The sequence below is a fragment of the Metapseudomonas boanensis genome (assembly GCF_018704125.1).
Lineage (GTDB): Bacteria > Pseudomonadota > Gammaproteobacteria > Pseudomonadales > Pseudomonadaceae > Metapseudomonas > Metapseudomonas boanensis.
In genome coordinates this window covers 1-57,671 of sequence record NZ_JAGTIS010000018.1, presented here as the reverse complement: position 1 = coordinate 57,671, position 57,671 = coordinate 1, and the positions used below count along the sequence as shown (strand labels likewise).

Genomic DNA, 57,671 nt, shown 5'->3' with positions numbered 1-57,671 from the left:
TCAACCAGGGCCAAGTATGCTGCGCCGGCTCGCGCCTCTACGTGCACCGCAAGCACTTCGACAATGTGATCGCGGACATCGCTGGTATCGCCAACGGCATGAAGCTGGGCAACGGCCTGGACCCAAGCGTGCAGATGGGCCCGCTGATCTCCGCCAAGCAGCAGGACCGCGTCACTGGCTACATCAATCTCGGTCGTGAACTCGGCGCCACTATCGCCTGCGGCGGCGAAGGCTTTGGCCCCGGCTATTTCGTCAAGCCCACGGTCATCGTCGACGTCGACCAGAAGCACCGCCTTGTGCAGGAAGAAATCTTTGGCCCAGTCCTGGTCGCCATGCCCTTCGACGATATCGACGAAGCTGTGCGTCTGGCCAACGACAACCCTTATGGCTTGGGTGCCAGTATCTGGTCGAACGACTTGTCGGCCGTGCACAAGATGATTCCGCGCATCAAGTCCGGTTCGGTCTGGGTCAACTGCCACAGCGCCCTCGACCCGGCCCTGCCCTTTGGCGGTTACAAACTCTCGGGGGTTGGTCGTGAGATGGGGGCGGCGGCCATCGAGCATTACACCGAGTTGAAGTCGGTGCTGATCAAGCTCTGACGGCAACCCTCTCCCCCTGCCCTTCTCCACGCCGGTCGCCCCTGGCGCGGAGAGGGGTGACTCGCGCCGGAGACTTCTACGCTAACCGCTATACCCGACGCTGGAACTGGCTCAATCATCCTTCGCCGTTCGGAAAAACTCCCGCAACACCTTCACCGCCCCCCGATGAACTGCTCCGCCCCGTCGAGCTGGCCAGCAATCCCGCGATACACGGCAAGCCGGCTGGATGCGTCCAAGAAAGACTTTTCCTCCGGCTAGACTCGAAACCAGAACAAAGCACGATGCTCTTCATATCGGGTGCAAGCGTATGGATGTCCTGCTATTCCTCAAGTCCGCGTTGATCGGCCTATCCATCGCCGCGCCTGTCGGCCCCATCGGCCTGCTGTGCATCCAGCGCAGCCTGGCGCACGGGACGCATATCGGCTTCATCAGCGGACTCGGCGCAGCGGCAGCAGATGCCTGCTATGGCGCCGTGGGTGCTTTTGGTATTGGCGCGATCACCCGGCACTTCGTTGAGCTGGCAACGCCCCTCGCATTGGCCGGCGCCCTCTTTCTCGCCTGGATGGGCCTGAAGATGCTGGGCGCCACGCCGCCAGAACGCGCCGCTAACGCCGTTGACCCGGCACGAGCGCTGCCTGCCTTTGCTTCGGTGTTCGTGCTCACATTGAGCAACCCGCTGACTATCCTGTCGTTCATCGCCATCTTCGCCACCTTGGCCGGAGGCTCTCCCCTGTCGGCGACATCCGCCACGCTGATGGTCATGGGCGTCTTCTGTGGTTCGGCTGCCTGGTGGCTGATCCTGGCACTCGGTATTGCCACGATTCGCCACCGTCTCGATGCCCGGGCAATGCGCTGGATCGACCGCATAGCCGGCGGCTGCCTGCTGGCCTTTGCGGTCTGGCAGCTGCTGCGTACGGTGATTGCCTGACTGCGGTCAAGCAATCCCCACGATAGATTCCTTTGCCTCACACACCGCCATCGCCTCACCTGACTTTCATTGCATTGATTGCAACCAGACCGGGGAGCTGCCATGACTGAACAACGACCGCGGATGAATGAAGAAACCCTTGGCTCTGCCGAGCAGGTGCTGGACCTAGTCTAACCTGGCGAAAGCCCAATCCTGGGGGAACCTTTGGTCCAGCGCCATGCTCGTTCCTGGTGCAGCCAGCTGAGTAGGCCGGTGCCACTTGATCGTTACGTCCGGTAATCCTACCCACTGAAACGCCCCGCAATCAGATCACGGCCTACCATTTAACCGAGATTTATCTGCATATAGAGCAACATGGCGCGACCATTGCTTGTAAAAGCGCACGATAAGCAGATAGTTATCGGCTTATGTACCTCAAACCCTCACCAAAGGTTGCCCAAATTGATCAAGCACAGACTCCCACGCCTGCTAGGCGCCACCCTCTGCAGTCTCGGCCTCCTGGCCGCCAGCACGCAGGCCGAAGAACGCACCCTGCGCGTCTACAACTGGTTCGACTACATCACCCCGCAGACCCTGGAAACCTTCAAGCAGGAGAACGGCGCCAAGCTGATCTACGACATCTTCGATACCAATGAAGCACTGGAGGCCAAGCTGCTGACCGGCAACTCCGGCTATGACGTGGTGGTACCGTCCAACGTGTTCCTGGCCAAGCAGATCCAGGCCGACGTGTTCCAGCCGCTCGACCGCAGCAAGCTGCCGAACTGGCAGCACCTGGACCCGCAGTTGATGAAGCTCATCGAAGCCAATGACCCCGGCAACCGTTTTGCCGTGCCCTACATGTACGGCACTGTGCTGATCGGCTTCAACCCGGAGAAAGTAAAAGCCGCGCTCGGCGAGAATGCTCCCGTGGACAGCTGGGACCTGATCTTCAAGGAAGAGAACATCGCCAAGCTCAAGCAGTGCGGCGTAGCCCTGCTCGACTCGCCTTCGGAGATCATGCCGATCGCCCTGCACTACCTGGGCCTGTCGCCCAACAGCAACCAGCCCAAGGACTACGACAAGGCCGGTGAGTTGCTGCAGAAGATTCGTCCGCACATCGCCTACTTCCACTCCTCCAAGTACATGGCCGATATCGCCAACGGCGACATCTGCGTGGCTGTGGGCTATTCCGGCAGCTTCTCGCAGGCGGCCAACCGTGCGAAGGAAGCCGGCAACGGGATCGTGGTCGACATGCGCCTGCCCAAGGAGGGTGCGCCGGTCTGGTTCGACATGCTCGCCATTCCCAAGGGCGCGAAAAACCCTGAGGACGCCCACGCCTTCATCAACTTCCTGCTGCAACCCGAGGTAATCGCGCCGATCAGCGATTTCGTCGGCTATCCCAACCCGAACAAGGACGCCACAGGACTGGTCAGCCCGGCGATCCGCAACAACCCCAACCTCTACCCCACCGCTGAAGCCCAGGCCACGCTGTACACCCTGTCACCGCTGGAACGTAACGCCGAACGCGCCCGCACTCGTGCCTGGACCAGGCTCAAGTCAGGTACCTGAGGCACGGCATCTGTGTCGTAGTCCGGCTGAAATCCGGACTACGCAATGCGAAACGATCTTTTGTAGGGGCGAATTCATTCGCCAAGGGCGGCGCAGTTGCCCCTTCAACGCCGATGGGCAGGCCTTCGGCCTGCTCGGCGACTGAAGCCGCCCCCACCGAAAGCCGCCCCGATCAGGCCATCTGCGAAATAGTCTTGCGGAATCGCGTCAGCGCGGCAACGAAGAAAGCGCTGCCGATGCCGATGATCGCCAGCAGCTGCGGCCAGACGATGTCCAGCCCCGCGCCCCGGTAGAGGATGGCCTGGGCCAGCGCGACGAAATGAGTCGTCGGCGCCGCCAGCATGATGAACTGCACCAGCTCCGGCATGCTCTCGCGGGGCGTCGTTCCCCCCGATAGGATCTGCAACGGCATCAGCACCAGGATGGTGAGCAGGCCGAGTTGCGGCATGGAGCGCGCCACGGTGCCGAGGAAAATGCCCATGGACGTGGTGGCGAACAGGTGCAGCGCAGCCGCCAACAGGAACAACGCCACCGATCCGCTGATGGGCACGGCCAGCCAGCCCTGCACCACCAGCTCCAGCGACAGCGCCGCCGCCACCAGCACCACCAGCCCCATGGACCAGACCTTGGCCAGCATGATCTCGAACGCCGACAGCGGCATCACCAGCAGGTGCTCGACGGTCCCGTGCTCGCGTTCGCGGATCAGTGCGGCGCCCGTGAGAATGATCGACAGCATGGTGATCTGGTTGATCACCTCCATCACGCTGCCGAACCAGGCCTGCGTCAGGTTCGGGTTGAACAGCACCCGCGGTGCCAACCCCGTCAGCATGGGGCTGTCACCCCGGTAACGCTGGACGAACTGCTGTACTTCGGTACCGACGATGCTCTGGATGTAGCCGGCACCGCTGAATGCCTGGCCGACCTGGGTGGCATCGACGTTCAGTTGCAGCGAAGGGCTGCGCCCGGCCAGCAGGTCCCGTTGGAAATCCGGCGGGATATCCAGCGTGAAGGTGTAGAGCCCGGTGTCCATGCCACGATCCATGCCCGCCTGGTCGATCATCACCGGCGGGCGGAAGTAAGGCGGCTGGAACGCATCGATCAACTGGCTGGAGAGCTGTGAGCGGTCTTCGTCGACTACCGCGATCGGCGCGTTGTTCAGGGTTTCCGGCAGGCCCGTCGCCGAGCTATACACACCCAGGCTGAAGGCCCAGGCGATCAGCGCCAGCATGGCGTAGTCACGCTGCAGGCTGCGGAATTCCTTGACGCCCAGATGGAAGATATTGGCCAGAGCGCGCATGCCTCAGTCCTCCTGCTTCTTCAGGGCCCAGACGCTGAGCAGGGTCAGCAACGGGATGGCCACCAGCAGCGGCACGAAATACGGCGCCAGTTCGGCAAAGCCAAGGGCCTTGGAGAACACGCCCCGGCTGATCACCAGGAAATGGGCGGTCGGGTAGAGCTTGCCCATCAGCGCCGCCCCGCCCTCCAGCGAGGAAACCGGGTGCACCAGGCCGGAAAACTGGATGGCCGGCACCATGGTGGCGATGGCCACGCCGAACACCGCGGCGATCTGGCTGCGCATGAAGGTAGACATCAGCAAGCCGATGCCCGTCGACACGCACACGTAGAGCAAGGCGCCGACCAGCAGCGTCGGCAGGCTGCCCTTGAGCGGTACGCCGAACACCACCACCGCCAGCAGCGCCATCAGCAGGAAGTTGAACATGCCCATTGCGATGTAGGGCAACTGCTTGCCGAGCAGGAACTCCAGGCGCGACACCGGCGTGACGTAGAGGTTGGTGATCGAGCCCAGTTCCTTTTCGCGCACCACGCCCAGGGCCGTGAGCATGGCAGGGATCATGATCAGCAGCAGCGGGATCACCGCCGGCACCATCGCCTGGATGCTCTCCACATCCGGGTTGTAGCGGTAGCGCAAGTCGATGCCCGCGCTGGCCGGCAGGGCGATACCGGTGCTGCGGCGCGCCAGCTCGCGCAGGTAGTCGGCATGCAGGCCCTGCACGTAGCCCTGCACGGTGCTGGCGCGGGTGGGCATGGCGCCATCGATCCACACGCCGATCTGCGGGCTGGCGCCACGCTTGAGGTCACGGCCGAACCCCGGTGGAATCTCGATGGCCAGGCTCAGTTCGCCACTGCGCATGCGTCGGTCAAGGTCCTCGTAATCCCGGATCGGCGACCGTTCGATGAAGTAGCGCGAACCGGCAATGTTCAGCGCATAGGCCTCGCTGGTGGTGGTCTGGTCGCGGTCGAGCACCGCGTAGGCAAGGTCCTCCACATCCAGGCTGATGCCATAACCGATGATGAACATCAGCAACACCGTACCCAGCAGCGCCAAGGTCAGCCGGATGGGATCTCGGCGCAGCTCCATGGACTCGCGCCGCGCATAGCTGAACAGGCGCTGCGGACTGAAACGAACATCATCCTGGCGGCTTGGCTTCGCCTCAGCGATAGCTGGCATGGTGCCAGGGCCCGGCGCGCCGCCCTGCCCCGCGGCCTCCTCCAGGTATTGGATGAAAGTCGCTTCAAGGCTGTCCTGCCCACGCTTTTCCATAAGGGCGCGCGGCGTGTCGCTGTCGAGCACCCGGCCGGCGTGCATCAGCGAGATGCGATCACAACGCTCGGCCTCGTTCATGAAATGGGTGGAGATGAAGATGGTCACGCCGTCGCGGCGCGACAATTCCACCATCAGCTCCCAGAAGCCGTCGCGGGCCACCGGATCGACGCCCGAGGTGGGTTCGTCGAGGATCAGGATTTCGGGCTTGTGGATCACCGCCACCGCCAGGGAGAGGCGCTGGCGGATGCCCAGCGGCAGGTCGCCGGGCAGCACGTGCCGCACCTCTTCGAGCTGGAAGCGTGCGAGCATCTCGGCCACCCGGAGGGCGATGCTCGCCGCGGGCAGATGGAACAACTTCGCATGCAGCTCCAGGTTCTGCAGCACCGTCAATTCGGCATACAGGGAAAACGCCTGGGACATGTAGCCCACGCGCCGCCGGGTGGCCATGTCAGCCGCGTCCACCGGTTGGCCGAACAGGGCGCAACGCCCCTCGCTGGCTGGCAGCAGTCCGGTGAGCATCTTCATGGTGGTGGACTTGCCACAGCCGTTGGAGCCGAGAAAGCCGAAGATCTCCCCCTGCCCGATGCGGAAGCTGACGGAATCCACGGCGACAAAGTCGCCAAAACGACAGGTCAGCCCCTCGGCCTCGATCGCCACCTTGACGTCGGCGCCGGCCTGGCGCGTCGGAATCACCAACGGGCGATAGCCACGACGCTTCTGCTCCGGCAACAAGGCGACAAAGGCAGCCTCCAGGCTTTCGCTCGCAGCGCGTTGGCGAATCAGGGCCGGGCTTCCGGTAGCAAGCACACGACCGTCGTCCATGGCCACCAGCCAATCGAAGCGCTCCGCCTCTTCCATATAGGCCGTGGCCACCAACACGCTCATCCCGGGATGGCTCGCACGGATGCGCTGGATCAACTGCCAGAACTGGTTACGCGAGAGGGGATCGACCCCTGTGGTGGGTTCGTCGAGGATCAACAGGTCCGGGTCGTGGATCAGCGAGCAGCACAGGCCGAGCTTCTGCTTCATCCCGCCGGACAATTTGCCCGCCAGCCGCTCCTTGAAAGGGGCCAGCCCGGTACTCTGCAACAGGTCGTCGATACGCCGTTCGCGTTCAGCATGGTCATGCCCGAACAGGCGACCGAAGAAATCAACGTTTTCGAATACCGTAAGCGTCGGATAGAGGTTCTTGCCCAGCCCTTGCGGCATATAGGCGACACGATGGCAAATGGCGCGACGGTGTGCTGCCGAGCGCAGGTCGCCGTCGAGCACCTGCAGATCACCGTCCTGCAGCTTCCGCGCTCCCGAGATGAGCGCCAGCAGGCTGGACTTGCCGACACCATCCGGACCGATCAGGCCAACCATGCATCCTGTCGGAATATCCAGGTCGATTCCGTCCAATGCATGAGTCTTGCCGTAGCGCAGCGACACCCCGCGCAGGCGTGCCACAGGTTCCTGCACACTGCTCATTGCGGGACCTTGATGCTCAGGCGCTCAGGCCACTCGGCCTCCGGGTCCAGTCGCAGGTAGGCCATGCCCGGCACACCAGTCTTGACCACGCGCATATGCTTGCGCAGCAGCTCCGGCTCGATACGTGCCTTGACCCGAAACATCAGCTTCTCGCGTTCGCTCGAAGTTTCCACCGTCTTGGGCGTGAACTGCGCGACGCTGGCCACATAGGACACCTTGGCCGGCACCACGTACTCGGGCGCGGCGTCCAGCACCACTCGAACCTCCTGGCCCAGCGCCACCCTGCCGGCCTGGGCGGCAGGCAGGAAGAATGTCATGTAGACGTCCACCAGGTCGACCATGTTGAGGACCCGCCCGCCGGCGCCCAGCACTTCCCCCGGCTGGGCGATGCGGTACTGAACACGCCCAGCGCGCGGTGCACGTAACAGGCTGTCTTCGATGTCGGCAGCAAACCGAGCGGTACTGGCAGTGGCAGCCTCGATGGCCGACTGTGCCTCGATGACTTGCGACTGCGCGGCATGCACCCCCGCCTCGGCCGACAACACCTGTGCCCTGGAGGCCGCCAGGGCTGCCTCTGCACTCAGGAGTACGGCGCGATCGTCATCGAGTTGCTGCTGCGCCATGGCCTTGCGCGCCACCAGGGTATGAGTCCGGCTGAAGCGCTTCTGTGCAGCTACCTGCTCGGCCTCACGCTGGTTTACAACGGCCTTGGCCGTAATCTTCTCGCTTTGTCGCTGGGCCACCAAGGCTTCGGCGGTGGCCTTGGCATTCTGGGCGCGACGCACCTCGGCCGTGGCCTGGGCCAGTTGGGCTTCCAGTACCCGCGTGTCCATGCGGGCAAGGACCTGGCCCTGACTGACGAAATCGCCTTCATCCACGCTGATCTCTGCAACGCGCCCAGGCAGTTTGGCCGCCACGTCCACTTCGGTGGCTTCGATACGGCCGTTACCAACGGCAAAGCCATCGCCCAGCCCCGTGGGACGCAGTAACAGCCATGCGCCGAGACCGCCGAGCACCAATACCACGGCCAGACCCAACGGAAATTTCTGTTTGGAAAGCGGTTTCATCAAAACCCTCCGCAAGCTCCGCACCGATGCCGGGATCATCGTCGATCCGACGTAAATATGCCTTGATGCATGTCAGCCGGTCCATGACTGGCAACGTGACTATTCTGAAACCTGCACATCAAACCCCTGGCACCAATCCAAAACAGGTGGCACTGGCACACAAGGGGTTGGCAGAGACAGCAATTCCCCAACTGCTCACTAAAGGCAGACTTGGACTGCAAACATCTGCCCGCATCCGCGATCCGCCAGACCAATAATTAGGGAGCCGCCCCCATGCGAATAACCAGGATCCTCGCCCAATCAACGCTGGCACTGGGCATTTCGCTCATTGGCCTCGGCAACGCCAGCGCCGACTTGCCAGCCGATACCATCGGCCAGGCCACCTTGCCCTTCCCGCCGGAACCCCACCGCGCCTACATCGTCGATGTGGAGTTCGAAAACTTCGTAGCCGGCCGAGTCACCGTAGTCGATCCGGTGAAGAAGCGAATGCTCGGCATGGTCAGCACCGGCTTTGCCGCGCCCTCGACCCTGAGCCGCGACGGTAAGTTGCTGTACACCGCCGACCTGTTCTACTCCCGCGGCACCCGCGGCACGCGCACTGACCTGCTGACCGCCTGGGACACCTCGACACTGTCGCCTTCCTGGGAAGTACTGATCCCCACCAAGCGCGCTGAAATGCTCACCCAGCGCTACTCCCTGGGAACCAGCAGCGACGACCGCTTCGTCTATGTCTACAACTTCACTCCATCCACCTCGGTGACCGTGGTCGACGCCAAGGCCAAGGCCGTGGCCGGTGAAATCGCGATTCCCGGCTGTGTGCTGAACTACCCGGTCGGCAAGCGCGCTTTCGCATCGCTGTGCGGCGACGGCAAGCTCCAGTTGGTGACCCTGAACGACGACGGCAAGGAAATCGATCGCAGCCATACCGCCTTCTTCGACCCGAACGCCGAGAAGCTGGTGGAACGCGCTTACGCCGTGGGCGACACCTACTACTTCGTCACCACCACCGGCACCATCCGCGGGGTCGATTTCTCCGGCAAGGAGCCGAAGATCCTGCCAGCCTGGGAGCTGGTCGAAGACACCGAGAAGAAAGCTGGATGGGCACCGGGCGGGTGGCAGCTGATTACAGTCGCACCGAAGCTGAACCGACTCTATGTGCTGATGCACGACGCCCACGAACCGATGAAGTGGGAAGACCCAAGCCCCTACGTATGGGTCTACGACCTGAAGACCCACAAGCGGATCGGCACACTCGAAGCACCGAACCCGATCTGGAGCTTGCACGCCACCACCGATGACCAGCCGCTGCTGCTGGGCACCAACATCAGCGGCGGCCTGGAAGTGTTCGACCTCAAGAGCGGCAAGCACACCGGCACCATGGAACGCATTGCCAAGACGCCGATCCAGGTCCTCAGCCACTGACAAGGGGCAGCCATGCAACCTGATCCGATCTACACCATCGCCAGCGCGCTCGCTGTTGCGGTGATCCTGGCCAGCGCCGCGACGCACAAATTGCGCGCCCCCGGACGCTTTGCCGACCTGGTGGAGGACTACCAGCTCCTGCCACAGGGCCTGGTACGGCCAGTGGCCCGACTACTGCCCCTGCTGGAAGCAGCCATCGCCTTCGCCCTGCTGGTACCCGCCAGCCGAGCAATTGCCGCCATGGCCGCCGCAGCACTGCTGACCGGCTACGCCCTGGCCATTTCGGTGAACCTCTGGCGTGGCCGCCGCGATATCGACTGCGGCTGCGCCGGACCGGACCAGGCCCAACCGCTGCGCCCGGTACTGCTGGCGCGCAATGCCTTGCTGGTGGCCCTGGCGCTGGTCGCCGGCCTGTCGCCGCAAGCCCGCGACCTGGGCGGCTTCGACGGCTTCGTGGTAATCGCCGCCAGCGCCGTGGCCCTGCTCATCTATGCCGCCGCCGATGGCCTGCTGGCCAACGGTCCCCGTCTGCTCAAACTTATTGGAAGGTGAAATATGGAAGGCTTGATCGTCTCCAACATTCTGCTGTGGTGCCTCTTGATTGCCCTGGCCTTCGCCGTGATGGGCCTGGTTCGCCAGATCGGCGTACTCCATGCACGCCTTGCCCCAGCGGGTGCACTGATGATGGACAAGGGCGTCTCGGTCAACGAAGCCGCACCCAGGGTAACCGCTGCCGACCGTAACGGCCGCCCAGTGAACTTCGGCTATGCCGGCGAGAAGGGCCAGCTGCTGTTCTTCCTCTCGCCCACCTGCCCCATCTGCAAATCCCTGTTGCCAGCCATCAAAGCCATCGCCAAGGAGCAGGCCGACCGCCTCGACGTGGTCTACGTCAGCGATGGCGACATGGATGCCCAGCAGGCGCTGATCCGCGAGCACAAGCTGGAAGACGTCACCTATGTAGTCGGGCCGGAAGTGGGCATGACCTACCAGATCGGCAAGCTGCCCTACGCCGCACTGATCGACAAAGGCGGCGTGCTTCGCGCCAAGGGTCTGGTCAACTCGCGCGAGCACCTCGACAGTCTGTTCGAGACCGAGCACCTGGGCAGCGCCACCCTGCAACAGTACCTGCACAACCACGCGCACTCGCACAGCGCCCACCAATAAGAAGGGAGACCCCCATGAAACTGCTAGACCTCCTGTTCGAGCGCTCCACGCGCCACGTCGCCGATACCACTTCGCGACGCAAGCTGCTGGCCCGCCTGGGCTCGCTGATGGTGGCCGGCGCCGCGCTGCCGGTGCTGCTGCCGATCGACCGCACGGGCAAGGCACTGGCCGCCGAGGCGCCCAAAGCCGGCGACCCGGGTGACCCGAATAGCTGCGACTATTGGCGCTACTGCTCCATCGATGGTTTTCTGTGCAGCTGCTGCGGCGGCACTGTGACCTCCTGCCCGCCCGGCACCGAGGTGTCCCAGGTGACTTGGATCGGCACCTGCCGCAACCCGGCCGACGGCAAGGACTACATCATTGCCTACAACGACTGCTGCGGTAAGCACAGCTGCGCCCAGTGCGCTTGCACCCGGAACGACAGCGAGGAGCCGGCGTACCGTCCGTTCAACAACAACGACGTGAACTGGTGCCTGGCGGCCAAGTCACACATCTATCACTGCACCGTCTCGGTGATCCGCGGCGTCGCGGTCTGAGGCGAGGGAGCGCTGCCATGCGATACCTGTTGATTGCCGGACTAATGTGCGCCATGGCAGCCCCATTGGCGCAGGCCCGCGCCATCCCTGATCCAGCGCAGAAGCACGCCCCGGGCAACGAAGCGCTGCAAAAGCCCATCGCTGCGGCTGGCTACAGCACGCCGGTGAACTACCAATTGCAATGTGCCGGTTGCCACTTGAGTGACGGCCAGGGTTCCAGGGCCAACGACACGCCTCGCATGAAGGACTTCGTTGGCAACTTCCTCAAGGTAGAAGGCGGTCGGGAATTCCTCGTACGGGTGCCGGGCATGTCCCAGTCAGCACTGAACGATGCCCAACTGGCCGATCTGCTCAACTGGCTGATGCGCAAGGACGGAATGGCCGGCAAGAGCACGCCGGAACAATACCAGCCATACACCGAAGCCGAAGTGGCTGCGGTGCGGCACGAGGCGATGCTCAACCTGCCACAGACACGGGCGGGGCTGATTGCCAGGATGCGTGAACAAGGTATCGCCATCGAGGACGGCCTGAGCGAATAGTTATTTTTTAGCCTGACGGCTTCGTGCCCGCCCACCGGCGGGCTTTTTTTTGGTTCTTCGCAAAATCTGGGGGAAGAGCGAGTTGACAGTCGGGGAAGTGGGTAAATTGGCAATCGCCAAACATCCCAACCCCCACCCCCTGCTGCCACCGTGCATCCTATTGATCTTGCCGCTTTCTGGCCAGGCTACGAGGTCGTCGTCTGTCGCCAATCCACTCACGACACCCTGCTGATCAGTCTTGAACTGCAAACCGAGCGCTTCCCGATTTGCAGCAGCGTGCCAAACCCAACCTGTTGATCCATGAGCAGCAGCACATCCGCCAGGTGCGGGATCGTGACCTGCAGGATCAGCGCGTCCTGCTGCAACTGCCGGTGCGTCGCGTCGACTGCCGGTACTGCGGACGCGTATCCGAGCGGATCGACTGTCTGGCGCCGGCTTCCCGCCTTCCCCGGAAAGCAGCTTGCAACACCTCCTTGGCGGACTTGTCGGGCGGAGTGACACATCGAAGGCGCACGAAACCTTGTAGGAGCCAGCTTGCTGGCGAATGGCGCATGTTCGCCAGCAAGCTGGCTCCTACAGAGAGAGTACCGGCTATCCGGCTGTCAACTCGCATCTCCCCCAGATTCCGCGATGAACCTTTTTTTTGCATCTATCTGCGTTGCGTGGTGGGGTGTGACCCAGTCACCGAGCGATGGGTGCTTATACGGGCACGGCAGGGGTGCCGGGTAGATTGGCGCCGATCAACGCGAAGTCCAAAAGGGCGAAGCACAGCTTCTCCGGCTCAGAGCCCACCTATCCCGGAGGAATACCTTGGAGGGAGGAACGGCGTCTCCCGAAACGAAGCCCGGGCCACCTTGGTATCTTGCTGGGTCGCAACATCCGTATGCGCCATCGCTGAACCTTGGCTGAAAAACAAAAAACCCGGACGAGAGTCCGGGTCTTCTGTTCTAGCTAATTGCGTCAGGCAATCTGAGCGAGTAGATCACGAGCCTCCTGCTTCTGCTGATCGTCGCCCTCGCTGATAACTTCGTTGAGGATGTTGCAAGCCGCCTCGATATTCCCTTGTTCGATATAGGCCAGCGCGAGGTTCAGCTTGATGATGTTTTCCTGCCGAGCATCGAGCTGGTCCAGATCCAGGTCTGGCAACGGACTCCTGAACGGATCAGTCAACTCGTCCAACCCATCGGGCTCCGACAGCGCATCCAGCTCGCCGAACGGGCTCAAGGTGTCCTTTTCCAAGGTCAACTCGTAGACTTCTGGCAGCTCTTGGAGATTTCCGGAGATGGGCTCCAGCGGTGCAGACTGCGCGACTGCCTTGCGCTTGGGCTCGGCAGTCTTGAACGGGCTGACGGAATCCCAGTCAGCATCCAACGGATATCCATCGAAATCGGATAGCAGGTCGCCCATGGCCTCGTTGCTGACCTCTGCCGACGCAGGTGCCTCGGCGTCCAGGACAAACTGGGGTTCCTCGACGACCTTGCCCTGTTCCGCCGCGCCAAGTTCCACCAGGCGCCCACGAATATTGGCAACCCGATTCTCATCACATGAAAGATCACGCAATGCGGCTTCCTCGGAGGCGAATGCAACCGGGTCACGCAGCTCGGCCAGCACTTCAAGCAATCGATAACGCAACTCGAGACGCTGAGGGTCGCGGGCAATGGCCGGACGCAGTACCTCCAGTGCTTCCTTGAAGCGTCCAAAGGCAAAGTAGATGTTGGCCCCTTCCAGCGCATCGTCGCCACCCAAGGCAGCGGGTGCCGGAACGATACGCAGGGATACGGGTGCCTTGGCAACCGCAGGTACCGGCTTGGGCTGCGCTGGTTCGACGGTCGGCACTTCATGCAGACGCGGTCGCACAATGTCCTTCGCCTCGCTGGGCTCGATACCCAGTTGAGCGCCTGCGCGACGAGAGCGGCGCAACAGCACCCAGTCCAGCAAAAACAGCGTCATCAGGCCCGCGACCATGGTCACCCACCAGAATGGGCTGATGTGGGAAGCCGGCTGCTCGGAAAGGTGCGCTGCTGTTGCAGCTTGCGCAGGGGGAGCAATCACCGCAATCGGGTTCTGAACAGGACTCGATGGTTCGTCGACCGGTGCTGCTGCGACCGACTCGGCTCGCTGTACCTGGGCCTGCAACTCGACAATCTGCTGATCACTACTGCGAAGTCGCTCCTGCAGGGTCTCCATCCTTGCGTGCAGTTCAGCAATGTCCTGGCGTAACTGCTGCCGTTCGGCCTCGCCCTGGGCGAGGGCAGAATCCATCCGCTGCTGGGTTTCGAGGATCGCAACCGGAGGCGCAGCTTGTTCCGCTGACGGTTTGGCGCTCGGAACGGACTGCGAAGGCTCAGCCTGCACAGCAACTGCTGGCTGGTTTGTAACTGCGGCGTCGGGCAACAGCAACGACTGCCCTACTTTCAGACGATTGATATCGCCTCCGGCGAACGCCTGCGGGTTCAAGGCAACGATCCCATCCATCATCTGCTGCAGGGGCAAGGAGCTTCCGGCGCTCACACTGCGAGCGATGGTCCATAGACTGTCCCCACGCGCAACCTCATAGCGAGTGCCCTGATTGGCAGGAGGAGGCGCCTTGGATTGGGGAGCCGGGATCTTCGAATCAGTCGGCTCAACCTGCGTGTAGCGGGTGTATTGTGTAGACGCCTGTGCGACATAGGCAGATGACGCAGGCGGGTCCAACAACAAAGTGTACTCACGAAGCAGGCGGCCGTTCGGACGAACCACCTCGATGATGAAATTCAGATAGGGCTCACGGACCGGCTTGCTCGAAACCACGCGGATATGGCTGCCGGAACCGCGAATGATCGGACTGAAGCGCAGGTCGTTCAGGAACAGGAAACGATCGACACCAGCGCGTTCGAAGGCATCGGCGGACGCCAGGCTGATCCTGACATCGCTATCGTTCAGGTCGCCGACCTCAAGCAACTCGATTTCTGCATCGAGAGGCTGATTCAGGGCCGAATGGAGGGAGATCTCGCCTAAACCAAGCGCCGGAACCAGGCCGGAATAGAGCGCGGAACCTGAAGCGAGCGTCAACAGGAGCTTATGAACCCTAGCCATGCATCCTCCCCGGCCATGCAACTCCGTTTTTCTGGTCACTCCAGCCCCTGCCCGGGCATCCTCGAGTGATATGGAGTTCATGACCCTGAAACAACAATGATAGCGGGCGAATGCTCCTTATTCATCCCACTTTCCAGCTGTTTATTGAGGGCTTTCCTTACTCGACGCCCAAATAATGGCAGCTGGCCACAAATACGTTCGAAATTTTACGCCTCATTCGTCGGAAAAGCGCTACAAACCGACGATGTGCATGACCTGCATCAACGGTTTCGATGCTTGGCTGCCCGCACGCCCCAAGCGGGAATGACAGCCGACATGAAGAGGATGCCGACAAGCCAGAAACACTGCTCGAAGGCCTGGGCTTCGGCGGCCGAATCACCACCCGCAGCAAGATGCCGCCACTCAAGGAAAAACGTCAGCAGGTTGACGCCAAAGGCACCGCCCAACTGGCGCACGAAGGTAATGGTGCCGGCCCCAAGCGCCAGCTCCTGTGGGCTCAGTATGTCGAGGGAGCCGGTGCTCAGCGCCGGCAGCAGCAGACCAAGCCCGACCCTTCCAACGCACGCCCAAAAGCACAGGACCAGGAACGATGAACCTGTCCCAGCCGCGCCAAGGGCCGCCGACGATAGAGCAAACACCAGGAGCCCAACGGCCAGCAACACCGCTGCAGATAGCCGGTCGCTCAGCCAGCCGCCCAGGAACGAGGCCAGCCCCAGCACCACTCCGGTCGGCAACAGCAACAAGCCAGCCTCGCCAGCGCTGTAACCTTCCACCGTCTGCAGGAAAAGCGGGATCAGGTACGTCGAGCCATAGAGGCCAAGGCCCAGCACCAACGCCACCCAACTCGCATTGCGAAACGCCGCATGGCGCCATAGTTGTAGCGGCAGCAGCGGCCGGCTGCTGGCACGACTGCGATGCAGGAATGCCCCGCCACAGAGCAGGCCGATCATGCCTGGCAGCCATGCGTCAAGCGCCAGCCAGCCAAATCGCTGCGCCTCGGCCAAGGCGCCGAGCAGTGCGAACACCGAGATAGTCAGCAGGGCAAACGCCCACAGGTCAACGCCCGGAGTTTGCCGGTTTCGGTCACTGGGCATCAGCCACTGCGCGCCGACCAATGCCGACAGACAAAGCGGCAGCGGCAACCAGAACACCGCACCCCAGCCGAAGTGATCAATCAGATAGCCGCCGATGGTAGGCCCCAGCGTTGGCGCCATCATGATGCCAAGGCCATAGAGTCCGAGCGCCATGCCGCGGCCGCCTTCCGAGTAAACGCGGAAGATGAGCACCATCGCCAATGGTTGGATGATGCCTGCGCAGGCCCCCATGACGATACGCAGCGCAATCAGCTGCCACGCGGACGTGGCCACCAGGGCCAGCAGGGAAGCCAGGCCGAATACTCCGAGGCCAAGTTGCACGGTACGCCGCGCCCCCAGCCGCGCCTGACTCCAGGCAGCGAGGAGCAATCCGCTGGTCATGGCCGCGAGGAACCCGGTGGACAGCCACTGCGCAAGCGGTCGACCAATGGAAAAGTCATCCATGATCGCCGGCAATGCCACATTGATGCTGGTCGAGGCGAGGATCATCGCCATGCTGCCCAGCATCAGGAGGCCTAGCAACCACTGCGGATACCGCGCGCCGAAACGCCCGCGCAGGGCCTCCAGGTCCTGCCCCATCAGAGGTTTTCCAGGTTGGCCAGTATCCGTGCGTGAACTTGCTGGCAGCGTCGCAGTTCCTCTTCGTCGATACCGTCGAAGAGTTCCTGGCGAAGCTGGCTGGATATCGTCTCGAGCTTCTCGATCAGGGGACGGGCCGGCGGGCAGAGGGCAATTTTCTTTGCGCGCCGATCCTCGGCGACGGCCATGCGCTGCACCAGACCTTGCGCCTCAAGGCTGTCGAGCAAGCGCGCCAGCGTTGGCCCCTCGACGCCTACGCTCTTGGCCAATTCACGCTGGGTTGGCAGCTCTTCGAAACGTGCAAGGTGCAAAAGCACCAGCCAGCGTGCCTGGGAAAGGCCCAAGCCAGCGAGCCGGCGATCCAGCTCGGCACGCCAAGCTCGGGACATTTGCGCGAGCTGCATGGCAAAACGGTGTTGATCTGGGTACGACATTGAAATGGCTCAAACTGCTTTATCTAATTATTAGCCAGCTAATCATAGCCTCAGATCGCCGGCAAGCCCCCCGCCCCGGCCACATCAAACTAATGATCTTCAACGGAGCTCGATGGCGACTCGATTTACCCTTTCGCCGCGGGGCTTCACAGAAACGATCGGCTACGCCACGACCCGGTTTCGACCGAAGGCCTTGCCCTCATAGAGCGCACGGTCGGTTAGAAGGAGCAGCCAGGCGGTTTTGAGAAGCGGCTGCGCCGTCAAACCTCGAACTCGGCCTGCAGCGCAGCGCGTACGCAGTGCAGCACGCCCTCGGGTACCCGGCCGGCGAACAGTTCTGCAACCGCGGCCACAGGTGGCAACTCACCTTCACCATCAAGGAACGTATCCTGGATTTCACCCAGCAGCTCTTCCGGCAGGTCGAGGGCCTGTTCCAAGCTCAACTGTTGCTCGCTGATTGCCTCTGCCAGTAGGCCGTAAACGTTCTTCTCGGTGCAGTTCAACTGACGGGCGATCTGCGCCGGTGTCATGCCGGCGCGGGCCAGGCTGGTCAGCTCGTGGCGCAGGTCAGCTACGGCCTTTGGCGGCTCGCCGGCACCATTGAGCACTTCGAGGAATGCCTCGCCGTAGCGCTCCAGCTTGCGCGCCCCTACCCCGCTCACCCGCGCCATCTCGGACAGGCTGCGCGGTCGGCTGCGCAGCATCTCGAGCAACGTGGCATCTGGGAAGATCACATAGGGCGGTACGCTGTGCTCCTCGGCCAGCTTGCGCCGCAGGGTGCGAAGCGCTTCCCACTGCTCGCGCTCCTCACCACGCACCAATTGGCTGGCAGCGCTCGCGGCCGGTTTCGGCGCTTTCGCAGCCAGGTCACGACGCAGTTCAAGATTCACCTCCCCTCGTAGCAGCGGCCGGCAGGAGTCGGACAGGCGCAAGCCACCGAAGCCTTCCAGGTCGACGTCCGCCAAACCGCGCGCCACTAATTGGCGGAACAAGGTGCGCCACTCCCCCTCAGAGAGCGCCTTGCCCATGCCGAACACAGAGAGATGCTGGTGCCCTGAGCTGCGGATCTTTTCGTTGTCACGCCCCAGAAGCAGGTCGACCAGGTGGCCAACACCGTAACGCTGCCCACTACGGTAGATGGCCGAGAGCGCCTGGCGCGCAGGTTCGGTAGCATCCCAGGTCTGCACACCATCGACACAGATGTCGCAATGCCCGCATGGCTGCGGCAGTTCCTCGTCGAAATAGGCCAGCAGGACCTGGCGGCGACAACGGGTTTCCTCGCACAGCGCCAACATGGCATCGAGCTTATGCTGCTCGATACGCTTATGGCGCTCATCGCCCTCGGAGTTGCTCAGCATCTGTTTGAGCAACAGCACATCCTGCAGTCCATACGCCATCCAGGCGTCCGCTGGCAGGCCATCGCGGCCAGCCCGGCCGGTTTCCTGGTAGTAAGCTTCCAGGGACTTCGGCAGGTCGAGGTGGGCGACGAAGCGCACGTTGGGCTTGTCGATCCCCATGCCGAAGGCGATGGTCGCTACCATGATCAGCCCTTCTTCATTAAGGAAGCGCTTCTGGTGATTGGCACGCAGGTCGTTGGACAGGCCAGCGTGATACGGCAGCGCCGGGTAGCCCTGCCCGGACAGGAAGGCCGCGACCTCGTCCACTTTCTTGCGCGACAGGCAATATACGATGCCCGCATCTCCACGGCGCTCGGCGAGAAAGCCCAGCAACTGCTTGCGCGGCTGATCCTTGCCGACGATGCGGTAGAAGATGTTCGGTCGGTCGAAACTGGACAGGAAACGCTCGGCATCCTGCAGGTGCAGGCGCTGGACGATCTCATCGCGCGTGCGCATGTCTGCCGTGGCGGTCAGCGCGATGCGCGGTACGTTCGGGAACAGTTCGGCCAATTGGCCCAGCTGCAGGTATTCCGGGCGGAAGTCGTGCCCCCACTGGGACACGCAATGCGCCTCGTCGATGGCAAACAGAGCGATGTCCAGGCGTTGCAGGAAGGCCAGCATGCGGGGCTGCACCAGGCGTTCCGGCGCCAGGTATAGCAGTTTGATCTCGCCTCGGCGGATGCGATCGGCGATATCGCGCTGCTGGTCGGCGGACAAGGTGGAGTTGAGCGCCACCGCTGCCACCCCCAACTCGTCAAGCGTAGCAACCTGGTCGTCCATCAAGGCAATCAGGGGCGACACCACCACCGCCAAACCTTCGCGCAGCAAGGCCGGCACCTGGTAACAGAGGGACTTGCCACCACCGGTCGGCATCAGCACCAAGGCATCGTTGCCCAACGCGACGCGTTCGATGATCGCGGCCTGATTACCGCGGAAAGCGTCATAACCAAATACGTCTTTGAGGATGCGCTGAGCCTGATCGAGCATGGGGGTCTCCGGAACAAGCCGGGCATTATACGTCAGCCACGCAGGCAAAACGCCCACGCCCATCGCTATGCCTTTTGCCGCGCGCCTCGCACTCGACTAGAATTCAACGTCGATTATTCCTCAAGGTAGTCCCACGATGTCCTTCGCTGAGCAACTGTCCCGCCTGCAAGCCTTTCTCGATGCTGATGAGCTGCACGAGGAGGCTCTGGACTATGTGGCCGCCCACGGCTACCTGACCGCCCTGTCGATCTGCCCGGACCAAGTGCCCGAGCGCGAATGGATCGACGCCCTGTTCGCCGAGCCGCCGCACTACCGCGACGACGCCGAGCGCGACGAGATCGAGGCCACCCTGCTGCAACTCAAGGCCCATATCGCTCGTCAGCTGGCCAGCGATGAGGACCCCGAGCTGCCATGCGACCTTGACCTGGGTGATGATCCGGACGACTCCGACCTGCGTGGCTGGTGCATCGGCTTCATGGAGGGCGTCTTCCTGCGCGAAGAAACCTGGTTCGAGGATGCCGAAGAGGAAGTCAGCGAGCTCTTGCTGCCGATCATGGTCGGTTCCGGCCTGTTCGACGAACAACCCGAGTTCGCCGATATCGCCAAGGACCGCCATCTGGTAGACGAAATGATCGAGCAGATTCCTGAACTGCTCACCGCGCTGTTCCTGCTCTGTCATGCTCCCGAAGAGAAACCGGCCCTGCTCAAGCCCCGTCACCACTGAGGGCCAGGCGCGGATGGCGCACCGCGATATCGTGATGCTGCGCCATCCGGCGCTGCGTGTAGCCCTGCTCTGCATAGGCTGGCTCAGCGTCGTCCTGGGAGTGATCGGCATTTTCGTGCCGGTACTCCCTACCACTCCATTTCTCTTGCTGGCTGCGGCGTGCTTCGTGCGCAGCTCCCGCCATTTCTATCAGTGGCTGGTCGACCATCCTCATCTGGGCCCTTGGATTCGGGACTACCTCGAAGGTAATGGCATCCCGCTCAAGGGCAAGGTCTATGCGCTCGCGCTGATGTGGGCCAGCATCACCCTCTCCTGTTATCTGGTGCCCATGCCCTGGGCCCGCGCGTTCATGCTTACCAGCGCGGTCCTCGTGACTATTTACATCCTGCGCCAGAAGACACTTCACAACAGCTGATAACGCCCACTTGGCCAGCGGCGAAATTGCGCAGGTCCGCCTAGACTCTCTGAATTCCCGATGGAGAGGTGGTTGATGCGGCTGAGGCGGCTTGCAGATGGATTGCTGCGACCTTCGCAGCGGGCATGGCCCATAGCCAGCCTGCTGTTCGGCCTGTTACTCACCCTCGCCAGCCTCTCGGCCAACTGGGACTTCACGCTGATCCTGAAAAACGCGGAGAGTCGCTACGGCGAGCTAGGCCCGGCCAAGTCACGCATCCTTGCCTGGAGTGACCTGATCCAGGGAAGTGGTGAGCTGGCGGAGAGCGACAAACTCCGCGCTGTGAACAGCTTCTTCAATCAGCAACTGCACTTCACCGATGATATCCGTACCTGGCGCTCCAACGACTACTGGGCCACCCCTGTCGAAGCCCTGATCAAAGGCTCGGGCGATTGCGAGGACTACTCCATCGCCAAGTATTTCACCTTGCGCCGCCTCGGCGTCCCTGCCGAGAAACTGCGCATCACCTACGTCAAAGCCTTGCGCCAGAACCAGGCGCACATGGTGCTCACCTACTACAAGAGCCCCACTGCCGACCCGCTGGTACTGGACAACCTGATCGGTGAAATACGCCCCGCCTCGCAACGCAACGACCTGTTGCCGGTGTATGCCTTCAATGCCGAAGGCCTTTACACCGGCAACAAACGCGCCGGGGACACGAAAAAACTGTCGCGCTGGCAAGACCTGCTGAAAAAGATGCGGGCCGAAGGCTTCGCCATAGGAGAGGGATAGCGTATGTCGTTACTCAAGCAACTGTTCCTGGCCATCTGCCTGCTCCTGGGGCTGGCCTTCGCGGGGAGCTTCATCGCCGGCGTGGAAAGCTCCCGCGAGCAGTTGCTGAGCCAGTTGCGCTCCCACGCCCAGGACGCCGCCACCGCCCTCGGCCTGTCGATGACACCGCATGTGGACGACCCGGCGATGATCGAGCTTATGGTCAGCTCGATCTTCGATAGCGGCTACTTCGCCAGTATCCGAGTGGTAAGGATTTCCGACAGCGGCCTGATCGCCGAACGGCGCACCACGGTCACTTCGGACCAGGTGCCTGATTGGTTCGTGCGCCTGGTGGATATCCGCCCCCAGGGCGGGGATGCGCTGATCATGCGCGGATGGGAGCAGGCAGCGCGAGTCGAGGTGGTAAGCCATCCTCAATTCGCCCTGGCCAAGTTATGGGATAGCGCGGTGGGCAGCCTCCTCTGGCTGCTGCTCTGCGGCCTGGTCAGTGCCCTGCTCGGAGGGTGGCTGCTGCGCACGCAATTGCGTCCGCTGGACAACATGGTCCAGCAGGCCCAAGCCATCAGTCGCCGCGAGTTCCTCACGCTCGGCCGGGTGCCACGGACACCGGAACTGAAACGCGTGGTGCTGGCCATGAACCAGATGGTCGACAAGCTCAAGGCACTCTTCGCCGAAGAAGCTGCCCGCAGTGAACGGTTGCGCGAGGAAGCCTATCAGGACAGCCTCACGGGCCTTGCCAACCGCCGCCAGTTCGACATCCACCTGGCCAACCACCTGGTGCCCAGCGAGCAGAATGCTGCTGGTTATCTGCTGCTGCTCAGAGTCAACGACCTGGGCGGGTTGAACCAACGCCTCGGCGGCCAGCGCACCGACACGCTGATCCACGACATTGGCGAACAGCTCAAGGATTTGCTCAAGCGTTCAGGCTCACCTGACTGGCTGGCCTCACGCAGCCGCGGCGGTGAGTTCGCCCTGATCGCCCCCGGCATGGTCGGTGAGGACGCCGACCGGATCGCCACGGAACTCAGCCAGGCCCTTGAGTACCTTTACAGCACCGGTGCCAGCGATTGCACGCCGGTAGCCCATCTCGGAATCGCTGCGTTCCGCCCCGGTGAGGAGGCCGCCAGCGTCATCGGGCGCGCTGACCAAGCCTTGGCGCAGGCCTCGCAGAATCCCGACAAGCCCTGGGAACGCCTGGACGACTTCGACGCCGGCCACGGGCAAAGCCTGCACGACTGGCACAACTGGATCGACGAAGCCCTGAACAAAGGCAAGCTGCAACTCTACTTCCAGCCAGTCAGCAGCTGTGTCGAAGTCAACGCCGTCCTCCACCACAAAGTGCTCGCCCGCCTGCTCGATCCGCAAGGCGGAGCCATCGCGGCTGGCCGCTTCCTGCCCTGGATCGAGCGGTTCGGCTGGGCTGCGCGCTTTGACCTGGCCATGCTGGAGCATGCGCTGGCACATCTCCAGCAATACCCGGCGCCCATCGCCCTGAGCCTGTCTGCCGTTAGTCTGCGTGACAGTGCCAGCCGCGAGCGCCTGCTCGCATTACTGAAAGCCCATCCCAAATCCGCCGCTCTGATGACCCTGGAGCTGGACGAGCGCCACCTCCCCCCAGCCGCCGAACTGGAGCAACTCAGCCAGTCCATTCGTGAAACTGGCTTCAACCTCGGGCTGCAGCACTTCGGAGGCCGCTTCAGCCTGATTGGCAACCTCACGCACCTGGGATTGGCCTACTTGAAGATCGACGGGACGTACATCCGTGCCATCGACAAGGAAAGCGACAAGCGCCTGTTCATCGAAGCGCTGTTCCGCGCCACCAATAGCATCGACCTGCCACTGATCGCGGAGATGGTGGAAACCGAGGGCGAGTTGGTGGTCTTGAGGGAACTGGGAATACAGGGAGCCATGGGCAGGTTGGTCGGTAGTCCCGCACCTTGGCAGGGCTGATCGAGCCCCTCTCCTGTCTGGCAACTGATGCGGTGAGGAACCTCGCTCTGTCCGCCTGAGCTATTGCCAACAACCCGCAGTTGGGGCGCGGAGCCATGTCGAGTGAGCCTTAGCCCAGGATCGAACTGGCTGGCGGGCTGAAGCGGAGCGCCGCCCAGCCCGCCCTTGGGGCTGCTCGGGATGCACCTTTCAACCAGGCAGCCACCAGCTCTCGCAAACGAAATCAGTGGTGGCTGCTCCGGGCATAGCGCGCAGTGAGCGCCCTACACATCCACCTTCAATGCGTTGTCGTCGAGCATGTTGGTGATGATGGTGGCCTCATTGGTGGAGCCGTAAAGCGCCGACAGGTCCACATTGTCCAGGACTACCTGCTGCTCCACCGGCCCATCGACGGCCGTTTTCACGGACACGCTGGTGGTGGTTCCGCTGAAGGCGAAGTCCAGGTAGTTCTGCAACTCGGCCGGATTCTCGCCCACGCTACTCAACAGGTGAGACAGGTCAAGGACATCGGAGTTGACGCCATTGGTGTCCACGGTGAAGTCGGTGATGTGGTCGACACCGCCTCCCAGTTCCCCAGACTCCCAGATGAAAGTATCCGTGCCCGCGCCACCGGTCATGGTATCGGCGCCCAGGCCTCCCACCAGCCAGTCGTCGCCATCGCCACCGATCAGGGTGTCATTGCCGGCGAGCCCCGCCAGGAGGTTATCGCCGCTATTGCCGATTAGGGTGTCGCCCTGGGACGACCCCGTCAGGTGTTCGATGTTGATCAGAGTATCGCTACCTGCACCACCGGTGTTCTGCGCCGCCGTGGTGGCGAGGCTCACAACTACCGCGCCAGTGGCATGCATGTAGCTGACCATGTCCCCACCGCCCAGACCATCGAATACGTCATTGCCCGATGTGCCCTGCATGACCTCGTTGTCCGAGGTCCCGGTGAAGAAAGACCCACCGACGATAGCTACCTCAAGCACCTGAGGGCTGGTCGTGTCGCCATCGGCATCGACCAGCGAGAAGTCGAAGTCGAGATTGGTGACTTGGGTTTTGGTCTGGATGTTGACCAAGCCGATGTCGACGAACTTGATCACATCCTGGTCAGCGGTATCGGCCACTGACCCCGCATTGGCCTCGAACGCCACCAGGGACGCCAACGCCAGCGATGAGCCGCCGGTGAGTCCGGTGTTGCGGTTGAGGTTGATCCCGTAGCCGGTGATCGCTTCCGTTGAAGTCAGCAACTGCGCACCGTAGATGAGGTAGTTCTCTCCCGCAGCGTTGTAGTCGTTCCCTTCGATGATAACCACGCCGTCAGTTCCATCGGCGAAGGTGATGCCATAGGGATTCGCTTCACCTGGCAGGTAGATGTCGGCGTAGTCGACCAGGATCGCCCGGGTGGTGACCGAGTTGTCGTCCGGGTCCACCAATTTCAGCAAGACCACGAAGTCTTCCTTGCCGGTCAGCTGGTCTAGCTTCAGGTACATGCCACTGGCTCGCGCATCTCCCGGGCCTGGGTTTTGATTGTTACCCGGGCTGCTGCGGTAAAAGTCCATGTTGAGCACTTCGCCCGGCTGCACGGTGGCGCTGTCCACACCGTTGGTATTGCTCGAGATGCTGACCCAGGCTTGCTTGGCCGTGAATACATCGCCTGCAGAAAGCGTCGTGTCGCCACCGGTCGTGCTCAGGGGGCTCTGGCTGGTATGAGCGGCCCCCGTGAACCTCACGTAGAAATCACCCGACAGTTTCGAAATCACGATCTCGGGCTGCGAGGGGGAATTACCGACCAGGTCGTAGCTTTCCGTGCTCAGGGTATTGCTGGTGGTAACCGAGGTGAAGCTCTCGATCGGTGCGTCCAGCTTAATGGTGTAGGTGCCTGCAACCTTGTCGAACGTCAGGGTACCTGTGGCCTGGCTAAGTGGGGTGTTCGCCAGCAGCGGATCGGGATCGTAGCTGAACTGAACCCTGAACACCGCCTGGGTGTCACTCTCCGAAAGCCAGGTCACGGAGGCTGCCGAAATGAGCGCCGTACCGACGGTCCCGGTGAGGGAAATGGTCGAGAAATCGGAGTTGGAGGCGCTGTAGGTCGTCCGGGTATCGGCACCGATGGTGTAGTCGAATATACCGGTACCGCCCGTGGCCGGATTACTGGAGTTGGCGTAGACGAGATCGCTGCGTTCCAGGACAACCGGGCCATCGTCGTTGACCAGGATGGTCAGGGTTGCCGCGGGAGACACATCGTTGTCCGAGTCGGTTACCCGCACCTTGAATGGGTCGAGGGCCTGGTCGGCCGCACCACGATCCGAATCGCCATCGACCACCGAGTTGTCGGTGTGGTCCAGGGTGTTGTCGCTCAGCGTGTACTGCCAGCTGCCATCGAGGTTCACCGACAGCACGCCGTATTTACCCGTCACCAGAGTGTTGTTGCTGGTGATCGCGATCCAGTTGCCATCCTTGTCCTGCACTTCCAGCAGTTTCACGCCGTCATTGCCGGTCTGGATCACGAACGCACCGCTGGTGGTCAAGGTTCCGCCGCCGCTGCCCTCCGGCAACGCCGACTCCCACACCGTATCGCCATCGCCATTGACGTCCGGTGTACTCACGGTCGGGGTCGAGTCCGGCCCGACACCAATGCAGAGTTCGGCCTGCGACTCATCACCATCGGCGTCGCGGATGGTGTAGAGGATAATCGCCTCGCCCTCGAAGCCCGCCGTCGGGGTAAAGGTCAACGCGCCGCCCGGCAGGAAACTCACGGTACCGCTGCCACTCGTGAGTTGTGCCGCCACCAGTTGCGTCGGCGAGTCCGCGCCACGCGTGTCGTTGACCAGCACGTTGACGGTTACGGCCGTGTCTTCAGCTGTGTAGCCGCCATCGTCATTCGCCCTGGGGCCGTCGTCATTGACTCTGATGGTCAGCGTCGCCTCGGGAGACACATCGTTGTCCGAGTCGGTTACCCGCACCTTGAATGGGTCGAGGGCCTGGTCGGCCGCACCACGATCCGAATCGCCATCGACCACCGAATTGTCGGTATGGTCCAGGGTGTTGTCGCTCAGCGTGTACTGCCAGCTGCCATCGGGGTTCACCGACAGCACGCCGTACTGGCCATTGACCAGGGTGTTGTTGCTGGTGATCGCGATCCAGTTGCCTTCCTTGTCCTGCACTTCCAGCAGTTTCACGCCGTCATTGCCGGTCTGGATCACGAACGCACCGCTGGTGGTCAAGGTTCCGCCGCCGCTGCCCTCCGGCAACGCCGACTCCCACACCGTATCGCCATCGCCATTGACGTCCGGTGTACTCACGGTCGGGGTCGAGTCCGGCCCGACACCAATGCAGAGTTCGGCCTGCGACTCATCACCATCGGCGTCGCGGATGGTGTAGAGGATAATCGCCTCGCCCTCGAAGCCCGCCGTCGGGGTAAAGGTCAACGCGCCGCCCGGCAGGAAACTCACGGTACCGCTGCCACTGGTGAGTTGTGCCGCCACCAGTTGCGTCGGCGAGTCCGCGCCACGCGTGTCGTTGACCAGCACGTTGACGGTTACGGCCGTGTCTTCAGCTGTGTAGCCGCCATCGTCATTCGCCCTGGGGCCGTCGTCATTGACTCTGATGGTCAGCGTCGCCTCGGGAGACACATCATCGTCCGAGTCGGTCACCCGCACCTTGAATGGGTCGAGGGCCTGGTCGGCCGCACCACGATCCGAATCGCCATCGACCACCGAGTTGTCGGTGTGGTCCAGGGTGTTGTCGCTCAGCGTGTACTGCCAGCTGCCATCGGGGTTCACCGACAGCACGCCGTACTGGCCATTGACCAGGGTGTTGTTGCTGGTGATCGCGATCCAGTTGCCATCTTTGTCCTGCACTTCCAGCAGTTTCAGGGTGTCGCCACCCGTGGTGATCTGGAAGGCGCCACTGGTGGTCAAGGTGCCGCCGCCACTGCCATCGGCCAGCGCCGATTCCCACACCGTATCGCCATCGCCATTGACGTCCGGCGTGCTCACCGTCGGGGTCGAGTCCGGCGCTACGGTGATGCTCAGCGTTGCCTGCGACTCATCGCCATCGGCATCGCGGATGGTATAGAGGACGGTCGCCATGCCTTCGAAACCCACCGCCGGCGTAAAGGTCACTGCGCCATTGGGCAAGAAGCTCAGCGTGCCGCTACCACTCGTGAGTTGCGCCGCCACCAGTTGCGTCGGCGTATCCGCTCCGCGCGCGTCATTGGCCAGCACGTTGACGGTCAGCGCCGTGTTTTCATCGGTAAGAGCACCATCGTCAACCGCCGTGGGCCCGTCGTCGTTGACCTTGATGGTCAGCGTCGCCTCCGGCGACACATCATCGTCCGAATCGGTCACCCGCACCTTGAATGGGTCGAGGGCCTGGTCGGCCGCACCACGATCCGAATCGCCATCGACCACCGAGCTGTCGGTGTGGTCCAGGGTGTTGTCGCTCAGCGTGTACTGCCAGCTGCCATCGGGGTTCACCGACAGCACGCCGTACTGGCCATTGACCAGGGTGTTGTTGCTAGTGATCGCGATCCAGTTGCCGTCCTTGTCCAGCACTTCCAGCAGTTTCAGGGTGTCGCCCCCCGTGGTGATCTGGAAGGCGCCACTGGTGGTCAAGGTGCCGCCGCCACTGCCATCGGCCAGCGCCGATTCCCACACCGTATCGCCATCGCCATTGACGTCCGGCGTGCTCACTATCGGAGTCGAATCCGGCGCTACGGTGATGCTCAGCGTTGCCTGCGATTCGTCACCATCGGCATCGCGGATGGTATAGAGGACGGTCGCCACGCCTTCGAAACCCATCGCAGGGGTAAAGGTCACTGCGCCATTGGGCAAGAAACTCAGCGTGCCGTTACCACCCATGAGTTGCGCCGCCACCAGCAAGGTCGGTGAATCCGCACCGCGCGTGTCGTTGGCCAGTACGTTGACCGTGACCGCCGTATCTTCAGGCGTTGTGTAACCGCTGTCGTCGACTGCTTTTGGCAGATCGTCGACGATCTCGATGCTGACATTGGCCGTGGCACTCGCCTGGCCATCGCTGACCGTCACGGTAAAACCGTCGGCTTCCGGCCCGGCGCCATCAGTGGTGACTTCGGTGAGCGTGTACATGAAGCTGAATGTGCCCGTGCCGGGGTCGAAGCCGGTGACCTGCACAGTGCCGTGAGCGGTAGCAAAGCCTTGCCCCACCAGGCTGCCAAGACTCACGACAGTGAGGTCAAGCGTGATGCCGCCCACGTTCAGGCTCTCCAGGTCCCGCAAACCATCGGCATCGCTGACGGTAAAGGTCCCGGTGGTCGTCGTGCTGCCATCATTCGCAGCGGAGCCCCCCTCCAGCCCACGCTCGAAAACCTGGACCAGCTCCCCGGCGCTGTTCGGCGAGCTGACGACCACCCTCGGGCCATCATTGCTGCCGGTAATGGTGACGTTCAGAAAGGCTGAGCTCTGGTCTCCATTGGCGTCCTGAATGGTGTATCCAACGGAGACTTCTCTGGTCTCCCCGTCCATCAGCCCCTCCAGATCAGGCATTCCTTTACCGAGCACGAGGTTATAGCCGCCATCAGCGCCCAGTGTGAGCACGCCAAATGGGGTCGAAACCAGCAAGCTGCCATTGGGTCCGGGAACAGCGTTCTCGAAACCGTTCCAGGAGACGAATTTCAAGGGCAGGTCAGGTCCGCTGTCATCGTTATCCAGCACATTGCCCTGAACGCCGTCATGGTCCTCCGACACCGAGCGGCCATCGTTATTGGCCAGCGGTACACCGTTTACGGGAACGACGGCAGTCTCAGGTTCTTCGTCTGCACCGATAATGGGCTCAGGATCGGGGAACAGCGGCACGAAACCGATAGGACCGGTAGGGAAACCAATGGTGGGGTCCAGCGCCCCGCCTACCTCACCAAGCAGCACGAATGAGTGGCCGCCGCCTGCCGAGCTCGCTCCTCTGGCGCTGCCAGGGCCAGCTGCTGTTGCCTCGGCAACCTGGGTCGGGTCGACGCCCGCCTCGATCGCTGCTTGCAGCTGCAGGGCGTCAGTCAGGTCCTGTTCGCTGGGTACGGTCGGAGCGGCCTCACCAGCCGATCCTTCTGCAGGAGTGCCCGCCAGCATGGACGTATTGAGCGGCATGCTGCTGTCACGGCCCAGGGTCAGCTCCTGGCCATTATCCAGGACCACCGCCACTGCACCGGTTGGCCCCGTGACCAGCTGCTCCCCTACGAATACCCGATCACCTTCGCTGAGTAGCCGACGGGTTCCGTCGCCTGCAACCGCAAAGACCTCGCCAATGACCTGTTTGACGATCCCGAATGCCCTAGCCATGCGTCCTTCCTCCGTACCGCTGCTGTCAGCCAGACAGCGCCGAATCCCCATACACAAGGGTCGCAGCACCTTCTGAACCTGACGGTACGCGAAGAAGAAATGCCAGATGGCCGAAAAAGAACGACGTCGAAGGGGATATCGTCAAAAAACCGTCAATCACCTTGACACCGCACTACTCCATCAAAGGGTTTCCGCCCTGAGCATTTCTTTAACTGTGCCTGACCTTGATTCGCATCCCCGAAGCGGGCCATAGGCCTCAAAAAACGGGAGCTACTGGATCTGAAGATGTCGTGATTTCCGACGAGCGCATAAGAATTTTTCGAAATAGTGCTTGTTCCAAATTCTTCTTAGCTTGGCCAACAGATGTTCTTAGCTCTGTTGTTACAAGCATGAAACGGTTTGCTAGTGATTTGCGCCAATTTTATGGCGACAGGAACCAGAGAATTGAACAAGGAGAAATACCCAAAATGCGTAGATTCAGCCCTCTGTGGAGCAGCATCCTGTTGGCCATGGCATCTACTCAGATCAACGCCATGACGCTCTCTGAAGCGATTCAGAGCACCTTGGACAAACACCCGGAACTTCAGGCGAGCGCAAGCGATCGCCTGGTTGCAGATGAAGAAGTCAAAGTGGCGAAGGGTGGATACCAACCGACTGTCGACCTGATAACCGGTATCGGTAGAGAGCAGTCCGACAGCCCCACTACGCGAGCCCTCGGCGACCACAACAAGGAAACCCTGAACTTTCGTGACGCCGAACTGCGTCTGCGGCAAATGATCTTCGACGGATTCAACACGCCGAACGAAGTCGAGCGCACCAAGGCCGTCGTCAACTCACGTGCTTACTTCACCCTGGGCACTGCCGAAAGCCTGGCCCTGCGTACCGTCGAGGTTTATCTCGACGTGCTCAAGCGCCGCGAGATGGTGACCCTGGCCCGCAACAACCTGCAGGCACACCAACGCATTCACGACCAGATTCGCCTGCGCAGCGAGCGTGGCGTAGGGAGCGCCGCCGACTTCGACCAGGCCGAGGCGCGCCTGGCGCTGGCCAAGAACAACCTCTACACCGAAGAGGTCAACCTGGCCGATGCCGAGGCCAGTTTCTTCAGCGCCGTTGGCGTACCTGCAGACGAGTTGGTGTCGCCGGCCACCGTCAAGGGCGAAATGCCCGCCGATATTCTGGCGGCGCGCCAGGGAGTGATGGAAAACAACCCGCTGCTCAAATCCGCCCAGGCTGATGTACAAGCCGCGGAGAAGCAGTACGAATCCGCCAAGTCGCCTTTCTATCCACGACTCGATGCCGAGTTGGCCACTACGGCTGACGATAACGTGCAGGGCGATGAGGGCCACTACAACACCTGGCGAGCCGGGGTGGTGATGAACTACAACCTGTACAACGGCATGCGCGACAAGGCCCGACTGCAGGCCGCGGCGTACCAGATCAACCAGTCAATGGACATTCGCAACAACGCACTGCGGGTACTCAACGAGAACCTCATGCTGGCCTGGAACGCCATGGAGAACGCCCGCAAGCAGACGCCGGAAGCCCGTGCCTATGCCGACTACACCGCCAGGGTCCGCGAGGCCTACCAGCAGCAGTTCAGCCTCGGCCAACGCACTCTGCTCGACTTGCTCGACAGCGAGAACGAACTCTTCACCGCCAACCGCCGTTACACCGATGTGCGCTACACGGAAGAGTTCTCCATGTACCGGGTCATCTCCGCCATGGGCGACCTGCTGCGCCGGCAGAATGTCGTAGTACCTGCCGAAGCCGTAGCCCTCACCGAGGTGAAGAGCGACGCCAAATTGCCGGACATGCAGTGACTTCATCAAGGAGAGTCAGCCGGTGACCAGCATGGAACGGACCGACCCACCGATCGACCCGAGGCAGAGTCATGACGACCCGCTGCTCGATGGGCTGCTGATCCTCTGCCGGCTGCATGAGTGTGCGGCAAGTCGTGCCAGCCTCACCGCCGGTCTGCCCCTGCCAGGGCAACGTCTGAGCGCTGAACTTCTGACACGCGCGGCGGCGCGTGCCGGGCTCCAGGGTCGCCTGCTGCATCGCCAGCTGACGGCCATTTCGCCCCTCAACCTGCCCGTCCTGCTGCTGCTCAAAGACGGTCGTAGCGCCGTACTCCGCCAATGGGCCAAGGATGGGCGCGCACTGATCCTCCCCTGTGAGGCCGACGGTGGGGAGCAGTGGGTGGAGCCGGAGCAACTGGCTCTCGAGTACAGTGGCCAAGCCCTGTTCGCCCGCCCTCGCCATGAACTGGAAGAGGCCCGGCACCCGCTGGTGCCGCGGGTACAGGCCTGGTTCCGCGACACCCTGAAACTGTCCCGCTGGCTCTATGCCGACGCCATGCTGGCCAGTCTGTTGATCAACCTTCTGGGCATGCTGGTGCCGTTGTTCGTCATGCAGACCTACGACCGCGTCGTGCCCAACCAAGCCACTTCGACGCTTTGGGTGCTGGCCATCGGCTTGTTGATCGGCACCGGCTTCGACTTGCTGCTGCGTGTCCTGCGCGCCCACCTCCTGGATAGCGCCGGGAAGAAGACCGATGTCGTGCTCTCGGCCACGCTCTTCGAGCGCATCACCGGCATGTCAATGAAGGCGCGGCCGGTCACGGTCGGCGGGTTCGCCCAGAGTATCCAGGACTTCCAGGGACTGCGGGAGTTCCTCACTGCAGTCACCCTGACCAGCCTGATCGACCTGCCCTTCTCGATCCTCATGCTGGCAGTGATCGGGTTGCTGAGCGGCTGGCTCGTGGTGATCCCGATCCTCGCCTTTCCGCTGACCGCACTTTTCGCCTTCATCATCCAGTCCAGGCTGCGAGACACGGTACAACGCAGCCTGGCCCTGGGCGGTGAACGCCAGGCCCTGCTGATCGAGACTCTCTCCGGCCTTGAGACACTCAAGGCCTGGGGCGCGGAAAGCGAGCGACAGCATCACTGGGAACGCACCCATGGTGCCCTGACCCGACTCGACAGTCACGCCAGGTTCCTCTCGGCCCTGGCCACCAACGGCACACTGTTCATGCAGCAATTCGCCGGCCTCGCGATGATCGTCGCCGGCGTCTACGGCATCATTGCCGGCAACCTCAGCGTCGGCGCCCTGGTTGCCTGCTACATGCTCAACAGCCGAGTGCTCGCCCCCCTCGGACAAATTGCCGGGCTGATCACGCGCTACCAGCAAACACGCGCGACCATGAAATCCACCAATGCGTTGATGAACCTGCCGCAGGAACGCGAATCGAGTCAGCGTCCCCTCGAGCGTGCGCAGATCAAGGGCAACCTGGAGCTTCGCGACGTCGAGTTCAGCTATCCGGGGCAATCGACGCCGGCGCTTTCACATCTCAACATCAAGCTCGCCGCTGGCGAAAAGGTTGGCATCATCGGTCGTAGCGGCTCGGGCAAAAGCACCCTCGCGCGGCTGATCCTCAACTTCTACACACCCGACAAGGGCCAGTTGTTACTGGATGGAATCGACCTGCGGCAACTGGATGTCGCCGACCTGCGCCAACACATAGGCTATGTCAGCCATGACCTGCCGCTGCTGGCCGGCTCACTGCGCGACAACCTGACCCTCGGCGCACGCTATGTCAGTGACGAGCGCATGCTCGAGGTGGCCGAGTTGACCGGCGTCGCCGACCTGGCTCGACAGCACCCACAAGGCTATGACCGCCCTGTCGGCGAACGCGGCCAGTTGCTCTCCGGCGGGCAACGTCAGACAGTCCTGCTCGCGCGAGCCTTGCTTCTCAACCCACCTATGCTGGTACTCGACGAGCCCACCAGCGCCATGGACAACAGCAGCGAAGATGCCGTCAGGCAACGTCTGCAAGACTGGGCAAGGGCCAAGACACTGATTCTCATTACCCACCGAACCTCGATGCTTGCACTCGTCGACCGTCTGATCGTGCTGGATAACGGCAAGATCATGGCAGACGGTCCCAAGGACTCCGTCATCGACGCCCTGCGCAAAGGTCGGATCGGCCCGGCAGCAGGATGAGGAGACGCCTGATGGATCGCACCAGCCCATCGCTCGGCTACTTCGGCAAACGCGGGTCGCCAGATACCGAGTTCATGCCCGAAGTGACAGGCGCACTGCTGGAGGACACCCCGCGAACCGCCCGGATGACCGTCTGGACCGCCTGCAGCCTGCTACTGATAGCCCTGATCTGGGCCCGCTTCGCGGTCCTGGAAGAAGTCACCACCGGCGAAGGCAAAGCGATACCGTCCAGCAAGGTCCAAGTGATCCAGAACCTGGAGGGCGGCATCGTTTCGGAAATCCTCGTCCGCGAAGGCCAAGTGGTGGACAAGGGGGCCGTATTGCTGCGCCTGGATGACACACGGTTCCTCTCCAACAAGGGTGAAACAGAGGCCGACCGTCTCGCCCTGCTCGCACGCGTCGAGCGGCTCTCGGCCGAAGCGGAGGACCGGCCCATCGCCCTTCCCGAGGAAATCACCAAGGACGCTCCACAGCTGGCAGCAGACGAACTGTCCCTGTACAGCGCCCGCATGCAACGGCTGGAGAGCGAACAACGCATTCTCAGCGAGCAGCTGCGGCAAAAGACCCAGGAGCTTGCGGAGTTCCGCTCCAAGGCGCAGCAATACCGCTCCAGCCTGGGCCTGATCCAGCAAGAACTGAACATGTCGCAGCCGCTGGTGAAGTCTGGCGCCATCTCCCAGGTGGAAATCCTGCGCCTGCAACGCAGTGCCGTGGAAACCCGCGGCGAGCTCAATGCCACTACCCTGGCAATCCCCCGGGCGGAATCAGCCGTGGCGGAGATCGAGCGAAAAATGGAGGAAAGTCGCCTGTCGTTCCGCTCCGACGCCTTCAAGGAACTCAACGAGGTACGCACCGAACTGTCGAAGATCACCTCCACCAGCAAAGCGATCGATGACCGGGTGAGCCGCACGACCGTCGTCTCGCCGGTTCACGGAATCATCAAGCAGCTCAAGGTCAACACCATAGGCGGTGTCGTCCAGCCCGGGAGCGACCTGGTGGAAGTGGTGCCGTTGGAGGACAGTCTGCTGATCGAGGCGCGCATTCGCCCGCAGGACGTGGCCTTCCTTCATCCGGGCCAGAAAGCCATGGTCAAGTTCAGCGCCTACGACTACACCATCTATGGGGGGATGAAAGCCAACCTGGAGCTGATCGGTGCCGACACCATCACCGATGAAGAGGGCAAGAGCTACTACCTGATCCAGGTGCGGACCGAAAAAAGCCATCTGGGCAAGGACGACCATCCCCTGCTGATCATCCCCGGCATGATCGCCACGGTAGATATCATCACCGGCGAGAAGACCGTGCTGGATTACCTGCTCAAACCCGTGCTCAAGGCCAGGCAAGAGGCCATGCGGGAGCGCTAGGGAGAGTATGAGTATTCGCATGACAAAACCCCTGCCCTGCCCTGATCTTGGGTGCGAATTCATTCGCAAAGCAGACCAACGCCTTGCCCCTCCAGCCCTTACTCCCCACCGGCATGATTGCGCTGGAACGTCTCCTCCCCCATCGCAACGATCTGCCCTTCGATCAAAGCCTCGAAGGGCCGCAGCAATGCATCGAAGCGGGCCGGCGCTTCGAGAATGTCCAGCGCGGTGGCAATGGCCTCGATGGTCGAAAGGGCACCTGCCATGGGCGCCTTGCGCAGGCGATAGCGCGATTGCAAATTCGATGGCAGGGTGACCCGCGGCAAGTCCGCCAGCGCCGGGTTCAGGTGCAGCAGCTTTCGCGCCTTGCGCCAGGTGCCATCCGGCACAATTAACAGCATCGGCCGCAGATCACTGGAAACCTCAGCCAACGGCGAGGCGTCTTCGCCGGGAAACAGGAGGCATGCGCGGTAATTCGGGTCAGACAGGACGCCCTGCAGGTCCTCGAACACTTCACCTACCCGCAACTCGGCATTTTCCAGACCCATGGTCGCCAGACGTGCAGTGTTCAGTGCATGACCGACCTCGCTGGGGTGCTGCAGCACGAGCACACGCGTCCGGCTACTCAGACAGGGAATCAGCGGGCACAAGCAGTGGGTTTCGGGGCGCAGGCAGCGCGGGCATTGCAGACGGGGCATGGCCAATTCTCCTCGGCCGTGCAGTGTGCCACAGCGCCATCGGCATCGCTCAACGCAAGTTCAACTGCGCCCGAAGCAGGTCACGGAAGGTCAGGATCAGCGGCTCCTTCGCCCGCCCGCGCCGCAGGATCATGGAAAACGGCGCCTGATAACCAAAGGTCGCCGGTAGCAACACGCGTAGGCGCTTTTGCTCCACCCAGGCCTGGGCGTAGTGCTCCGGCAGGTAGCCGATGTAGGCCCCGGACAGCACCAGGATCAGCTGCGCTTCCATACTTTCCACCGTCGCCGCGCTGTGCTTGAAGCCGTGCCGCGCCAATTCCGCCTGACTCCAGTAACCGCGCCCTACCATGCGTTGCTGGGTGATCAGTTCAGCGGGAATGCGCCGCTCGTTGAACAGCGGGTGACGCTCGGAGCAGTAAAGCCAGTGCTGCTCGCGGTAGAGCGGCTGGTAAACCAGGCCGTTCATGCGCGTGGAGAAGGCGCCAATGGCCAGGTCCAGGCGGTTGTCGAGTACGCCCAGCTGCAGATCGTAAGGGCTCATCACCGACAAATGCAGGTGTACCGCTGCGTGTTCCTGGCTGTAGGCACCGATCACCTCGGCCAGCGGCAGGGCCGGATCGCTGACGGTGGAGTCAAGCACCCCGAGGTTGAGCGTGCCGCGTAGCTCGCCCTTGAGCGACGCCGAGTAGCGCTCGAAGCTTTCCAGTTCCCCCAACAGACGCAGCGTTTCCTGGTAATACAGCTCGCCCTTGCTGGTCAGGCGAAACCCGCCACGCCCCCGATGGCACAGCGTCAGGCCCACCTGCGCCTCCAGCTGGCTCATGTAGGTGCTGATGGCTGAAGTGGAGAGGTTCAGCTCCTGCTGGGCAGCGGCAAAACCCTGGTGGCGCACCACGCTGGCAAAGATCCGCAGCAGTTTCAGGTCAGGCATGGCAGTGGACATGGGGGCTCCAACAAGGGTTGAGCAGTGACCTGGGGTGGCCAGGGCAATGCAGTCTACCTACTCCCGATAGTTTAGAAATCCTTGAAGTAATTATTTGCAGCCAGCGATTCTTCTGGCCCGGCCTCGTCACCAGAATCCGCCCACTACCTACAACCACAACAACCGTGAGGCCTCCCGTGGACAAGAAACTTCACCAGCCCCTGGGCGGCAATGAGATGCCCCGTTTTGGCGGTATCGCTACCATGCTTCGCCTGCCGCACGTCCAAGACCCTGCCGAACTCGCCGCCCTGGATGCCGCCTTCGTCGGCGTACCGCTGGACATCGGCACCTCGCTGCGCTCCGGCACCCGCTTCGGCCCGCGTGAAATCCGCGCCGAATCGGTGATGATCCGCCCGTACAACATGGCCACCGGCGCCGCACCCTTCGATTCGCTGAACGTGGCCGACATCGGCGACGTCGCCATCAACACCTTCAACCTGCTGGACGCCGTGCGTATCATCGAGCAGGAATACGACCGTATCCTCGATCACGGGATCCTGCCGCTGACCCTGGGCGGCGACCACACCATTACTTTGCCGATCCTGCGCTCGATCCATAAGAAGCACGGCAAGGTAGGCCTGGTGCACATCGATGCCCATGCCGACGTCAACGACCACATGTTCGGCGAGAAAATTGCCCACGGCACCACCTTCCGCCGCGCAGTGGAAGAAGGCCTGCTCGATTGCGACCGCGTGGTGCAGATCGGCCTGCGCGCCCAGGGCTACACCGCTGAAGACTTCAACTGGAGCCGCAAGCAGGGCTTCCGCGTGGTCCAGGCCGAAGAGTGCTGGCACAAGTCGCTGGAACCCCTGATGGCAGAAGTCCGCGAGAAAGTCGGCGGCGGCCCGGTCTACCTGTCCTTCGACATCGACGGCATCGACCCGGCCTGGGCGCCCGGCACCGGCACCCCGGAGATCGGTGGCCTGACCACCATCCAGGCGATGGAAATCATCCGTGGCTGCCAGGGCCTGGACATCATCGGCTGCGACCTGGTCGAGGTCTCCCCGCCCTACGACACCACCGGCAACACCTCCCTGCTGGGCGCCAATCTGCTGTACGAGATGCTCTGCATCCTGCCGGGCGTAGTCCGTCGTTGAGTGCCGCAATGAGCAACGTAAAGCAGTAAGTACCGGAGGCCACCAAACCTGGGTGGCCTCCCTGCTCTACCTGGCTCTGCTGGCACTCTTCTCGGAAAAGGCATCTGAAACACCCGCTCAGGGCTCACCTGAGGCTGCATAACAACAAACGGCTCCACCTACTGCGACTGCCAACAAAAACCATGCAACACGCCTTGTAAGGAGTTACTGATGAACATTCGTCCGCTGAAACTGGCTGCCCTCGTTGGTCTGCTCACCGCTACCGCCGCCAGTTCCCTGCTAGCTGCCGAAGCCAAGCCGTCCTTCGTCAACTCAGGAAGCTTCCAGGTCTGCTCCGACCCGACCTTCCCGCCACTGGAATTCTTCGAGAAGGCTGGCGACCGCGAGCCCAGCGGCTTCGACGCCGACCTGATCCGCGCCCTGGCCAAGCACTGGGGCGTGAAGCCGCGCTTTATCGTCACCGAATTCACCGGGCTGCTGCCGGGCCTGGATGCCAAGCGTTGCGACGCGGTAATCAGCGGCACCCTGATCACCCCTGAGCGCATCCAGAAGCTGAATGCCGTGGCCTATCTCTCCAGCGCCACTGTCGTGTTCGGTAGCGGCAAGGGCGACCTCAAGCTGAACAGCCTGGAAGACCTCTCCGGCAAAGTGGTGGCTGTGCAGTCCGGCACCCGCTACGTGGCCATCATGGAAAAGCTCAACGAGGATCTGAAAGCCGCCGGCAAGACCCCGGCCGTACTGCAGACCTACCCGAAAGGCAGCGACGTGGCACAACAGGTGCTGGTCGGCCGCGCCGCCGCCGGCCTGTCCCAGGACACCGAAGTGGCCTACCGAGAACTGCAGAACCCGGGGCAGTTCAAGACCCTCTACAGCTTCCCCGAGAAGGACATCTTCGGCGCCTACATGCGCCCCAATCCGCAAGACAAGCAGGCCGTGCAGGACGCCGTATCTGCGTTGAAGGCCGATGGCACCCTCAAGGCCATCGCCGAGAAATGGAAGCTCGATCCAGTGAACCTGGAAACCGCCGCACAGTAATGCCGAACGCTCCCTCTCCCACCCATGGGAGGGGGAGCGCCAAGCTCGCTTCCATCAACGCAGGACACATACATGAACTTCGATGTAGCTGTCTTCTGGGACGCCATGACGTCCTGGCACTTTTTCCGCGGTGCCTGCATCACCCTGCTGCTGGCCCTGGTCTCGCATTCGGTGGGCATCCTGCTGTCCATCCCCGCCGCCCTGGCGCTGGATGGTCCGACCAACGTCTGGCGCTCCAGCCTGCGCGCCGTGCTCAGCGTCTTCCGCGGCGCCCCTACCCTGCTGCAGTTGCTGTTCGTCTGGAACGCCCTGCCGCAGTTCTTCCCGATTTTCCGTGAAGAGTGGTTCACCCCGTTCTTCGCCGCCTGGATCGCCCTGAGCCTCAACGAAGCCGCCTACCAGGTGGAGATCAACCGCGCTGCGCTGAAATCCGTGGACAAGGGCCAGTACGCCGCCGGCCATGCCCTGGGCCTGTCGCGCTGGCACATCTTCCGCTACGTCGTCATGCCGCAGGCCGCGCGCATCGCCGTGCCACCGACCGCAAACGAATTCATCACCTTATTGAAGATCACCTCACTGGCCTCGGTGATTTCCCTGCAGGAGCTGATGGCCGTGACCTCGCAAACGGTCTCCACCACCTTCCAGTTCTCCGAGTACTACGCCGTTGCGCTCGTGTACTACCTGGTGATGGTTTACACCCTGACCTGGCTGCAGGGTGGCCTGGAGCGTCGCCTTGCCTGGGACAGCCATGGCAGCACCAGCAGCAAGTCCGTCGGCCTGGTGCAACGCACCCTGGCCCGCATGCGCCGTATCTGAGGAGCCCGCCATGAATGAAATCATCCGTCTGCAAAACGTCGGCAAGCGCTATGAGGACTTCCAGGTGCTGCAAGGCATCAACCTCTCAGTGCGTCAGGGCGAGAAAATCGTCATCTGTGGTCCCTCGGGCTCCGGAAAATCCACGCTGATCCGCTGCATCAACCGGCTCAACCCGCATGACACCGGCACCATCACGGTGGAAGACCAGGATATCGCCACCCGCGCCGGCAGCGAGCACGTGCGCCGGGAGGTCGGCATGGTGTTCCAGAACTTCAACCTGTTCCCGCACCTGACCGTGATGGAGAACTGCACGCTGGCGCCGATGAAGGTCCGCGGCCTATCGCGCAAGGAGGCCGAGGAACTGGCCCTGCGCTACCTCAACCGCGTACACATCGGCTCCCAGGCGCACAAAAAACCCGGCCAGCTCTCCGGCGGCCAGCAACAACGCGTGGCCATCGCCCGCGCCCTGTGCATGAACCCCAAGGTGATGCTGTTCGACGAGCCCACCTCGGCGCTGGACCCGGAAATGGTCGGCGAAGTGCTGGAAGTGATGACCGAATTGGCCCTGGATGGCATGACCATGCTCTGCGTGACCCACGAGATGGGCTTCGCCCGCAAGGTGGCGGACCGCGTCGTGTTCATGGACGCCGGGCAGATCGTCGAAACCGCCACGCCGGCGGAGTTCTTCGACAACCCCCAGCACCCGCGCACCCGTGCGTTCCTGTCGCAGATCCGTCATTGATGAGTACGCAGAACGAAGCCATCCTGCGCCGTGACCTGGCGGCGGCCTATCGCCTGGCTGCCCTGTTCGGCTGGGACGACACCCTCTACACGCACTTCTCAGTGCGTCTGCCAGGCGTCGAGCCGCGCTTCCTGATCAATCCGTTCGGGCTGATGTTCGAGGAAATCCGCGCCAGCGACCTGATCGTGGTCGACATGCACGGCCGCGTCGTGGAAGGCAACGCGGACTACAACGTGGCCGGCTTCACCATCCACAGCGCCGTGCACATGGCCCGTGCCGATGCCCACTGCGTGATCCACACCCATACCCTGGCGGGCATGGCGGTGGCCGCGGCGGACAACGGCCTGGCCCAGCTCAACCAGATCAGCGCCGAGTTCCACCAGCGCGTGGGCTACCACACTTACGAAGGCATTGCCCTGGACCTGGGCGAACGCGAGCGCCTGATCGCCTCGCTCGGTGACAACATCGCCCTGATGCTGCGCCACCACGGTCTGCTAAGCGTCGGCGCCAGCGTCGCGGATGCGTTCTACGTCATGTACTACCTGAACAAGGCCTGCGAGATACAAATCGCCGCGTCCACGCTGCGCGGCATCCGCGAGATGCCGAGTGAACTCAGCGTGCATGCCTGCGAGCAGTTCCAGAGTGCCGAATGGCAGCGCCAGCTGGTCTGGGAAGCCTGGCTGCGCAAGCTCGACCGCGAGTGCCCCGACTACAAGGAATGAGCCCCGCTACAACCGATTACCCATGGCGCAGTGTGATGCGTTGCGCGCCTTGCAACACCGTCGCGGCCTGACAACCTGCGACAACAACAATAGAAAGAGAGACCTGTAATGGCTTTGGATATATTTGTAGTACTCCTATACGTAGCTGCCATGCTCGCACTCGGCTGGTACGGTATGCGCCGCGCCAAGACCCGTGAAGACTACCTGGTAGCCGGGCGTAACCTCGGCCCGGGCTTCTACCTTGGCACCATGGCTGCCACCGTGCTCGGTGGCGCTTCCACCATTGGCACCGTGCGTCTGGGCTACGTCCATGGCATTTCCGGTTTCTGGCTCTGCGCCGCGCTGGGCCTGGGCATCATCGGTATCAGCCTGTTCCTCGCCAAACCGCTGCTGAAGCTGAAGATCTACACCGTCACCCAGGTACTGGAGCGTCGCTACAACCCGACTGCGCGCCACGCCAGCGCCGCGATCATGCTGGTGTACGCGCTGATGATCGGTGCCACCTCCACCATCGCCATCGGCACCGTCATGCAAGTGCTGTTCGGCATGCAGTTCTGGATCGCCATCCTGATTGGCGGCGGCATCGTGGTCGCCTACTCCACCATCGGCGGCATGTGGTCGCTGACCCTGACCGACATCGTGCAGTTCCTGATCATGACTGTCGGCCTGGTGTTCATCCTGATGCCGATGTCCATCAGTGACGCCGGCGGCTGGGACGGCCTGGTGGCCAAGCTTCCGGAAAGTTATTTCTCGCTGACCGCGATCGGCTGGGACACCATCATCACCTACTTCCTGATCTACTTCTTCGGCATCTTCATCGGCCAGGACATCTGGCAGCGCGTATTCACCGCGCGTACCGAAGGCGTCGCCAAAGTCGCCGGTACCGCTGCTGGCGTCTACTGCGTACTCTACGGCCTGGCCGCTGCAGCCATCGGCATGGCCGCCAAGGTGCTGCTGCCGGAACTGGACAATGTCAACAACGCCTTCGCCAGCATCGTCAACCTGAGCCTGCCGGATGGTATCCGTGGCCTGGTCATCGCCGCTGCACTGGCTGCCCTGATGTCCACTGCCAGCGCCGGCCTGTTGGCCGCCTCCACCACCGCGGCACAGGACCTGTGGCCGTTGTTCACCGGCCGTAACGGCGATGAAGGCAGCGCTCACGAAAACCGCATCTTCACCCTGCTGTTGGGCTTGGCCGTACTAGGCATCGCTCTGGTTGTCAGCGACGTGATCAGCGCCCTGACCCTGGCCTACAACCTGCTGGTCGGCGGCATGCTGATCCCGCTGCTGGGCGCCATCTACTGGAAGCGCGCCAGCACCTTCGGCGCCATCGCCAGCATGGTCCTCGGCAGCCTGACCGCGGGCATCTTCATGTTCACCGACGGCCTCGATGCCAACACCCCGATCTATTACAGCCTGGCTGTGGGCGCGGTGAGCTTCGTGGTCATCAGCCTGCTGTCCCGCCGCCCCGTCGCGGCCGGCAGTCTGGCCTGATACATGCGTGAACGGCCGCCCCGCCAGTGGCGGCCCCTTGAATTCCGGGCCAGCAACGCTGCCCGGAATTCGTTTTTTCTGGGCCGGCCCTTTGGTAGGTAAAGGTGCCGCCCTCGCCCTAAGCTGATTACAAAACACGCTTTGATTGGTATTTGTGGGAGCGAACTCGCTCGCTGATACAGTTCGAAGGCCTGCCCGGTGACCAGCCAAGAAAGGCAACTGCTACGCGGCCCTTCGCGAATGAACTCATTCCCACCGGCCGTATGCAACAAGGACAACCCAGGAGCGTCTCCATGAAAATCGTCAGCCGCGACCGCTGGTTCGAAGTCGCACACTGCTACGACCGCATCAGTCTGATCAGCGAGCCCTATGTGCGGCCTTTCTACCGCTGCAACCTGTGGCACGTCCAAGGTCGTGACAAGGATGTGCTGATCGATTCAGGTTCGGGCCTGGTTAGCCTGCGCGAGCAGCTACCCTGGCTGACACAGCGGCCGTTGCTGGCCGTGGCTAGCCACACCCATTTCGACCATATCGCCGGCCACCACGAATTCCCCGAACGCCTGGTGCATCCGGCAGAAGCTGACATCCTCGCCAGCCCCTCCGGCGACAATACGCTAGCCAGGGACTTCGTCACCGATGACATGTTCGAGGCGCACCCGGACTGCCCTCTGTGCTACGCGGAATACCGCGTCAAGGCGGCACCGGCCACGCGGTTGATTGACGAAGGCGATGTGCTGGATCTGGGAGATCGGGCGCTGGAAGTGCTGCACACCCCCGGCCACTCACCGGGCGGTATCAGCCTCTGGGAAGCGACGACAGGCACGCTGTTCAGCGGCGATATCATTTATGACGGCCCGTTGGTGGAAAATGCCTACCATTCGAACCTTGAGGATTATGCGAAAAGCCTCGCACGGCTGCGCGACCTTCCGGTGCGCACCGTGCATGGCGGCCATTTTCCGAGCTTTTCTGGTGAGCGCATGCGTGAGCTGATCGACGATTGGTTCAAGGCCCACGACTAGGTTGTTCAGAGGCGGCGGCGCTGCTTGGCCAAACGACGCTGCTCTTCACTTCGAACAGGGATAGGTTGCAGGCGCGGAGCTTCAATCAGGCCCAGCGCGACACCCAGTTGCCACATCCACGCATTCAGCCGCTTCTTCATGCTTCACCCCCTTGCCTGGGAAGTTGGTCGGGTGGCCTTGCTTCTTGGGCCACCCTAGACTGGAGCTTAGTAGCTCCCGACCAAATCAAAAATACGCCTGCATGAAATTTTCCTAGTGACCTACATCAAACTGCTGAACGGTCGCCGGGAAACGTCCTAGGCTCAGCCTCTCCCTACCGCCCCTTCAACGCCCGCTGGTTGGACAGGTAGATGTTGTCCGGCTGCAGCACCTCACCGGTCTGGATCGCGCTCAGCCATTCCTCCGTGCTGACCACCGCTGCGAATCCGGTGTGCATTACCAGGGTAAAGACCTTGTGGATCTCCTCCGCCGTCGCCGAGCCCAGCGCATTGGCATAGGGCACCGAGCCACTGGCGTCGTGCAGCAGCTCGACGTTCCAGCCCTCGTGTCGCGCCTGGCGCACGGTGGAATCGTCGCAATTGTGGGTCATGTAGCCAACCACCGTGAGGGTGTCGATGTCCCGCTCGCGCAGCCACTGGCCGAGGCCGGTGCCGGCAAGCGCACTGGCCAGGCTCTTCTCCACCAGCAGGTCGTGCGGGCGCCGCGCGACGTCCGGGTGCAATTCCGCCTGCTGGCTGCCCCTGGCGAAGATCGGCGCGCCCTCCGGCGTCAGGTGCTGCACCAGCACCACCGGGATACCGGCCGCCTGGGCGGCATCCATCGCCCTGCCGATGTTGGCCAGCGACAGCTGAACGTCCGGGTACTCGATGCGCAGGTTGCCGGTGACGTACTCGTTCTGCACGTCAATGACGATCAGCGCGCGCCTGGGGGACTGGGACATGGCGGGACTCCTGGGTAAGTGAAGGTGAAACGAATTCTTCGCCAGCGCGACCAAGGGCCGTGAGTGGCCCGAATGCCAAACTGCGCTAAGATCGGGCCAACCCTATCCGGAGTCCTCCATGCCCGCCCCTGTCGTTGCCGTGGTCGCCTTCGACCGCATCAGCCCCTTCCACCTCTCCGTGCCCTGCGTGGTGTTCGGAGATCGCCACCCCGGCATGCCCAACTACGACCTGCGCGTCTGCGCCGGCGAAGACCGACCGCTGCGCACCACCGCTGGCTTCGACATCGCCGTCAGCCACGGCCTCGCCGCTCTGGCCGAAGCCAATACGCTGATCGTGCCGAGCTGGCGCGACCCTGCCGAGCGACCGCCTGCGGCACTTCTGGCGGCGCTGGTCGCCGCCCACCAGCGCGGGGCCCGGCTGGTGGGCCTGTGTCTGGGCGCCTACGTCCTCGCCGAAGCCGGCCTGCTGGACGGTCGCCGCGCCACAACCCACTGGGCCTGGGCGCGGGACTTCGCCCAGCGCTACCCGCGAGTGGAGGTGAACCCGGACGTGCTCTACCTGGAAGACGGTAATCTGCTGACCTCGGCCGGCACCGCCGCCGGCCTCGACTGCTGCCTGCACCTGCTGCGCCAGGATTGCGGCGCGGAGGTCGCCAACAGCGTTGCCCGCCGGCTGGTGGTACCGCCCCATCGACAGGGCGGGCAGGCGCAGTTCATCGAGCAGCCGCTGCCTCTGCGCGCCCGCGACGACCGCCTGAGCGCACTGTTGGATTGGGTGCGCGCCCACCTCGACGAGGAACACAGTCTCGACAGCCTGGCCCAGCGCGCCCTGATGAGCCGGCGCACCTTCACCCGTCACTTCCGCCAGCTCACCGGCAGCACCGTCGGCGACTGGCTGCTAGCCGAGCGCCTCGGCCTGTGCCAGCGCCTGCTGGAAACCACCGATCAGCCGGTTGAGCGGATCACCAGCCTGGCCGGCTTCGGCTCCCCCGCCTCTCTGCGCCACCACTTCGGCCGCGCCTTCGGCGTCTCCCCCATCGCCTGGCGGCAGACTTTCAAGGGCAACTGAACTGCCAATTGCGCGCCGGGTCGAGCGGAGGCGCCTGCATCGATGGATGGGGCGGCGCTGCGCTGGCTGTCTTGCGGCGAAGCGCGGAGGCTGGCCAGCGCAGGGAGCGGATGAAGTCGTCAACCGGGAATGGGGGTCGCTCAAAGCCGTCGACGCTCGGCGACTATCTCGGGCAGGTCGGTGCGCCGCAGATAGACCTGCAGTACATCGCCCAGGTTGAGGCGGTCGTTGACGTTCTGCTCCGCCAGTATCTGCAGGCACTCGCGGCTCAGGCTCATTACTCGGCCGGATTTCTCTGCCCAAACAAATTCGCAGGTCGGTCTGATGCTGTCGTCGGGCACGTCCATGCCGAACGAGTCCTCGCTGAAGCGCACGATGTACTTATCCAGCTTGCGGTTGAAGCCGACGAACCCCTTGAGCGCGTCGGCGGCGTTGCAGATATCGACGGATGTGATGCCCATGTGTACTCCCTTTGGTCGAGCCGGAACGGGTTTCGCACGCATGAAGGCAGGAATGCGCCCACTCTGACCGGCGGGCTGGAGACTCATTCTGCCAGTCCGGTCACTCGACGGGGAGTGCCTCGCACAGGACTCGCTGTCGCACCCCGGGCACCTGGGTCGCACCGCCCGAGCCATCGGTCCGGTCGCCCGCCAGCGAGAACGCCGGCGAGCCGCCTCGATCCTCAGTGCGCCGGCTGGACGATGGCGTTGCCGGGCAGTGCCGGCAGACGGGCCAGGTGCAGGGCCACCGCCACCGCGATCACCAGCAGACCACCGATGAACAGGCCGATGCCTTCCCAGCCGTAGTGCACCCAGAACAGGCCGCCCAGCGTGCCGGCCAGGCTGGAACCGACGTAGTAGCTGAATACGTATAGCGAAGAGGCCAGGCCCTTGGCGCGCTGGGCACGACGGCCGATCCAACTGCTGGCCACCGAGTGGGCGCCGAAGAAGCCGAAGGTGAAGACCACCATGCCGATCAGGATCAGCCACAGCGGCTGGAACAAGGTCAGCAGCAGTCCGCCGAGCATCAGCAGGATCGCCACCCAGAGGACTTTGCGCCGGCCCAGCTTGTCCGCCAGCGAGCCGACCCAGGCCGAGCTGTAGATACCGGCGAGGTAGACCACCGAGAGCAGCCCCACCAGCACCTGGCTCATCTGGTAGGGCGCGGCCAGCAGGCGATAGCCGATGTAGTTGAACAGAGTGACGAAGGCGCCCATCAGCAGGAAGCCGGTGAGGAACAGCCAGGGCAGCGCGGCGTCACGGAAGTTCACGCGATAGCCCTCGACCAGGGTCACGGGCCTGAACGGCGACGGGCGGAAGTGCTTCGACTCCGGCAGCACCCGCCAGAACACCACGCCCGCCACCAGAGCCAAGCCACCGAGTACCGCCAGCGCCGCGTGCCAGGAGACGAAATCGACCATCACGCCACTGATCAGGCGGCCACTCATGCCACCGATCGCATTGCCGCTGATATAGAGACCCATGGACAGGCCCAGGTGCTGCGGATGGATCTCCTCGCTCAGGTAGGTCATGGCCACGGCGGCTAGGCCGCTGAGAGACAGGCCCACCAGAGCGCGCATCACCAGCACGCCTTCCCAGGTAGGCATGGCAGCGCTGGCCAGGGTGAACAAGGCCGCGGCGAGCAGCGAGACCACCATCACCGGCTTGCGTCCGATCGCATCCGACAGCGGGCCGGTGACCAGCAGGCCGAGGGCGAGCATCACGGTGGACACCGACAGCGCCAGGCTGCTCTGCACGGCGGTGATGGCGAAGGCCTGGGACAACACCGGCAACATCGGCTGGATGCAGTACAACAGGGCGAAAGTGGCGAAGCCGCCGGAAAACAGCGCCAGCGCGGTGCGGCGGAACTGGGGCGTGCCTTTCTTGATGTAGGTGGGGAGTTCGGCGTCGTTGGCGGCGGCGTCCGACAACTCGGAAGCGACTTCGGAGGCCGCCGGGCTATTCGCGGGTTCGTCTTCGGGTTGCAGTACTGCCTGGGATTTGCTCACGGGGCACCATTCATTAGTTTGCGGCGAGCAGGCACAACGATGCCGTGCCGCCTGGATCAGGGGCTGGGGAAGTCGTTGTTGGGTTTATGGGCGACAGCATATCGGTCGGTTTATATTATCTCCAATATATTGTTCGACACGTTTGATACTAAAAACATATCAAAGGGCCGCCCCATGGAACTGAGACACCTGCGCTACTTCATCGCGGTCGCAGAAGAGTTGCATTTCGGTCGTGCCGCTGAGCAACTGGGTATCTCCCAACCGCCACTGAGCCAACAGATCCAGGCGCTGGAAGAGGAAATCGGCGCGCGCCTGCTAGAGCGCACCAACCGTCGCGTGGAGCTGACCGAAGCCGGCCGGCGCTTCCTCGACGAGGCACGCCAGGTCATGGTGCAGGTGGACAAGGCGGTGCAGGTGGCGCGGCGGGCCCACCGCGGCGAACTCGGCGAGCTGAAAGTGGGCTTCACGTCCTCAGCGCCCTTTACCTCCACGATCCCGCGCAGCATCCACGCCTTTCGCCAGGCCCACCCGGACGTGCACCTGGAGCTGCAGGAGCGCAGTAGCGCCGAGTCACTCAAGGCGATGCTGGAGGGCAACGTGCAAGTGGCGGTGATCCGTCCGCTGGAGCTGCCGGACAACCTGCTGGCGGTGGAGCTGTTCCGCGAGCCGCTGGTGGCCGTGCTGCGTGCCGACCACCCACTGGCCCTCGGCAGTGATGAAGGCATCGCGGTGGCCGACTTGGCCGAAGAGCCCTTCGTGTTCTTCCCCCGCAGCTTCGGCACCGGCCTCTACGACCAGCTCATCGCCCTCGCCCGCGAGGCCGGCTACTCCCCGCGCATCGCCCAGGAAGCCAGCGAGGCCATGACCATCATCGGCCTGGTGGCGGCGGGACTCGGCGTGTCGGTGCTGCCGGCGTCGTTCCGCCGTACGCGGGTGGACGGCGTGGTCTATCGCACCCTGCTGGACCCGGGCGCCACGACCGCCGTATGGCTGGTGCGCCAGCGCAGCGAACGCTCACCACTGGCGCTGGCCTTTGTCGACCTGGTCACCCGCGAGGCCGCTGCCCTCAGCAGCGGCAAATCCCGCTGACGTTACTGGCCGCCCGACAGGCGCCCCTGCTGCAGGTCGATCCAGGCTCGCAGGTTGGCACCAAGCATGCCCTTTCGCCACATCAGCCAGGTGGTAGTGCGGTTGAACGGCGCCGCCAACTCATGCACTCGTACTTCCTCGCGCCCCGGCAGGCTTTCCAGCATCGAGCGTGGCACCAGGGCAATACCACCGCCGGCGATCACGCAGGCCAGCATGCTGTGATAGGACTCGATCTCCATCGGTGGAGCCATCGGCACCCTTGATGCGACGAACCAGGCCTCCAGACGGCGACGATAGGAACAGCTCTGGCGGAAGGCATAGACCTCCAGCCCGGCTACATCCTCGGCCGACTTCACTGGACCGTGGGCGGCCTCGGTGATCAGCACCATCTCCTCCTCGAACATCGGCAGGCCGTCCAGTTCAGCGAACTCCAGTGGGCCGTCGACGAGCACGGCATCCAGGCGCCCACCAAGCAGGCCGTCCAACAGCTCGCCACTGGGTGCGGTCTGCACCTGCAGGTTCACCGCCGGCCAGGTGCGGTGGTAGCTCACCAGCATGGGCGGCAGATGAATGGCGGCCGTACTGAACATGGAACCGATCACGAAGTCGCCGGCTGGCTCACCGCCCCGCAGGGCAGCTTCGGCTTCTGCCTGCAGGGCGAACATGCGCTCGGCGTAACCCAACAGGACCTTGCCCGCCGGCGACAGCTGCAGACGCTGGCGCTCGCGCAGGAACAGCTCGACACCGAGGTTTTCCTCCAATTGGCGCAAGCGCGTGGACAGATTCGACGGGACGCGGTGCAACCGGCTCGCCGCGCGGGTGATGGAGCCTTCCTCGGCCACCGCCTGGAAGATACGAAGCTGGCTCAGTTCCATGGAGATACCATTCACATTTACTGAATAAGTATTTCTTTTTTATTCGTTTTTAATGAACACATCCAGCCCCTAGCATGGAAATCCGACGACCAGCTTCGGAGATCCGCCATGTCCCCGCTGATTCGACTCCTCGCCAGCTTCCTGGCCCTGGTTGTGGCCATGGGCGTAGGCCGTTCGCCCTGACGCCCCAACTGCCGCATCTGATCGCCGAGGGCCAGATCAGCCTTGCCGGCGCAGGGCTGGTGGCAGCGGCCAATTACCTTGGCTATCTCGTGGGAGCGCTGGACGCCCTCAAGGCGCGCACACCGCAGCAATCCCGCCTGCGCCTGGAGGGTGGCCTCTGGTTGTGCGTCGGTCTGACCCTGACCTCGGCCTGGGTGGAAGGCTTCTGGCCCCACACTCTGCTCCGCTTCGGACTGGGTATCGCCAGTGCCTGGGTGCTGGTGGTGATCACCGGCCTCAGTCAGCAACTGGCGGTACAGGCCGGACGCCCACGCCTGGGTAGCCTGGTGTTCGCCGGCCCTAGCGTCGGCGTGATGATTACCGGCCTCACGGCCCTGGGCATGAACCTGCACGGGCAGCATTCCGACTCCATCTGGCTGGTATTTGGTGGCATCGCCCTGCTGCTGGCGCTGGTATCCCAGCCGTTACTGCCGCGGCCGCAGCCCGCAAGCGATACCGATCCCCTCCCCCACCAAAACCGGCCCCGCGCGCTCTATGCACTGCTGGCGGCTTACAGCCTGGTGGGATTGGGCTACATCATTCCGGCCACCTTCCTGTCGCAGATGGCCGCCTCGCGTTTCCATGGCCAATGGCAGGCCGACCTCTTCTGGCCCGCCTTCGGTCTGGCGGCGACCCTCGGGGTGATGCTGGTCAGCTTGCGCCAACAGACTCCTGGCGGCACTCGCCGCTGGCTGGTGGTGGCGCTTTGTCTCCAGGCGCTTGGCACCCTCGCCTGCACCTTGCCCGGCATGGCCGGACTGGCGCTGGGCGTGGCGTTGACAGGCGGCCCCTTCCTGGCCGGCATGCAACTGGTGATGCAGTACGCGCGGGAACTCGACCCGCAGGGGCATCAACGCAATGTCGGGCTGCTGACCGCCAGCTTCGCCTTGGGCCAGTTGCTCGGCCCACTGCTGGCGGCCGCGAGCAGTCACCTCAGCGGCGGCTTGCAGCCGGCGCTCTATGTGGCGGGAGCAGGATTGTTGATGGCGGGCGGATTGATGCTGGGCCGGACCACGAATGTTGTGGGGACGAATTCATTCGCCCCCACAACAACAGCCCAATCAGTGGCTCGGAATGCTCCCCTCCCCCACAGGGAGAGGGGCTTGGGGTACGGGGTGCCGGAAGGACTCCGAACTAGCCCCCCACAGAACAGAACTCAGATCAGGTCCCGGTCTTGATCTTCGTCCAGGTACGCGTGCGAATGCGCTCCAGCCTCGGCGGCAGCATTTCCACCGAGAACAGCTTGGCCTGCACCTCAACCGGCGGGTAGACGTTAGGGTTGTCGCGCAGTTCGGCCGAGATTAGTTTGTCCGCTGCCTGGTTCGGGTTGGCATAGGCCACATGATCGGAGATGGGCGCCACCACCTCCGGACGCAGCAGGTAGTTGAGGAAGGCGTGCGCCTCCTCGACGTTCTTCGCGTCCTTCGGAATCGCCAGCACATCGAACCAGGCCGCTGTGCCCTCTTTCGGGATGCGGTACTCCACCTTCACGCCGTTACCAGCTTCCCGCGCACGGGCAGCTGCCTGCATGGCGCCGCCGGACCAGGCCAGGGCCACGCAAACCTCGCCATTGGCCAGGTCAGTGACGAACTTGGACGAGCTGAAGTAGCTGACGTGGGGACGCAGCTTGGCGAGAAGTTCTTCGGCCTTCTTGTAATCGTCCGGGTTGCGGCTGTTGGGCGGCAGGCCAAGGTAATGCAGCACTTCGGGAATCACTTCGGTGGGCGAGTCGAGGAAAGCCACACCGCATTCCTTGAGCTTGGCCAGGTTGTCCGGTTTGAAGATCAGCTCCCAGGAATCCACCGGCGCATTCTCGCCGAGCACGGCCTTGACCTTGTCGACGTTGTAGGCAATGCCGTTGGTGCCCCACATGTAGGGCATCACGTACTGGTTACCCGGGTCCTTGGCAGCCAGCACCTTGAGCAGCGCCGGGTTGAGGTTGTTCCAGTTGGGCAACTTGCTCTTGTCCAGTGGCTGGAACACACCGGCCTTCATATAGTTCGGCAGGAAGCCGTCGCTGGGCACTACCAGGTCATAGCCGGAGCGACCAGATAGCAGCTTGGCCTCGAGCACTTCGTTACTGTCGTAGACGTCGTACTTGGGCGCTATTCCACTGGCCTGCTGGAAGTTCTTCAGGGTGTTGGGGCCGATGTAGTCGAACCAGTTGTAGATACGTACCTCGGGTGCCGCGACAGCATTCAGCGCCGTGCCAGCAACGACGACGGCGACTAGCAGGTGGCGGCCGTTCATTTGGCCGCCCCTTCGTAACCCTGCAGGACGTTCACCGCATTGATGCCAATGGCCTCGACCGCATAACCGCCTTCCATGATGAACAGGGTCGGCAGGCCTAGGGCGGCAATGCATTCACCCATGCGCAGGTAGTCAGGCGAATCCAGCTTGAACTGGGAGATCGGGTCTTCCTTGTAGGTGTCCACGCCGAGGGAAATTACCAGCGCGTCCGGGGCGTAGGCCGCGATCTTGCGGCAGGCATCGTCAAGGGCCGCGGACCAGCCTGCCCAGTCAGTGCCATGAGGCAGCGGGTAGTTGTGGTTGAAACCGGTGCCCTCACCTTCGCCGCGCTCATCGGCATGGCCGAGGAAGTACGGGTACTCCACCAGCGGATCGCCGTGGATCGAGGCGAACAAGACATCGCTGCGGTCGTAGAAAAGCTCCTGGGTGCCGTTGCCGTGGTGGTAGTCGACGTCGAGGATGGCCACGCGCTTGGCGCCTTGATCGAGGAAGGCCTGGGCCACGATGGCGGCATTGTTGAAGAAGCAGTAGCCGCCCATGAAGTCGCTGCCGGCGTGGTGTCCCGGCGGACGGCAGAGAGCGAAAGCGGTTTTGGCGCCCTGGCGCATGTGGTCCTGGGCGGTCAGCGCCACTTGCGCGGAGCTGTAGACGGCCTGCCAGGTACCCGCGGTGATAGGCGCCTCGGTGTCGAAGCTGTAATGGCCGAGTTCGCCCATCAATGCGGTTGGAATCGGGCCGTCGCGGCGCAGGCGGCGCGCTGGGAAGGTCGTGGAGACCAGGTCGCCGCTGTGGCCTTCGGCCGCCCAGCGTACCCAGGCACCCTTGAGGAACTCCACGTAGCCACGGTCATGCACGCGCAGGATCGGGCCCAGGCCAAAATCCTCGGGCGCGATCACCTCACCAAGATTCTGCTGGCGAACCCGCGCCAGCACGGTATCCGCGCGGCTGGGCATTTCGAAACAGGGCTGGAGCTTGCCATCGACCAGTTCAGACTGGCCGAAGTGGAGACGGTGATCGTCGCTGTAGACGGTCAGCATGGGAGATACCTCGTTTGGGTCTTGTTCTTGGTGAGGCGATTCTGCGCGGGGGGATGGCCTTGGAAGAACGGCGGGAACGGCCAATAGGGGATTTAAATGGCCAACCTATCTGGCCGTATAGCTCGCAGGATAGCTAGGACGGCGCTGCGCCACGCGCAGCGATACCCATCACCCCCATGCGATGGGTATCGTGTTCGTTCAACCCCGCTACAAACAGCGAGGGATGAGTGACGCAGGCTGTTTCAAATGGACTATGGATTTCGCAGCGTACAAGGCCAACTTGGGAGACCACCAACCTCAAACCCACAAATGCATGATCACTTGACCACGTCGGCCACGCCAAAGCCTGCACAGATACCCCGTGCCGATGGATTGTGCGCATAGAAGATGCGCTCGCCCTGGGGCGTCTCCATGAACACCGGGTTGAACACCTTGGTACTGTTCCCCCGCCGCTGCCAAGCCTGCTTTGGCTCGATGAGTATCGTCGCGGGCCCCTTGACCCTGAAGCGCTTCATGTCAAGTTCAACGACGCCTATGCGCTGGAGGCCACCATCGGTGGCTGGGGACCGTGTGTTCCAACCTGCGAAGAGGACATAGGCATGCCCTTTGCGAAAGAAGATCGCCGGGTCAGCTTCCTCATATGAGTGCCAGCCCGCCCTGGGTTGCTCATCGAAGATCCATCCCAGATCCTCCCAGGGCCCCGCCGGATCCTCAGCGCGGGCCAGGCCCGCGAAGAGACTGTCGATGGACTTGTAGGTCGCGTAATAAAGGCCATCGGCTGGATTACGCCGGACGTGCCAGTCTGCAGCGCGGATACCGGTATTCTGCAGGCGCTGGTAAGGGCCGTCCCAACGATCAGCCACATAGTGGTCGGTCATGCCTGCGGTAGCGTCGTAAACCCAGGCATGCCAGCGACCATCGGCTTGGAACACCGTCGGGAAGCGGCCGGGCAGTACTGACACCGGTACGGCTTGGGCCAAGCCGTCAACGGTCGTTGCTCGGCGAACCTTGGTGTCCCCCGTATCGAACTCGTGCGAAAACAACAGGTAATCATTGCCGTCCATGGCGAGGTCGAACTCGTTGATCCCATGTTCGAAACAGAAAAGCTCACCGTGATCGGCGATCGCATCCGCGTTGCGGAATGGTTTCTGAGGTTCGCTACATCCCGATAACAGCGCAATCAGTAGCAAACCGAGGGCTTGTTTCTTCATTTGGGTCTCATTGTTGAAATAGGTGTCCACGACAGCCGAACAGCCAAGGGACCACTGGCAATCAACCATCGACCATTCACTCAGGCGGCTAGCTCCAAGGCAAAAGGCGGGCCAGCTAGCAAATTGGCGGAATGCCTGGCCTGGTTCTCACGATCCAAACCTCAGCCCATCGTGCTGGGACTACCAGACCACCTACGGAGTCACGCCCGCAAGCCTTGCCGATCAAAGACTTGGCCACCACGTCTCCTGCATACCGGAGCGACCGGTTCACCCCCGAAAATGACTCGGCGGCTGTCCGCTCCAGCGTTGAAAGGCATGGCGCAGGCTGGCGGTCTCGCTGAAGCCGAGCTCTTCGGCAATGCGGTAAATGGGAATATCGCCTTGCTGGAGCATTTCCTTGGCGCGGGTGAAGCGCAATTCGTCCAGCAGCTGCTGGTAGCTGGTCTGCTGTTGGGCCAGGTGCCGGCGCAGGCTGCGCGACGAGCAGTTCATCAACCGGGCCAGCTCCTCCAGCCCGGGCGGCGCCTGCAGCCGGGCAGCCAGCAGACCGCGCACGCGCTCCAGCCAGGCACGCCGAGCGGCGAACTCGACGTTCTGGCGACGGCATTGTTCGAGCATTTCCTTGTGCGTGACCGGGTCGGCCAGTGGCAGTCGTCGCGCCAGCCACGAGGTGTCGAAGCCGATGGCGCTGCTCTCCTCAGCGAACCGCACTGCGCAACCGAAGCCTCGCGCATAAGGCTTGGCCATGCCGGGGCTGGCGGGATAATCCAGCCGCGCCGCTCGTAGCGGCAGCGGCTGGCCCAACAGATCGGCGCAGATCACCTTGAGCGAACCCAGGCAGAGTTCTGTGTTGAAAGGTCGCAGTGCCTCGTCTTCACCATAGCCGCCAGCCACCAGCCAGGTCAGGTCGCCATCCTGCTCCAGCGTCAGGCGAAAGTAGGTGCCCAGCAGCACCGGATAGCTCAGGCCGATGCGCAGGGCCTCACCCAGGGTCGGCGCCGAAAGCATCGCGTAGCCCAGCAGGCCATAGGCGGATATTCGCGTGCGCAGGCCGAGCACCAAGCCCAAGGCAGGTTTCGGGGCCAGGCGCACGGCATTGGCGAAGACCAGTTGCTCTTGCTCAGGGTTGACCAGCCTCTGCAACTCGGCCAGGTCCTGCTCGCTGATGCCGGAACCGGCCAGTACATCGCAAGCGGCAATGCCCTGCTCGCGCAGCAAGGCGACGGTCAGGGCCGACATGTGCAGCGAGTTGAGCCAGGTGGCGCGGGAGAAATTCTGCTCCGGCATGGTTGGCGGCCTATTGGATGGCTTCGGTCAGTTCCCGCTCCTGGCGCCGGTACGGAAAGACATCGATCACCTTGCCGCCACGAATGGCGTCCTGCAGGCTCTTCCAGTACTCGGCCTCATAGAGGTCGCCGTGAAGCTTGTTGAACAGGAGGCGCTGGCCCTTATCGGCAAACAGGAAGCGTGGGAACTCCTCGGGGAACACGTCGTTCGGCGCCACGGAATACCAGGGCTCGGACGACATCTCATCTTCCGGATAACGCGGCGGCGGAATAACGCGGAAGTTCACTTCGGTCAGAAAACAGATCTCGTCGTAGTCGTAGAACACCACACGGCCGTGACGGGTGACGCCGAAGTTCTTCAGCAGCATGTCGCCGGGGAAGATGTTCGCCGCGGCCAGTTGCTTGATGGCCAGGCCGTAATCGTAGAGCGCTTCATGCACCTGGGCCTCGCTGGCGCTCTCCAGGTACATGTTCAGTGGGGTCATGCGGCGCTCGGTCCAGCAGTGACGGATCAGCACCACGTCGCCTTCCAGCACAACGGTGGAGGGGGCGACTTCCAGCAACTCGGCCAGGCACTCCGGCTCGAACTTGGATTTGGGAAAGCGAAAGTCGGCGAACTCCTGGGTATCAGCCATGCGCCCCACACGGTCGACGCTTTTCACCAGGCGGTACTTCTCGATCACCGTGTTGCGGTCAACCGTCTTGGCATGCGCGAAGCGATCCTTGATGACCTTGAACACCGTATTGAAGCCCGGCAGCGTGAACACGCTCATCACCATGCCACGAACCCCGGGCGCCATGATGAAGCGATCGTCAGTGTTGGCCAGATGGTTGATCAGGGCGCGGTAGAACTCCGACTTCCCGTGCTTGTAGAAGCCGATGGAGGTGTACAGCTCGGCGATGTGCTTGCCCGGCAGGATGCGTTTGAGGAAACCGACGAAATCCGCCGGGACCGGCACATCCACCATGAAATACGAACGAGTGAAGGAAAAGATGATCGACACATCTGCTTCATCGGTGATCACGGCATCGGCCTGGATCCCCTTGCCCTCGCGGTGCAGCAGCGGGATCACCAGGGGCCACTGCTCGTCACGAGTATAGATGCGCCCAACCAGGTAGGCGCCCTTGTTGCGGTACAGCGTGGAGCCGAACAGTTCGATGCACAGCTCCGGGTCCTTGCAGACCCAATCCGGCAGGTGCTCGCGCAACTGCGCCTCCAGCCGCTCCAGGTCCCCGGGGCGGTCGTCATAGGGCACATCGAAGCGATAATCGTCGAGGATCGCGCTCAGTGCCGCGTGCAGGCGACCCTCGGGACGGTAGCTGCGGGTTTGTGGAGCCCGCTCATGGGCTCGCAGCGAAGGCCGGGTGGTGTGGATGAACATGCAGCCGTCACTGATCAGGTCATGGCTGAACAGGCTGCAGAAGATCGAGTTGTACCAGGTCTCGGACAGCTCATCGTCGTAGCGCAGGTCGATCAGGCTGATGTAGGCGCTCTTCACCAAGGGCCAGAGCTGCACGTCCGACAACGCCTCGGCATCGAACGCCGCACGCAGGCGGGCGCTGACCTCGCTGACCTTGACCTCGTAGAGGGCGATTCGCTCGGCGGCAGCGTGCTGGGTTTCCTGCCACTGCGCATGCTCGAAGCGAGCACGTGCGCCATCAGTGATCTGGCGGAAGTGCTCACGGTAGTCGTCGAAGCCTTCGAGGATCAGTCGCGCAATATTTTCTGCCGGCCATTGCTGCGCCATGGATTTGTCTCGGTTGCGGAACAGGAATGGCGAGCTTATCCAGAGGTCGGGGCAAAAAGAAGGTCTACCGCGCGGTAGACCAAAACAGCAAGAAGCCGAAGCCCTCACCAAGCCAACTGCGCCCGCGAACCTTCTTTAGGACAAATCCAACATCCTTCCAGACCGTTCCTATTTCCAGCCCTTGCTGAAATCCGCCTAGATGGCCACCGGCGCCCCCGCTTCCTGACCAGTCGGTTGCAGTAGGCAGGTTACGCCACAGCCCTCCAGTACTGCAAAGGAACGGATTTCCATGCTCGCACTCATCATCGACACCTTTGATGCCCTGAAGGACGGATACCAGCGCTGGCGCGACGGCCCGCCAGCCCCTCGTCATCCCTCGCCGGTATCCACGGGGGCGCCAT

At 62.8% G+C, this 57,671-nt stretch carries 44 protein-coding genes and 2 pseudogenes (1 of these 46 running past the window's edge); 26 read left to right on the top strand and 20 right to left on the bottom strand.

Going from position 1 to position 57,671, the window contains the following annotated elements; translation table 11 throughout:
- The 3 genes from J7302_RS22990 to J7302_RS22980 form a co-directional block, all read left to right on the top strand.
- Window positions 1-599: the 3' end of an aldehyde dehydrogenase family protein gene (locus J7302_RS22990; RefSeq protein ID WP_215380186.1), read on the top strand. Its footprint begins 895 nt before the window's first position; the window shows 599 of its 1,494 coding nt (coding positions 896-1,494); its start codon lies off the left edge, out of view; it ends in the stop codon at window positions 597-599.
- 307 nt (window positions 600-906) lie between these two features.
- The gene (locus J7302_RS22985; RefSeq protein ID WP_215380184.1) at window positions 907-1,527 is read left to right on the top strand and encodes a LysE family translocator; all 621 of its coding nucleotides are present in this window, start codon (window positions 907-909) and stop codon (window positions 1,525-1,527) included.
- Between the two features lie 441 nt (window positions 1,528-1,968).
- Window positions 1,969-3,075: a polyamine ABC transporter substrate-binding protein gene (locus J7302_RS22980; protein ID WP_394359109.1), complete on the top strand. Its 1,107-nt coding sequence runs from the start codon at window positions 1,969-1,971 to the stop codon at window positions 3,073-3,075.
- Window positions 3,076-3,247: 172 nt separating this feature from the next.
- Here the strand turns inward: J7302_RS22980 and J7302_RS22975 are convergent, their stop codons facing one another.
- The 3 genes from J7302_RS22975 to J7302_RS22965 are packed head-to-tail and all read right to left on the bottom strand — an operon-like array spanning window position 3,248 to window position 8,178.
- Entirely contained in the window at window positions 3,248-4,372 is a 1,125-nt protein-coding gene (locus J7302_RS22975; protein ID WP_215380177.1) for an ABC transporter permease, read from the bottom strand.
- Between the two features lie 3 nt (window positions 4,373-4,375).
- The gene (gene rbbA, locus J7302_RS22970) at window positions 4,376-7,111 is read right to left on the bottom strand and encodes a ribosome-associated ATPase/putative transporter RbbA (RefSeq protein WP_215380175.1); all 2,736 of its coding nucleotides are present in this window, start codon (window positions 7,109-7,111) and stop codon (window positions 4,376-4,378) included.
- The gene (locus J7302_RS22965; protein WP_215380172.1) at window positions 7,108-8,178 is read right to left on the bottom strand and encodes an HlyD family secretion protein; all 1,071 of its coding nucleotides are present in this window, start codon (window positions 8,176-8,178) and stop codon (window positions 7,108-7,110) included. The genes rbbA and J7302_RS22965 overlap by 4 nt, the downstream gene beginning before the upstream one ends.
- Before the next feature lie 273 nt (window positions 8,179-8,451).
- Between J7302_RS22965 and J7302_RS22960 the strand changes: the two genes are divergently transcribed.
- The 6 genes and pseudogenes from J7302_RS22960 to J7302_RS27055 all read left to right on the top strand — a co-directional run.
- Window positions 8,452-9,600 carry an amine dehydrogenase large subunit gene (locus J7302_RS22960; RefSeq protein ID WP_215380170.1) on the top strand — a complete coding sequence of 383 codons (1,149 nt, stop codon included), beginning with the start codon at window positions 8,452-8,454 and terminating at the stop codon, window positions 9,598-9,600.
- A 12-nt stretch (window positions 9,601-9,612) separates the two neighbouring features.
- Window positions 9,613-10,152, top strand: a complete 540-nt coding sequence (locus J7302_RS22955) for a MauE/DoxX family redox-associated membrane protein (RefSeq protein WP_215380168.1) — start codon at window positions 9,613-9,615, stop codon at window positions 10,150-10,152.
- Between the two features lie 3 nt (window positions 10,153-10,155).
- Window positions 10,156-10,764, top strand: a complete 609-nt coding sequence (gene mauD / locus J7302_RS22950; protein WP_215380166.1) for a methylamine dehydrogenase accessory protein MauD — start codon at window positions 10,156-10,158, stop codon at window positions 10,762-10,764.
- A 14-nt stretch (window positions 10,765-10,778) separates the two neighbouring features.
- Window positions 10,779-11,300 carry a methylamine dehydrogenase light chain gene (locus J7302_RS22945; RefSeq protein ID WP_215380163.1) on the top strand — a complete coding sequence of 174 codons (522 nt, stop codon included), beginning with the start codon at window positions 10,779-10,781 and terminating at the stop codon, window positions 11,298-11,300.
- 17 nt (window positions 11,301-11,317) lie between these two features.
- Complete coding sequence (locus J7302_RS22940; protein ID WP_215380158.1) at window positions 11,318-11,839, top strand: cytochrome c; 522 nt, start codon at window positions 11,318-11,320, stop codon at window positions 11,837-11,839.
- A gap of 285 nt (window positions 11,840-12,124) precedes the next feature.
- Window positions 12,125-12,303 (top strand): annotated as a pseudogene (locus J7302_RS27055) (ISL3 family transposase); the annotation flags it as partial.
- A gap of 496 nt (window positions 12,304-12,799) precedes the next feature.
- Here J7302_RS27055 and J7302_RS22935 read toward each other — a convergent pair.
- From J7302_RS22935 to recQ, 4 genes are all read right to left on the bottom strand, one after another.
- Entirely contained in the window at window positions 12,800-14,914 is a 2,115-nt protein-coding gene (locus J7302_RS22935; RefSeq protein WP_215380155.1) for a FimV/HubP family polar landmark protein, read from the bottom strand.
- Window positions 14,915-15,174: 260 nt separating this feature from the next.
- Window positions 15,175-16,587: a DHA2 family efflux MFS transporter permease subunit gene (locus tag J7302_RS22930; RefSeq protein WP_215380153.1), complete on the bottom strand. Its 1,413-nt coding sequence runs from the start codon at window positions 16,585-16,587 to the stop codon at window positions 15,175-15,177.
- Entirely contained in the window at window positions 16,587-17,021 is a 435-nt protein-coding gene (locus J7302_RS22925; protein WP_215380150.1) for a MarR family transcriptional regulator, read from the bottom strand. Before J7302_RS22925 ends, J7302_RS22930 begins: the two co-directional genes overlap by 1 nt.
- Window positions 17,022-17,281: 260 nt before the next feature.
- Window positions 17,282-19,405: a DNA helicase RecQ gene (gene recQ, locus J7302_RS22920; protein ID WP_215380147.1), complete on the bottom strand. Its 2,124-nt coding sequence runs from the start codon at window positions 19,403-19,405 to the stop codon at window positions 17,282-17,284.
- 136 nt (window positions 19,406-19,541) lie between these two features.
- Between recQ and J7302_RS22915 the strand changes: the two genes are divergently transcribed.
- From J7302_RS22915 to lapD, 4 genes are all read left to right on the top strand, one after another.
- On the top strand, window positions 19,542-20,129 hold the full coding sequence (locus J7302_RS22915) for a UPF0149 family protein (RefSeq protein WP_215380145.1): 588 nt from the start codon (window positions 19,542-19,544) through the stop codon (window positions 20,127-20,129).
- Between the two features lie 13 nt (window positions 20,130-20,142).
- On the top strand, window positions 20,143-20,544 hold the full coding sequence (locus J7302_RS22910; protein WP_215380142.1) for a YbaN family protein: 402 nt from the start codon (window positions 20,143-20,145) through the stop codon (window positions 20,542-20,544).
- A 75-nt stretch (window positions 20,545-20,619) separates the two neighbouring features.
- A complete protein-coding gene (gene lapG, locus J7302_RS22905; RefSeq protein ID WP_215380139.1) occupies window positions 20,620-21,315 on the top strand; it encodes a cysteine protease LapG in 696 nt (231 codons plus the stop codon).
- A 3-nt stretch (window positions 21,316-21,318) separates the two neighbouring features.
- On the top strand, window positions 21,319-23,265 hold the full coding sequence (gene lapD / locus J7302_RS22900) for a cyclic di-GMP receptor LapD (RefSeq protein ID WP_215380137.1): 1,947 nt from the start codon (window positions 21,319-21,321) through the stop codon (window positions 23,263-23,265).
- 263 nt (window positions 23,266-23,528) lie between these two features.
- Here the strand turns inward: lapD and J7302_RS22895 are convergent, their stop codons facing one another.
- Complete coding sequence (locus J7302_RS22895) at window positions 23,529-29,561, bottom strand: retention module-containing protein (RefSeq protein WP_215380134.1); 6,033 nt, start codon at window positions 29,559-29,561, stop codon at window positions 23,529-23,531.
- 467 nt (window positions 29,562-30,028) lie between these two features.
- Here J7302_RS22895 and J7302_RS22890 point away from each other — a divergent pair, with 467 nt between their 5' ends.
- The 3 genes from J7302_RS22890 to J7302_RS22880 are packed head-to-tail and all read left to right on the top strand — an operon-like array spanning window position 30,029 to window position 34,930.
- Window positions 30,029-31,384, top strand: a complete 1,356-nt coding sequence (locus J7302_RS22890) for a TolC family outer membrane protein (protein WP_215380132.1) — start codon at window positions 30,029-30,031, stop codon at window positions 31,382-31,384.
- A 22-nt stretch (window positions 31,385-31,406) separates the two neighbouring features.
- Entirely contained in the window at window positions 31,407-33,566 is a 2,160-nt protein-coding gene (locus tag J7302_RS22885; RefSeq protein ID WP_215380129.1) for a type I secretion system permease/ATPase, read from the top strand.
- Window positions 33,567-33,577: 11 nt separating this feature from the next.
- A complete protein-coding gene (locus J7302_RS22880) occupies window positions 33,578-34,930 on the top strand; it encodes an HlyD family type I secretion periplasmic adaptor subunit (protein WP_215380127.1) in 1,353 nt (450 codons plus the stop codon).
- Between the two features lie 98 nt (window positions 34,931-35,028).
- Here J7302_RS22880 and J7302_RS22875 read toward each other — a convergent pair whose 3' ends face one another.
- Complete coding sequence (locus J7302_RS22875; protein WP_215380124.1) at window positions 35,029-35,628, bottom strand: tRNA-uridine aminocarboxypropyltransferase; 600 nt, start codon at window positions 35,626-35,628, stop codon at window positions 35,029-35,031.
- A 49-nt stretch (window positions 35,629-35,677) separates the two neighbouring features.
- Complete coding sequence (locus J7302_RS22870; protein WP_215380122.1) at window positions 35,678-36,571, bottom strand: LysR family transcriptional regulator; 894 nt, start codon at window positions 36,569-36,571, stop codon at window positions 35,678-35,680.
- A 176-nt stretch (window positions 36,572-36,747) separates the two neighbouring features.
- Here J7302_RS22870 and speB point away from each other — a divergent pair, with 176 nt between their 5' ends.
- The 7 genes from speB (at window position 36,748) to J7302_RS22835 (ending at window position 43,535) form a co-directional block, all read left to right on the top strand.
- On the top strand, window positions 36,748-37,707 hold the full coding sequence (gene speB / locus J7302_RS22865; protein ID WP_215380120.1) for an agmatinase: 960 nt from the start codon (window positions 36,748-36,750) through the stop codon (window positions 37,705-37,707).
- A gap of 210 nt (window positions 37,708-37,917) precedes the next feature.
- Entirely contained in the window at window positions 37,918-38,742 is an 825-nt protein-coding gene (locus J7302_RS22860) for a transporter substrate-binding domain-containing protein (protein WP_215380116.1), read from the top strand.
- 72 nt (window positions 38,743-38,814) lie between these two features.
- On the top strand, window positions 38,815-39,558 hold the full coding sequence (locus tag J7302_RS22855; RefSeq protein ID WP_215380113.1) for an amino acid ABC transporter permease: 744 nt from the start codon (window positions 38,815-38,817) through the stop codon (window positions 39,556-39,558).
- Between the two features lie 10 nt (window positions 39,559-39,568).
- Window positions 39,569-40,300, top strand: a complete 732-nt coding sequence (locus J7302_RS22850; RefSeq protein ID WP_251702218.1) for an amino acid ABC transporter ATP-binding protein — start codon at window positions 39,569-39,571, stop codon at window positions 40,298-40,300.
- Window positions 40,300-41,022 (top strand): class II aldolase/adducin family protein, encoded by a 723-nt coding sequence (locus J7302_RS22845; protein ID WP_215380111.1) that lies wholly within the window; start codon window positions 40,300-40,302, stop codon window positions 41,020-41,022. The genes J7302_RS22850 and J7302_RS22845 overlap by 1 nt, the downstream gene beginning before the upstream one ends.
- A gap of 108 nt (window positions 41,023-41,130) precedes the next feature.
- Window positions 41,131-42,516 carry a sodium:solute symporter gene (locus tag J7302_RS22840; protein WP_215380109.1) on the top strand — a complete coding sequence of 462 codons (1,386 nt, stop codon included), beginning with the start codon at window positions 41,131-41,133 and terminating at the stop codon, window positions 42,514-42,516.
- Window positions 42,517-42,809: 293 nt separating this feature from the next.
- Window positions 42,810-43,535 carry an MBL fold metallo-hydrolase gene (locus J7302_RS22835; RefSeq protein ID WP_215380107.1) on the top strand — a complete coding sequence of 242 codons (726 nt, stop codon included), beginning with the start codon at window positions 42,810-42,812 and terminating at the stop codon, window positions 43,533-43,535.
- A 5-nt stretch (window positions 43,536-43,540) separates the two neighbouring features.
- On the opposite strand, the gene J7302_RS26890 is transcribed toward J7302_RS22835, so the two are convergent.
- On the bottom strand, window positions 43,541-43,675 hold the full coding sequence (locus J7302_RS26890; RefSeq protein WP_285899571.1) for a PA1414 family protein: 135 nt from the start codon (window positions 43,673-43,675) through the stop codon (window positions 43,541-43,543).
- 173 nt (window positions 43,676-43,848) lie between these two features.
- Window positions 43,849-44,475: a cysteine hydrolase family protein gene (locus J7302_RS22830; RefSeq protein ID WP_215380105.1), complete on the bottom strand. Its 627-nt coding sequence runs from the start codon at window positions 44,473-44,475 to the stop codon at window positions 43,849-43,851.
- A 118-nt stretch (window positions 44,476-44,593) separates the two neighbouring features.
- Here J7302_RS22830 and J7302_RS22825 point away from each other — a divergent pair, with 118 nt between their 5' ends.
- Entirely contained in the window at window positions 44,594-45,544 is a 951-nt protein-coding gene (locus J7302_RS22825) for a GlxA family transcriptional regulator (protein ID WP_215380102.1), read from the top strand.
- 140 nt (window positions 45,545-45,684) lie between these two features.
- Here J7302_RS22825 and J7302_RS22820 read toward each other — a convergent pair whose 3' ends face one another.
- Window positions 45,685-46,005 carry a DUF2025 family protein gene (locus tag J7302_RS22820; protein ID WP_215380100.1) on the bottom strand — a complete coding sequence of 107 codons (321 nt, stop codon included), beginning with the start codon at window positions 46,003-46,005 and terminating at the stop codon, window positions 45,685-45,687.
- A 221-nt stretch (window positions 46,006-46,226) separates the two neighbouring features.
- The gene (locus tag J7302_RS22815) at window positions 46,227-47,552 is read right to left on the bottom strand and encodes an MFS transporter (RefSeq protein ID WP_215380098.1); all 1,326 of its coding nucleotides are present in this window, start codon (window positions 47,550-47,552) and stop codon (window positions 46,227-46,229) included.
- Between the two features lie 174 nt (window positions 47,553-47,726).
- Here J7302_RS22815 and J7302_RS22810 point away from each other — a divergent pair, with 174 nt between their 5' ends.
- Window positions 47,727-48,641, top strand: coding sequence for a LysR family transcriptional regulator (locus J7302_RS22810; protein WP_215380096.1), 915 nt, complete (start codon window positions 47,727-47,729; stop codon window positions 48,639-48,641).
- A 2-nt stretch (window positions 48,642-48,643) separates the two neighbouring features.
- On the opposite strand, the gene ptrR is transcribed toward J7302_RS22810, so the two are convergent.
- Window positions 48,644-49,516 carry a putrescine utilization regulator PtrR gene (gene ptrR, locus J7302_RS22805; RefSeq protein ID WP_215380094.1) on the bottom strand — a complete coding sequence of 291 codons (873 nt, stop codon included), beginning with the start codon at window positions 49,514-49,516 and terminating at the stop codon, window positions 48,644-48,646.
- Window positions 49,517-49,624: 108 nt separating this feature from the next.
- On the opposite strand from ptrR, the pseudogene J7302_RS22800 reads away from it, so the two are divergent.
- A pseudogene (locus J7302_RS22800) lies at window positions 49,625-50,916 on the top strand (MFS transporter).
- Here J7302_RS22800 and J7302_RS22795 read toward each other — a convergent pair.
- From J7302_RS22795 to aceK, 5 genes are all read right to left on the bottom strand, one after another.
- Window positions 50,900-51,988 carry an extracellular solute-binding protein gene (locus tag J7302_RS22795; RefSeq protein ID WP_215380091.1) on the bottom strand — a complete coding sequence of 363 codons (1,089 nt, stop codon included), beginning with the start codon at window positions 51,986-51,988 and terminating at the stop codon, window positions 50,900-50,902. The pseudogene J7302_RS22800 and the gene J7302_RS22795 overlap by 17 nt on opposite strands.
- Complete coding sequence (locus tag J7302_RS22790; RefSeq protein ID WP_215380089.1) at window positions 51,985-53,025, bottom strand: histone deacetylase family protein; 1,041 nt, start codon at window positions 53,023-53,025, stop codon at window positions 51,985-51,987. The genes J7302_RS22795 and J7302_RS22790 overlap by 4 nt, the downstream gene beginning before the upstream one ends.
- 317 nt (window positions 53,026-53,342) lie before the next feature.
- Complete coding sequence (locus J7302_RS26995) at window positions 53,343-54,266, bottom strand: family 43 glycosylhydrolase (RefSeq protein WP_215380087.1); 924 nt, start codon at window positions 54,264-54,266, stop codon at window positions 53,343-53,345.
- A gap of 237 nt (window positions 54,267-54,503) precedes the next feature.
- Window positions 54,504-55,523, bottom strand: a complete 1,020-nt coding sequence (locus J7302_RS22780; RefSeq protein ID WP_215380085.1) for an AraC family transcriptional regulator — start codon at window positions 55,521-55,523, stop codon at window positions 54,504-54,506.
- A 10-nt stretch (window positions 55,524-55,533) separates the two neighbouring features.
- A complete protein-coding gene (aceK, locus tag J7302_RS22775) occupies window positions 55,534-57,270 on the bottom strand; it encodes a bifunctional isocitrate dehydrogenase kinase/phosphatase (protein ID WP_215380083.1) in 1,737 nt (578 codons plus the stop codon).
- Between the last annotated feature and the right edge of the window lie 401 nt (window positions 57,271-57,671).

Bases quoted from the DNA above. Each gene is read 5' to 3' on its own strand.
- J7302_RS22890 (WP_215380132.1), top strand. From the start codon at position 30,029: ATGCGTAGATTCAGCCCTCTGTGGAGCAGCATCCTGTTGGCCATGGCA.
- J7302_RS22915 (WP_215380145.1), top strand. From the start codon at position 19,542: ATGTCCTTCGCTGAGCAACTGTCCCGCCTGCAAGCCTTTCTCGATGCT.
- aceK (WP_215380083.1), bottom strand. From the start codon at position 57,270: ATGGCGCAGCAATGGCCGGCAGAAAATATTGCGCGACTGATCCTCGAA.
- rbbA (WP_215380175.1), bottom strand. From the start codon at position 7,111: ATGAGCAGTGTGCAGGAACCTGTGGCACGCCTGCGCGGGGTGTCGCTG.
- J7302_RS22985 (WP_215380184.1), top strand. From the start codon at position 907: ATGGATGTCCTGCTATTCCTCAAGTCCGCGTTGATCGGCCTATCCATC.
- J7302_RS22845 (WP_215380111.1), top strand. From the start codon at position 40,300: ATGAGTACGCAGAACGAAGCCATCCTGCGCCGTGACCTGGCGGCGGCC.
- J7302_RS22855 (WP_215380113.1), top strand. From the start codon at position 38,815: ATGAACTTCGATGTAGCTGTCTTCTGGGACGCCATGACGTCCTGGCAC.
- J7302_RS22790 (WP_215380089.1), bottom strand. From the start codon at position 53,025: ATGCTGACCGTCTACAGCGACGATCACCGTCTCCACTTCGGCCAGTCT.
- J7302_RS22820 (WP_215380100.1), bottom strand. From the start codon at position 46,005: ATGGGCATCACATCCGTCGATATCTGCAACGCCGCCGACGCGCTCAAG.
- lapD (WP_215380137.1), top strand. From the start codon at position 21,319: ATGTCGTTACTCAAGCAACTGTTCCTGGCCATCTGCCTGCTCCTGGGG.
- J7302_RS26890 (WP_285899571.1), bottom strand. From the start codon at position 43,675: ATGAAGAAGCGGCTGAATGCGTGGATGTGGCAACTGGGTGTCGCGCTG.
- ptrR (WP_215380094.1), bottom strand. From the start codon at position 49,516: ATGGAACTGAGCCAGCTTCGTATCTTCCAGGCGGTGGCCGAGGAAGGC.
- J7302_RS22835 (WP_215380107.1), top strand. From the start codon at position 42,810: ATGAAAATCGTCAGCCGCGACCGCTGGTTCGAAGTCGCACACTGCTAC.
- J7302_RS22860 (WP_215380116.1), top strand. From the start codon at position 37,918: ATGAACATTCGTCCGCTGAAACTGGCTGCCCTCGTTGGTCTGCTCACC.
- J7302_RS22945 (WP_215380163.1), top strand. From the start codon at position 10,779: ATGAAACTGCTAGACCTCCTGTTCGAGCGCTCCACGCGCCACGTCGCC.
- J7302_RS22975 (WP_215380177.1), bottom strand. From the start codon at position 4,372: ATGCGCGCTCTGGCCAATATCTTCCATCTGGGCGTCAAGGAATTCCGC.
- J7302_RS22965 (WP_215380172.1), bottom strand. From the start codon at position 8,178: ATGAAACCGCTTTCCAAACAGAAATTTCCGTTGGGTCTGGCCGTGGTA.
- J7302_RS22870 (WP_215380122.1), bottom strand. From the start codon at position 36,571: ATGTCCACTGCCATGCCTGACCTGAAACTGCTGCGGATCTTTGCCAGC.
- J7302_RS22850 (WP_251702218.1), top strand. From the start codon at position 39,569: ATGAATGAAATCATCCGTCTGCAAAACGTCGGCAAGCGCTATGAGGAC.
- J7302_RS22880 (WP_215380127.1), top strand. From the start codon at position 33,578: ATGGATCGCACCAGCCCATCGCTCGGCTACTTCGGCAAACGCGGGTCG.
- J7302_RS22840 (WP_215380109.1), top strand. From the start codon at position 41,131: ATGGCTTTGGATATATTTGTAGTACTCCTATACGTAGCTGCCATGCTC.
- J7302_RS22830 (WP_215380105.1), bottom strand. From the start codon at position 44,475: ATGTCCCAGTCCCCCAGGCGCGCGCTGATCGTCATTGACGTGCAGAAC.
- J7302_RS22910 (WP_215380142.1), top strand. From the start codon at position 20,143: ATGGCGCACCGCGATATCGTGATGCTGCGCCATCCGGCGCTGCGTGTA.
- J7302_RS22810 (WP_215380096.1), top strand. From the start codon at position 47,727: ATGGAACTGAGACACCTGCGCTACTTCATCGCGGTCGCAGAAGAGTTG.
- J7302_RS22930 (WP_215380153.1), bottom strand. From the start codon at position 16,587: ATGGGGCAGGACCTGGAGGCCCTGCGCGGGCGTTTCGGCGCGCGGTAT.
- mauD (WP_215380166.1), top strand. From the start codon at position 10,156: ATGGAAGGCTTGATCGTCTCCAACATTCTGCTGTGGTGCCTCTTGATT.
- J7302_RS22825 (WP_215380102.1), top strand. From the start codon at position 44,594: ATGCCCGCCCCTGTCGTTGCCGTGGTCGCCTTCGACCGCATCAGCCCC.
- J7302_RS22925 (WP_215380150.1), bottom strand. From the start codon at position 17,021: ATGTCGTACCCAGATCAACACCGTTTTGCCATGCAGCTCGCGCAAATG.
- J7302_RS22935 (WP_215380155.1), bottom strand. From the start codon at position 14,914: ATGGCTAGGGTTCATAAGCTCCTGTTGACGCTCGCTTCAGGTTCCGCG.
- J7302_RS22940 (WP_215380158.1), top strand. From the start codon at position 11,318: ATGCGATACCTGTTGATTGCCGGACTAATGTGCGCCATGGCAGCCCCA.
- J7302_RS22955 (WP_215380168.1), top strand. From the start codon at position 9,613: ATGCAACCTGATCCGATCTACACCATCGCCAGCGCGCTCGCTGTTGCG.
- J7302_RS22895 (WP_215380134.1), bottom strand. From the start codon at position 29,561: ATGGCTAGGGCATTCGGGATCGTCAAACAGGTCATTGGCGAGGTCTTT.
- J7302_RS22960 (WP_215380170.1), top strand. From the start codon at position 8,452: ATGCGAATAACCAGGATCCTCGCCCAATCAACGCTGGCACTGGGCATT.
- recQ (WP_215380147.1), bottom strand. From the start codon at position 19,405: ATGCTCGATCAGGCTCAGCGCATCCTCAAAGACGTATTTGGTTATGAC.
- J7302_RS22780 (WP_215380085.1), bottom strand. From the start codon at position 55,523: ATGCCGGAGCAGAATTTCTCCCGCGCCACCTGGCTCAACTCGCTGCAC.
- lapG (WP_215380139.1), top strand. From the start codon at position 20,620: ATGCGGCTGAGGCGGCTTGCAGATGGATTGCTGCGACCTTCGCAGCGG.
- J7302_RS22875 (WP_215380124.1), bottom strand. From the start codon at position 35,628: ATGCCCCGTCTGCAATGCCCGCGCTGCCTGCGCCCCGAAACCCACTGC.
- J7302_RS22795 (WP_215380091.1), bottom strand. From the start codon at position 51,988: ATGAACGGCCGCCACCTGCTAGTCGCCGTCGTCGTTGCTGGCACGGCG.